The following is a 49,245-nucleotide window of genomic DNA, read 5'->3' as shown; positions in this document are numbered from 1 at the left end:
GCGCCGTGGACCGGTCCCCGGTCGTGTGCACGTCGACGAGCTCGGCGGGCCGCCCTGCGGCCCGGATCAGGTCCGCGACCTGGCCGGACTGCGCGACGGCGAGCTTGCTCGGCCGGGTGCCGACGCGAAGGGTGCGGGTGTGCACGGCGGTCACCGGTCGCCCTCGGCGTCCGCGGCACGCGCGGCCCCCGGACCGACCCGGCGCACCGGCGCCTCGAGCGCCGCCGCGACCTCGTGGCCGTTGAGCGGCTGCTCCACCGTGCCCGCGACGGCGGCGGGCTTCTGCGGGTCGAGCTCGAACAGCGTGCGCAGCGCGGCCGCGTAGCTGTCCCCGTCCGGGCCCTCGGCCAGCTTCTTGACCTGCACCGTCGGCGTGTGCAGCAGCTTGTCGACGACGCGACGGACGGTTCGGGTGAACTCGTCGCGCACCTCGTCGGACAGCTCCGGCAGCCGCGACGACAACCGCAGCAGCTCGGCGTCGACCACCTCGGAGGCGCGCCGGCGCAGCGCGGTGACGGTCGGGGTGACCTCGGCCGACCGCTGCGCGGCCAGGTAGCTCTGGGCCTCCTCGGCCACCAGGTCCCGGGCCGCCGACACGGCGTCGGCCGCCCCGCCGAGGTCCTGGCGGACGAGCCGGCGCTGCAGCGCGATCAGGTCGACGACGGTCACGCCCTCGATCTCCGCGACGGCCGGGTCGACGTCCCGGGGCAGGCCCAGGTCGCACACCACGAACGGGCGGGTGCGGCCGGCCGTCCCGGCCTCGACCGCCGCGCGCTCGACGACGGTCCCGATCGCGCCGGTGCACGCGACCATCAGGTCCGCGTCGGCGACGGCGGCGGACAGCTCGTCGAGCAGCCCGGCCCGGGCGGGCACGCCCTGCTCGACGCTCTTCTGGGCGAGCCGCTCGGCCCGCTCGGCGGAGCGGTTCAGCACGGTGATCTCGGCGGCGCCGGCGCGGCGGAGGTGGGCGGCGGCCAGCGCGCCCATGGCGCCCGCCCCGACGATCACCGCGCGGGCGCCGGGCAGCTCGCCGTCCGCGTGGCCGAGGACGGCGGACGCGTCCCGCAGCGCCTCTGACACCACCGAGGCGCCGGCGGCGTCGATGCCGGTGCTGGCGTGCACCCGCTTGCCGACGCGCAGCGCCTGCTGGGCGAGCTCGTGCAGGACGCGGCCGACGGTGCCGGCCTCGTCCGCCGTCGCGTACGCCTGGCGCAGCTGGCCGAGGATCTGCGACTCGCCGACGACCATCGAGTCCAGCCCGGCGGCGACCGTGAACAGGTGTTGCACGGCCGAGCCGGCGTAGTGCACGAAGAAGTGCTCGGTGAGGTCCTGCAGCGGCAGGCCGGAGTGCCGGGCCAGGACCTCGGAGACGTCCGCGAGCCCGCCGTGGAAGGCGTCGACCACCGCGTAGACCTCGACCCGGTTGCAGGTCGAGAGCAGGGTCACCTCGCTCACGTGCGGGCACCGCACCATCTCGTCGAGGAGCTTGGGCACGTCGTCCGCGGACACCGCGACCTTCTCCAGGACGTCGACGGGCGCACTCCGGTGCGAGAGGCCCACGACGAGAACACTCATGAGAGCGGCACCGCCGATCCGTTGCGTCCGGTCACGACCCGGCTCATGCCCGGGCCGTCTGGGTCGACACCCCCGGCGGCGTTGCCACGCCCGGCGACGTGGAAGGCCAGCACCTGCAGCTCGACGGCGAGGTCCACCTTGCGGACCTCGACCTCGTCCGGCACCTGCAGGACCGTGGGGGCGAAGTTGAGGATGGAGCGCACGCCCGCCGCGACCAGCTGGTCGCACACGCTCTGCGCGGCCTGTGCCGGCGTCGCGATCATGCCGATCGTGACGCCCGCGGCGGGGCACTCCCGGGGGATGTCGCGCACGTGGTGCACGACGATTCCGTTGATCTTGATCCCGACCAGGTCGGGGTCGACGTCGAACAGCGCGGTCACGGGGAAGCCGCGCCCGCCGAAGCCGCCGTAGCCCGCGAGGGCGTGCCCGAGGTTGCCGACGCCGACCAGCGCCACGGCCTGCGGGTGGTCGAGGCCGAGCACCCGCTCGAGCTCGTGCTGCAGGGACGCCACGTCGTACCCGACGCCGCGGATCCCGTAGCTGCCGATGTGGCTGAGGTCCTTGCGCAGCTTGGCCGAGTTGACCCCGGCGACCGCGGCGAGCTCCTCGCTGGAGACGGTCTCCGCGCCACCCTCGGCGAGCTGGCCGAGCACCCGCAGGTACACCGCGAGCCGGGTGACGGTCGCCTCCGGGATGGCCCTGACCGCGCGGCCCGGGGTGGGCCCGGCGGGGGTGTCGGGGGTCTCGCGGGTCTCGGCGGTCGAGGAGTCGGCCTGCGGCGGCAGCGTCACGCGGCGGCTCCTCGGGCGTCGTACTCGTCGTGATGGGGCCGCGGCCGGGACGGCGGCGGCCTGCGCGACCGGTACTGCCCGGCCGGGCTGGAGCCGGTCGGGTCGTTCGGCGGCGACGCCCGTCCACGGTAGTCGCTCGTGAAGGCGTGCACAAAGTTGCGATCTTGGTCCCGGACGTGCTCCGGGCCCGGCCCGGGTGCGGCCGGGGCACGTGGACCGGTGGTCGCCCGGGACCTGCCGCTCACCGCGTCCGCGTACCCCGCACGTGGCGTACGACACGTGCGGTGCGCGGGCGGGTCGGAGCGGGCCCCGGGGGCCGGGTCAGGCCTGCGGGACGAGGACGGTGTCGATCAGGAAGACGGTCGCGTTGCCGGTCGGGACGTTCCCGCAGACGACGTTCGCGGTGCCGCCCGAGGCGTCGGAGACGGTCATCGCGTCGCCCGTCCCGCCGATCCGCACCTGGCCGCCGGCGAGCTCGGTCGAGGTGCCCGCGGCCCGCAGCTCCTCGGCGCTCGCCCGGGTGCCGGACACGTGGTACTCCAGCACGGTCGCGAGCCGGGCCGGGTCGGCCTCCAGGGCGGCGCGCTGCTCGGCCGGGAGCTTGGCGAAGGCGTCGTTCGTCGGGGCGAAGACGGTGAGCTCGGGGGCGGCGTTGAGCGGCCCGGCGAGGTTCGCCCGGCCGATCAGGTCGTTCAGCGTGGTGAGCTCCGGGTTCGTCTCGACGGCGGCGGCCACCGGCTGCAGCCGCATGCTCGAGAGCGAGCCCGGGTCGTCGCCGGTCGGCAGCGAGGCGCAGCCCGGCCCGAACACCTCGGCGGCCGTGGTGCTACCCGGCACGGCCGGCGTCGTCGGGCCCGCCGCGGCGACGGTCGGGACCGGCGGCACGTCCGTCGCGGAGGACGGCTCCTGGCTGGGCGCGGAGCACGCCCCCAGCACGACGACGGCGGCCGCGGCCGCTCCGAGGGTGACCAGACGCTGGATGCTGCGCACGACATCTCTCCTTCCCGGGGCCTGCCCATGCCTAACGTGTCGGCCGCCGGGACGCCCGCCCGACGGGATCACGATCGGATCTCGCTCGGATCAGGCCGCGGAGAAGATCATGGCGGGCCACCCGGTGGCGCCGTCCGGCAGGACGTCGGCGCGCTCCTCGGTCTGCAGGTTCCCCGGGCCGTCCGTGGCACGGGCCCGCACGGTGTGGCTGCCCGGCCCGACCTCGACGGTGCCGCGCCACATCCGCCAGGTGTCGCCGCCGACCTCCGCGGCGAGCTCGGCCTCGGCCCACGGGCCGCCGTCGACGCTGATCTCGACCCGCGAGATGCCGCGCGGCTGGGACCACGCGATCCCCGCGACGGTGACCCGGCCGGCGGGTACCTGCGAGAACCCGCGGGGCAGGTCGATCCGGCACTCCGTCTTGATCGGCCCGCGCACGCCCCAGCCGCGGTCGGTCCAGTAGGAGCCGCGGGCGGCGAAGGAGGTCAGCTCGAGATCGGTGACCCACTTGGTGGCCGAGACGTAGCCGTACAGCCCGGGCACGACCATGCGCACCGGGAAGCCGTGCTCGGCGGGCAGGGCCTCGCCGTTCATCCCCAGCGCCAGCAGCGCCCCGCGGCCCGGCTCCAGGACGACGTCCGTCGGCGTGCCGGCCGTCCAGCCGTCCGTGCTGGTGGAGAGGATCTGGTCGGCGCCGGGCAGCGGGCCCGCCTCGCGGATCACGTCCGCCAGCTCGACGCCGACGAACCGCGCCGTGGAGATGAGGTCGCCGCCGACCTCGTTGGACACGCAGGTCATCGTGATCGTCCGCTCGACCAGCGGGCGGGCCAGGAGGTCGTCGACGGTGAGGGTGAGCTCCCGCGCCACCCGCCCGTGCACCCGCAGCCGCCACTCCTCGGCCCGCAGCTGCGGCACCCGCAGGGCCGTGTCGATCCGGTAGAACTCCGGGTTCGGTGTGACGAACCGGGTGGTGCCCAGCTCGGCGGCGAAGTCCGTGCCGGGCGGCAGCGGGGCCTCGCGGGTCACGGTCGCGGTGGCCAGCCGCTGGGTGAGGCGGGTGCGGGAGTCGACCGTCCCGCGCCCGACCGCCACGCCGAACCCACCGCCCGCCAAGGCCCCGATCCCGACCGCCGCAGACGCCCCGAGCAGCACCGTCCGGCGCGGCAGGCCGTGCACCCCCGGCGCGTCGGGCGCCGCCGCCGCGGCGAGGGCGAGCCCGTGCAGGGTGCGGACCACCCACAGCCCCGCGGCCGCCGCGACGACCGGTGCGATCAGGTCGGTCGGTGTGAAGGCCGGGCCGAGCACCACGGCGGCGATCCCGGCCACCCCGAGCACGCCGATCACGACCTGCGCCGGGAGGGACGATCGGCGCGACGCGACCCCGGCGGCCACCGCGACCACCAGCAGCACGACGGCCATCCCGGCGAGCAGCACCGGCTTGTCCGCGGTGCCGATGGCCGACTTCGCGAACTCGACGACCGGCGGCGGCGCCACGCGGACGACCGCGTCGCCGACGGCGAGATAGGGCGACGACGTGGGCGACAGCAGCCCGGCGACGAGCTGGCCCGCGCCGAGCGCCGCGCCGACGGCGAGCACCGCGACCGCGGCGGCGACCGGGCGGGACAGCACCGGGGCGGGAGGAGGGGCGAGGGTCCGGCTCACGTCCATGGTTCGCCCCCAGGGCCCCGGAGGTTCGCCCGCGCCACGTATCCCTCCTGCGGCCGGTGTCGGCTCAGCGGGCGAGGGCCTTGCGGAACCGCTCCTCCTCGACCCGGTAGTAGCCGTGCTGCTTCCCGTCGATGAGGATCACCGGGACCATGTCGCCGTACTCGGCGCGCAGCTCCGGGTCGGCGTCGACGTCCTCGGTGCGCCACTCGACGCCCAGCTCGCCGCAGATCCGGGCGACGTCGGCCTCGGCGACCTCGCACAGGTGGCAGTTCGCCCTGCTCAGCACCGTGACCGTCCGGCTCATGCCGTCCCCGTCCCCGCGAGCACCCGCCGGGCGATCTTTCCGGTGGGCGTGCGCGGCAGCTCGTCGACGAACGCGATCACGGTCGGCCGCTTGAAGCGGGCCAGCCGGGTCGCGCAGTACTCCCGCACGGCCTCCTCGTCCGGGCTGGTCCCGGGCGCGGGCACGATGACGGCCTTCACCGCGGCACCCGTCCGGTCGTCCGGCACGCCGACGACCGCGACCTCGGCCACCTCGTCCATCCCGGCGAGGACCTCCTCGACCTCGCGCGGGTAGACGTTGAACCCGTTGACGATCACGAGGTCGGTCGAGCGGTCCACGAGGTGCAGGTCGCCGTCGGCGTCGAGGTAGCCGACGTCCGCGGTGCGGAACCAGCCGTCGGCGTCCGGTCCGCCCGCCCCGTCCGGCCAGTAGCCGGAGAAGAGGTTGGGGCCGCGCAGCGCGACCAGACCCGTGTCCTCCTCGGGGTCGGAGAACACGTCCGCCGCGTCCCCCTCCTCGCCCTCCTCGGCCGCGCGCCCCGCGAGCGGCTCGCCCTCGGCGTCGACCAGCCGCAGCTCGACGCCGGGGATCGGCCGGCCGACCGAGCCCGGCTTGCTGCACCCGGGCAGGGTGCAGGTGACGACCGGGCCGGCCTCGGAGAGCCCGTACCCCTCGAGCACCTCCATCCCGGTGGCGTCGCGGAAGGCGGTCAGCCACGCCGGGGGCAGCGGGGCACCGCCGGAGGTGCAGATCCGCACGCCCTCGAGCGCAGCGCTCAGCTCCGCAGCCGGCAGGTCGAGCAGCGCCCGGTAGAGCGACGGGACGCCGGCCAGCGCGCTGACCCGGTGGTCGCGCAGGATGCCCGGCGTGGCCGCGGCGTCGAACCGCTCGGTGAGCACGGCGGTGGCCCCGGCCCAGCAGACCTGCAGCAGGCCCGCGGCCAGCCCGAAGCTGTGGAAGAGCGGCAGCGCCAGCAGGACCCGGTCGGCGGGGGTGACCGGGGCCGGGCGCAGCGCGGCGGTCTGCTCGCGGTTGGCCAGCAGGGCGCGGTGGGACAGCTGCACGCCGCGCGGCCGGCCCGTGGTGCCGGAGGTGTAGATGAGCAGCGCGATCGCCTCGCCGCCGGGCGGTTCCGCCACGGGGGCCGCGGGCGGCCCGGCCTGCACGGGCGGGGGGTCGAGGACCGGCACCCCGGCCTCCCGGGCGACGTCCGCCGCGACCCCGGCATCGGCGACGACGGCGGCGGGCCGGGCGTCGTCGAGGACCACCGCGACCTCGCGGGCCACCGACCGCTGGCCGACCGGGACGGCGATCGCCCCGGCCCGCAGCACGCCGAACAGGGCGACGCAGAAGCCGGCGCCGTTGGGCAGCACCAGGACCACGCGGTCGCCCGGGCCGACCCCGGCGGCGGCCAGCCGGGCGGCCTCCGCGTCGGCCGCGGTGTCGAGCTCGGCCCAGGTCACCGTGCGCCCGGCCGTGACGTCGACGACCGCGGGCTGACCGGGCTCGCGGCGCGCCGCCCGCCGGACCAGCTCACCCAGGTGCACGACCGCGTCGGACCCGGTGCTCCGGTTCGAAGGCTCCACGCGCCGAGTCTGACAGACCGCCGGGTCCGGCAGACCCCCGGCGGACGACCGGTCCGCACCCGCGCGTGTGGAACGAGGACCTCGCCCGGGCGCAACCCCCGTGCGCCCGGCGGCAGGGCGACACGCCGCCACCCGGCGCGTCGACCGAACACGCTGCGCCACGACCACGTTGACCGCCCGTGACCGTCCGCTCACCGGATAAGGCATTCGGCGAGCGGTGGCACCCGTCTGGGGGCCGGGGGGCTGCCCTAGAGTCCGCCCCCACAACCTGCCAACGCCGGACCCGCGGGTTCGGCACGAGTTCTCACCCAAGGGAGTGGCATGCAGCCTGTTGCCAGCGCACCGCGGGTCCACCCGCGCTGCCCTGTCCGACACCGGGTGCACCGGGCTTCATGACCTCCTCGATGCGTCCCGACGGGCTGCTCCCCACGGAGCGGTTCACGCCGTCGCACCCGACCGGTGCCGGCGCGACCCCGTCCCCCTGGTCGGACCTGCCCCGGCAGGCCCGGTCCGGCGGTTCGACCACCCACCGACCGGCCCCCGACGCCGCTCCCCCGTCCGCGCCCGACCCGACCGCCCCGGCCCCCGGCCGGACCCCGGACGGCCGGCCGACCCGACAGCAGGCGCCCGTGACAGCTCCCCCCGTCGCCCGTCCCCACGCCGTCCCGCCACCCGCGGGACCACCGCCGTCGGGTCCCCCCGCGGGCCCGCCGCCCCGCGCCCCCGAGCCCGGGCCCGAGGCGGTCGAGCCCCGCCCGGAGGCCGAGGCCGACGGCGGCGGCTCCTGGACCCTGGTCAAGGCCTGCCAGGCGGGCGACCAGGACGCCTTCAAGGAGCTGTACGCGCGCTACCACGAGGTCGTGTTCCGGTACGTGCTGTTCCGGCTCGGCGACCGCACGCTCGCCGAGGACCTCACCCAGGAGACCTTCCTGCGCGCCCTGCGCCGGATCGGCTCGGTGAGCTACCAGGGCCGCGACATCGGCGCCTGGTTCGTCACGATCGCGCGGAACCTGATCTTCGACCACGTCAAGTCCAGCCGGTACCGGCTGGAGTCGACGACCGCGGACATGGTCGAGCACTCGCCCACCACCCACGGGCCGGAGCAGCAGGTCATCGAGAACGCCACGAACTCCGAGCTGCTCAAGGCGATCGAGAAGCTCAACCCGGACCAGCAGGACTGCATCCGGATGCGGTTCCTGCAGGGCCTGTCGGTCGCCGAGACCGCACAGCGGATGAACCGGGCCGAGGGTGCGGTCAAGGCGCTGCAGCACCGCGCCGTCCGCCGCCTGGCGCAGCTGCTCCCCGAGGGGCTGCGGTGAACGGCGGCGCCTATATCGCGAACTACATGCTTGTCGTTACGGATGCGACGAGTGAACCACACCAAGCGGTGAACGGTCTCTGTGCCGTAACCGACGACCGCCCGCCTCGTTGTGTGGGTGAACGTCGGCAGAGCGCGAGGTCCCGATCGGGCCGGACGCTGACGAACAGTGCAGGGATGCAGTGAGGACGGCGAACATGCCCGCGGGACGATGGGGCTCGGACGACGAGTGGTGGGGCGAGGAACACCTCGACCCCCGTTTCGCGCCGGACGACGATCTGGAGCACGAGGTTGCCCTCGCGGCCGCGCTCGATCGCAGCCGTACCGACCTGAGCCCGGACGCCGAGACCGCCGAGCGTATGCGCTCGGACTTCTTCGCCGCCCTGGAGAAGGAGTGGGGCGCGCCGGAGGAGTCGGCCGCCGAGCGCACCACGCGGATCGAGCCGGTCCGGGCCGACGCGCTCGAGCAGACCACCGACCTCACCGCCGCGCTGCGGCCGGAGGGGCCCGAGGGCGCGACCCGCTCGGGGTCCTCCGGTGAGCGCACCGTGTCGGCGGCCACGGGTTCGGGCGGCACGAGCGGCTCGGCCGGCGCCACGTCCCGGCGGTCGAAGCGCGGACCCCGGCACGTGCTGCCCACCGACCACCCGGACAACCCCGGGCGTGCCGGCGGCTCGCGCGGGCCCGGCGGGCGGCGTCCGAGCCTGCGCAAGCGGGTCGCGCTGGTCGGCGGCGCCGCGGCCCTCGCGCTGGTCGCCCTCACCGGCGGCACGGCGATGATGAGCGGCGACGCGCTGCCCGGCGACACCCTCTACGCGGTCAAGCTGGCCACCGAGTCCACCGGCACCGCCTTCACCTTCGGCGACGGGGCCAAGGCGCAGCGCCATCTCGACCTGGCCGCGACCCGGCTGGACGAGGTGCGCCGGCTGCAGCAGGCCGGCCGCGCCCCGAGTGCGGACACCTACGAGACCGCGCTCACCGCGTTCGACGACGCGGCCAGCGAGGGCTCCCGGATGCTGCTGTCCGGGGCGCAGCCGCCGACCGACACCGGGCTCGGCGACCTCGACGCGTGGGCGCAGAAGCAGGGCCGGGCCATCGCGGAGCTGCGGGCGTCCGGCGGCGACGTGCCGGGGGCCGACCGCTCCGCGCGGCTGGTGGAGCGCATGTCGGAGCGGGCCGCGGCCCTGCAGGCCCGGATGGGCTGCAGCGAGGTCAGCGCCGGCGTCGACGACCTCGGCCCGATCCCGGCCACCAGCCCCTGCGTCCCGGTGGCCTCGAACGCCGGTCAGGGCGGCGGCCCGGTCGACCAGCGGGTACCGAACGGCAGCCCGCAGTCCGCGAGCACCAGCCCGGCCGCGCCGTCGGACAGCACCGGGCCGCAGCCCTCGGGCGACCCGGCCGCGGGCGAGAACGGCCTGGTCCCGGACCTCCTGCCCGGGAGCGACGAGGCCGGCGCGACCAGCACCACGACCAGCGGCTCGGCGACGTCCAGCAGCACCGAGCAGAGCTCGTCGAACCCGCCGAGCGGGGGCGGCAGCGGGGGCGGTCTCCTGCCCCCGATCCAGCTGCCGCCGCTGCTGCCCGGGCTCGGGCCGATCACCATCGGCTGAGCGGACCGGACCCGGACGACGACGGAACGGGGCCGCGCGGTGACCCACCGTGCGGCCCCGTTCCGCGTTCGGGACCGTTTCACGTCGGTACGGGCGGGTCCGTTCAGTAGGCTGGACGGGCGGTACCCGGCCGGTCACGGACCGGACGGGAGGCGGACGGATCGGCGAGGGTGGGCGGGACCGGCACGGACCGGACGGCCCCCAGGTGGTAGGACCCGAGGTGGTTGTGGAGCACGGTGAGCCGCAGGGCGCGGACGCGTGGGGCCGGGACGGCGCCGCGGACCCGCTTCGGAACGGCGCCGGTGAGACGGCGGGCGTCACCGAGACGACGGACGTGATCGAGGAGGCCACGGCGGTCGACCGGGCGCAGCGCGCGGGCCAGGCCGCGGCGGCCGCCGCCGTGGCCGCGGGCGAGCCGCCACCGTCCGAGGCGGCGGACGTGGACCTCACCGCGGCCGCGTTCTTCGACGTCGACAACACCATGATGGTCGGCGCCTCGATCTTCCACTTCGCCCGCGGGCTGGCCGCCCGCAAGTTCTTCACCACCTCCGACCTCGCCGGGTTCGCCTGGCAGCAGATCAAGTTCCGGATCGGCGGGCGCGAGGACAAGAACGGCATCGCCGGGCACCGGGACACCGCGCTGTCCTTCGTCGCGGGCCGGCCGGTCGACGAGGTCGTCGCGCTGGGCGAGGAGATCTACGACGAGCTCATGGCGGACCGGATCTGGGCCGGCACCCGCGCGCTCGCCCAGATGCACCTCGACGCCGGTCAACGGGTCTGGCTGGTCACCGCCACTCCGGTCGAGCTGGCCCTGATCATCGCCCGTCGGCTCGGCCTGACCGGGGCGCTCGGAACGGTCGCCGAGAGCGTCGACGGGCACTACACGGGTCGCCTGGTCGGCGAGATCCTGCACGGGCCGGCGAAGGCGCACGCGGTGCGTGCGCTGGCCGCCACCGAGGGCCTGGACCTGCGCCGCTGCACCGCCTACTCGGACTCGGTGAACGACGTGCCGATGCTCTCCGCGGTGGGGACCGCGGTCGCCGTCAACCCGGACGCGGAGCTGCGGGACGTGGCCAAGGAGCGCGGCTGGCAGATCCGGGACTTTCGCACCGGGCGCAGGGCCGCCCGCATCGGGGTGCCCTCGGTGCTCGGCGCCGGGGCACTGGCCGGGGCCGTCGCCGCCGGGGTGGCGTACCGGCGGCGCTGAGGCTCACCCGAGGAACACGTTCCGCCGCTGGCTGAGCAGCCGGTAAAGGGTGTGCTGGATGGTCTCGCGCACCTGGTCGGTCAGGTTGAACACGAGCATCGGGTCCTCGGCGTCCGCAGGGGTGTAGGCGTCGAGCGAGATCGGCTCGCCGAACTCGATGTACCACTTCGACGGCAGCGGGACCAGACCCAGCGGCCCGAGCAGCGGGAAGGTCGGCGTGATCGGGAAGTACGGCGCGCCGAGCAGCCGGGCGAGCGGCGCGATGTCGCCGATCTTCGGGTACGTCTCCTCGGCGCCCACGATGGAGCACGGGATGATCGGCACGCCGGTGCGGAGGGCGGCCGAGACGAACCCGCCGCGACCGAAGCGCTGCAGCTTGTACCGGTCCTTGAACGGCTTGCCGATGCCCTTGAAGCCCTCGGGGAACACCCCGACAAGCTCGCCGGAGGACATCAGCCGCTCCGCGTCGGCGTTGCAGGCCAGGGTGGCGCCGTTCTTGCGCGCCAGCTCGCCCACCACCGGCAGCTTGAACATCAGGTCCGCCCCGAGCAGCCGCAGCCGGCGCCCGGCCGGGTGCTCGTCGTGCAGCGCCTGGATGGTCATCAGCGCGTCGAGCGGGAGGGTGCCCGAGTGGTTGGCGACGACGAGTGCGCCGCCGACGTCCGGGACGTGCTGCAGGCCGATCGTCTCCACCCGGAACCAGCGCTCGTAGAGCGGGCGCAGCGCCGGCGCGAGCACGGAGTCTGCGAGGTCGCGGTCGAAGCCGAACTCGTCCACCGTGTAGTCGCCGGACAGGCGGCGGCGCAGGAAGCGCAGCACCTCCTCGAGCGCGGCCTCCCAGGCCGGCGGCTCCGGGTCCGGCACGGCGGCCACCGGCGGGACTGCGCTTCCGCCCCCGGCCTGCTCCTCGCCGGGGGTCGGGCGGGGGCGCGGCGTGGTCGTGGCCGGGCGGCTGCGGGTCCGCGGGGTGTCCCGCGTCGGCTCGGTGCCCGCGCGGGTGCGGCCGCCCGAGCGGTTCCCGCGGTCGCGGCCCTCGCCGAGCCGCCACCGGGTGCGCCCCCCGGTCTCGTCCGCCCGCAACGGGATGACGCGCGCTTCCGGCACCCGAACCCCCTCCGAAATCCCCTGCGACTGCTTCCCGTTCCCCGACCGTCGCACCATGCTTCCCTCCGGACGCGCGGCCCGCTAGTGCAGCATCCGGGCGGCCTGCAGGACCGTCCGCTCGGCCGCCTCGATCCGCTCGGCCCCCAGGACGGGCCGGAGCGCGCGACCACGCACGTAGTCGTCGAAGGCCTGGACCGTGGTCCAACGAGGGTGGAAGCCGAAGTGTTCCTTCAACCGGGTCGTGTCCACGACGCGGCCGAAGTTGAGGAACCGCATCTGCTCCGGCGAGTAGTCGACGACGCGGGCGCCGCGCAGGAACCGGCCGACCGGCCCGACCAGCGGCGCCGGGACCGAGACCTGCACCCGCCCGGCCCGGCGGACGGCCTGGGAGAGCATGAGCACGCCGTCGGCCGCGACGTTGAAGACCCCGGGGTGCTCCTCGACGGCGGCCCGCTCGAGCACGGCGAGCGCGTCCTCCTCGTGCAGGAACTGCAGCCGGGGGTCGAAGCCGAGGATCGTCGGGACGACCGGCAGCGCGAAGTAGCGCGTCAGCACCGTCTCGATCCGCGGGCCGACGTAGTTGCAGAAGCGCAGGACGGTGGTCGTGACGTCCGGCCTGCGGCGGGCGAAGCCGCGCAGATAGCCCTCGATCTCGGCGGCATCCTTGGCGTAGCCGCCCGAGGGGAGGTCCTTCGGCGTCATCGACTCGTCGAACAGCGCGGGATCGCGCGAGCCGGAGCCGTAGACGGCGGTGGTGGACTTGAGGACGACGCGCCGCACCCGCTCCGCCTTCTGGCAGGCGGCGAGGAGCTGCATCGTCCCGATGACGTTCATCTCCTTCATCGCCGTGCGCCCGCCGGACGATCCGGGGCCGGCGGAGAGGGCGGCGTGCACCACGGTGTCGACGCCGGCGCCGGAGATGACCTTGGCGATGAGCGGGTTGCGGATGTCCGCGCGGACGAACTCCGCGCGACCCATGCGGCGCAACATGTCCCGGGACGGCGGCACGGTGTCCACACCGAGCACGCGGTCGATCTCGGGGTTCGCGGCGAGCCGTGCGGCCAGGTTGCCGCCGAGGAATCGGCTGACACCTGTCACCAGCACGACGGAGGGAGCGCCGCCGCCGCTGCTGCGGTCGGCGTCGCGGGGAGATCCCGTGCCAGTCACGGACCCGACCTCGTTCGTCGTGCGACCAGGGACCCCGGGTGCGACCCGGGCCGGTGGACCCCGGCCCGTCCCTGCGCGGGACGGGCGGGGTCACACCTCACTTGCCGAGCTTGCGACGCTGCACGCGGGTCTTGCGGAGCAGCTTGCGGTGCTTCTTCTTGGACATGCGCTTGCGACGCTTCTTGATGACCGAGCCCATGCGCCGGTACCTCCTGTGCTCACTGCTTCGCTCGCGGCCGGGAGCCGGCCCGAGAGGGTGTGTCCCCGCCGCGCGGCGGTCGCGCGCACGCGGGTGCACACGGCGAGACGATGACCGGTCGCCGATCCTACCTGGCACCGGTCGCGGCGACCCGCCAGGGCGGGTCCACCGGCCGGGTCGTGAACCGCCGGGATGCGGTCGGGCGGTGCCCGCCCCGCTCAGCCCGCGTCGAAGTACGCGTGCCGCAGGTAGTCCTCCACGGCGCGCTTCGGGACGCGGAACGAACGACCCACCCGGGCCGCGGGGAGCTCCCCGCCGTGCACCAGCCGGTACACGGTCATCTTGGAGACCCGCATCATGGCGGCGACCTCCGCCACGGTCAGGAACTGCACCGCGGCGATGTTGTCGATGCGTTCGGGCTGCCCTGAATGCCCTGGCTGCTGCGTGGCCATCCGGACACCGCCTTCCCTGGAGAAGTCCCACGCTCCCGCCCGGTCCTCGTACCCCCGCGCGGCGTGTTCCCCGTGAGGATAGCGGTGCCGGTGTGACGCCTTCGACACACCATGCCACTCGGGCAGGGAATTCAGCCGCGCGTCAGGGTGAGACCCGATCCTTCGTTCGGGTCAACGGTTCTGCACCGAGCGTCCCAGCTCGACCGACCGGTCCCGCGCGGCCTCGATCGCATCGATGAGGGCCGCCCGGACGCCGTGCCGCTCCAGCTCGCGGATGGCCGCGATGGTCGTGCCGGCCGGGGAGGTGACGGCCTCGCGGAGCAGCACCGGGTGGTCGTCGGACTCGCGCAGCATGGTGGCCGCGCCGAAGGCGGACTGGACGATGAGGTCCGCGGCGACGGCCCGCGGCAGGCCGAGCAGTATCCCGGCGTCGATCATGGCCTCGACCAGGTAGAAGAAGTAGGCCGGACCGGAGCCGGAGAGCGCAGTGACGGCGTCCTGCTGGGGCTCCGGGACACGGACCACCCGGCCCACCGAGCCGAGCAGCTCCTCGGTGGCGGCGAGGTGCTCGGCGGTGGCGTGCCGGCCGCCGGAGACCGCGCTCATTGCCTCGCCGACGACCATCGGCGTGTTGGGCATGACCCGCACGACCGGCGTCCCCTCGGGCAGCCCGCCCTCGAACAACGACGTCGGCAGGCCGGCGCACAGCGAGACGACGAGCGTGCCCGGGGCCAGCGCCGCCTTCAGCTCGGTCAGCACCGGGGCGATGTCCTGCGGCTTGACCGCGACCACCACGACGTCCGCCTTGGCCGCGGCGCCCGCCACGTCGGCCGACTCCACCCCGAGACGCCCGGACAGCTCGGCGGCCCGCTCCGGGTGCCGCTCGGTGAACACCAGGTCCGCCGCGGGCCGACCCGCCGCGAGCAGCCCCGACAGCAGCGCCTCGCCGATCTTGCCGGCGCCCAGAACCGCGATTCGTGTCATGGATCGACGGTAACCGCCCGGATCGGGGCAGGTCGGGGAGGGTGCGGGGCTATCCGCGCGGGAGCGGGGAGAGCGCGAGCTGGCGAGCCTGGCAGACCACCCGGCCCGTCGCGTCGCGGACGGTGCAGTCCTCGTCGAACCACGTGCCGGCGATCATCTGCGAGCGTGACTCCAGGGCGAGCCAGCCCGGCGCGGGTCGGGCCCGCAGCAGGGCGGTGAGCTGCACGGTCGGCGCCCAGCCGCGCCCGCCGCCCCGGTTGAACACGGTCGGTGGCAGCGCGTCCCCGGCGAGCAGCGCGAACAGGGGGTCGGGGTCCTCGCCGCGCGGCCGCATCCAGCCGCGGACCACCGGGTCCGCGGTCTCCTTGCGCAGGAACGCCATGGTCGCCGGGTCGTACCGCGCCTCGGTCGCCGCCGCCAGGCCCTCGCCTGGGGTGCGGACGTCCGGGACGAAGTCGATCGCGTCCGCGGACGGTTCGAGGGGCATCGGGGACTCGGCGAGCCAGCTCGGGTCGGCGTCCGGCAGCGTCCCCGCCGTGACCGTCGCGGAGAGCAGCAGCCTGCCGTCCTGGGTCATCCGAGCCGCCGCGACCGACGCCTGGCGGCCCAGCTTCAGCACGTCCGTCTCGAGCTCCACCGTGCCCAGCTCCGGGGCCCGCAGGAACTCCGTGCCCACCACCACCGGGTCCAGCTCCGTGTCGCCGCCGTGCTCGGCACCGAGCCGCGCGAGCGCCGCCTTGGTCAGCAGCACCATGAGCAGGCCGCCGTGGGCCTTGCCGCCGATGGAGAAGAGCGTGCCGAGCTCCGCGGTGAAGCGGCCCCCGCCCTCGTCGGTCAACACGGTGGACGCCGCGAACGGCCGCTCGACGGTCACATCGGTGGGAGCCATGAAACGGTCGTATCACGCCGGCGCGGCCCCGAGGGTGTGACGCGCGCCGCTCAGGCGTGGGGTGCGGGCTCCGGGAGGGGCACCTGCGGCGTGATCGGCAGGACGGGCGGGACCGGCGCGGCGAGGTGCAGGCGGGCGTAGACCAGCGACTCGGCCAGCAGCGCCGACCGCTGATCCCGGGTCCGGCACCGGCGGGTGCTGACCTCGAGGACCACCACGCCCTCGCGCGCGAACCGGCCCGTGGCCAGCCGCTCGCAGACCTCGGCGCAGGGCTGCGTGCCGCGCCCGGGCACCAGGTGCTCGTCCCGCGGGGCGCCGGTGCCGTCCGTGAGGTGCAGGTGGACCAGACCGTCGCCCATACGGTCGAGCATGGCCAGCGCGTCGGATCCCGCGGCAGCCGTGTGCGAGAGGTCGAGCGTGTAGAAGCGGTGGCCGACCGCGGTCGGGTCGAAGCCCGGCGCGTAGGGCACCGTGCGGATCCGGCCGCGCGACACCGGGAACATGTTCTCGACGGCCAGCCGGACGCCGGCCCGCTCCCCCGCGCGGGCCACCTCGTCGGCGAACACCGCGGCGTAGCGGCGCTGCCAGCGGAAGGGCGGGTGCAGCACCACGGTCCGCGCGCCGAACCGCTCCGCGGCCACGACCGACCGGCGGATCCGGGTCACCGGGTCCGCCCCCCACACCCGCTGCGTGACGGCCAGGCAGGGCGCGTGCACGGCCAGCACGGGGACCCCGTACCGCTCGGCGAGCCGCTCGACGGCCCGCACGTCCTGCGACACCGGATCCGTCCACACCATCAGCTCGACGCCGTCGTACCCCAGGTCCGCGGCGAGCTCGAACGCCGCCGCGGCGGGCTCCGGGTAGACCGAGGCGGTGGAGAGTGCGACCGGCGGGGCGGGGATCACCGTTCCAGGAGTACCAGGATCGCGGGCGAGACGGTCAGGAGCAGGCCGACACCCACCGCGAAGGCGGTGGTGCGCAGGTCGTCGTTGCGCAGCAGGGCGCGGACGCCGAGCACGAGGCCGACCGTGATGATCACGGCGGCGGCCAGCGCGACCACGGGCAGGTTGAACCAGAGGTAGCGGAAGCCGACCCAGACCGCGGCGCCGACCAGGGCACCGGCGATCCACTGGCCGATGACGACGGCCCAGCCCTGCGCCGTGCCCTCGTCCTCCTCCGGTTCCTCCTCGGCCCGCTCCGGGGCACGGCGACCCAGGCCCGCAGGGGCCCGGTAGGTGTCGTCCCCGTAGCCGTCGTCGTCCCCGTACTCGCCGTCGTAGCGGTCGTCGAGGTCGTCGTCCTCGTCGTGCAACGGCGGCCCGCCGAGCTGGGTGGGCGGGCCCGCGTCGTCCTCGTCGTCGTCGAGGGGAGGGGCGCCGAACTGGGTGGGCGGGCCGGCGTCGTCCTCGTCCTCCCGGGTGGGCGGGGCGCCGAAGCGGGTCGGCGGACCGCCCGCGTACACCGAGCCGAACGGCGCGGTCATCGGGTCGTCCTGCGGGGCGCGGACGCGGCCGAGCTGCTCGGTCCCGGGCTCGCCCGGCCGGCCCGGCGCCTGTCCGCCCGGGGACCACGGCGCACCGGGACGCGGGGCCTCCTGGGGCAGACCCACGGTCCCGGCCGCGCCGCCGCCCCACGCGTCGGCGCCCCGTGCGGGTGCCTCGGGACGTCCGGGCTGGGCGGTCGGGCGGCCGAAGGGCGCGGGTCCGTCGTGGTTCAGGCCGTTCTGGCCGGGGCCGCTCTGCCTGAACCCGTTCCGGCCGGCGCCGTTCGGACCGAAGCCGTTCCGGCCGGCGTCGTCCGACCCGAAGCCGTTCCGGTTCGCGTCGGTGAGCCCGAACCCGTTCTGACCGGGACCGTTCGGGCCGGGGGGGTTCTGAGCGGGACCGTTCTGAGCGGGAGCGTTGAGGGCGGGGCCGCTCGGGGCGGGAGCGTTCTGGGCGGGGCCGCTCTGCCTGAAGCCGTTCTGCCCGGCGCCGGGGGGACCGAACCCGTTCCGGCCGGCATCGCCGCGTCCGAAGCCGTTCGGGCCGGCGGCACGACCGGGGGCGGGAGGGCCGAAGCCGAGGGCGGCACTGCTCGGCGCGCCGGCGCCGCGTTCGTCGCCCGGCTCCTCGTCGGCCTCGCGCTCGAGGCGCGGACCGGGGCCACGCTCCCAGGATGCGGTGGGCTGCTCGGCGCCGGCGTTGCGCCACGGTTCGGCGGGCGCCTCGGGCGTGGGCTGGGGCCGCCAGGCCTGGGTGCCGCCGTGCCGGCCGGGGGTGCCCGGGCCCTCCGCGGCGGGGGGAGCGCCGACCGGCTCACCGTCGTCGGCCTCGCGGCGCCGTCGACGCCGCCCGGACGCCGCCGCCGCGCCGTTCTCGGCGAGCAGCTCGGCGACCGTGCGCTGTCTCGGCTGGTCGGTCTCTGAACTCATCCGCTACACCGTGCCTCGTACGACGTCAAGCGTCCAAGTGATGTGGGCGCGTCGTGCGCCGAGCGGTCGTCCCTGGTCGACCCGTCGAGGGTGTCGAGCCGCCGCAGGATCACTCCCTCGCGCAACGCCCACGGACAGATGTCGAGTTCGGTCACCTTCAGGGCCCGCATCGCGGCCTCCGCGACGATCGCCCCGGCGACGAGCTGGTGCGCCCGGCTGGGGCTCACCCCCTCCAGCTCGGCGAGGTCGGCCGACGACATCCGGCTGATGAACGACCCCAGCTGCCGCAGCCCCGCGTGGGTCAGCACCCGACGCGCCCGGATGCCCGCGCCGGAGGGCGCGGCACCTGTCAGCCGGGCCAGGGAACGGAAGGTCTTCGAGGTGCCGACGGCGAGGTCCGGCTCCCCCAGCTTGCGCAGGTCGCGCGCGACCGGCGCGAGGTCGGCGTCCACCTTGTCCCGCAGCGCCTCGATCTCGCGGCGGGACGGCGGGTCGCCCGTGAACCACTCCCGGGTGAGCCGCCCGGCCCCGAGCGGCAACGACGCGGCCGCGGCCGGGTGCTCGTCCCGGCCCGCCGCGAGCTCCAGCGACCCCCCGCCGATGTCGAGGCACAGCAGCCGCCCGGCCGACCAGCCGTACCAGCGGCGCACGGCGAGGAAGGTGTAGCGCGCCTCGTCCTCGCCGGGGAGCACCTCGAGCGCCACCCCGGTGTCGGCGCGCACCTTCGCGAGGACGGCGGCGGAGTTCGTGGCGTCCCGCAGTGCGGAGGTGGCGAAGGCGAGCAGGTCGTCGCAACCCAGTTCGGCGGCGGAGTCCCGTGCGGTGTGCACGGCGGCGATCAGCGAGTCGACGCCGACCCGGCTCAGCGCGCCGTCCGGCTGCAGGTGCTCGGCCAGCCGCAGCTCCGCCTTCTGCGAGGTCGCGGGGGTGGGGTGGCCGCCCCGCCGGGCGTCCACCACCAGCAGGTGCACGGTGTTGGAGCCGACGTCGAGCACACCCAGTCGCACGCGATCAGGTTACCGGCCCGTGCCTCGCCCGTACCCGCACCGTGATCGGGGCCGCGGGGCGGACGGCGGGCGGGACGCCTGGTAGCCGCGGGTGGGCCGAGCCGGTGCGTGTCCTGCTGCGAGGTGGGAGCGGGACGGCTGGGGGCGGTGCGAGCGGAGTGCGGAGGGGGCGGGGTGCCTCGCCCCCTCCGCACGGAACTCACCCGTCGGACGCCGCGCGCACCTTGCCGCGACGGGACCCGCCCCGGCGCGCGGGCTTCCGGCGCTTCGGAGCAGCCGCGGACTCGGTCGCCTCCTCCGCCCCGGTTCCCTCCGTGGAGTCGGCGGAGTCGCCGTCCGCCGTATCGTCGGCGGTGTCGTCCTCGGCGGTGTCGTCCTCGGCGGTGTCGTCCTCGGCGGTGTCGTCGGACCCGGCGGACAACTCACCGTCCTCGTCGCCGTCCTCGTCGCCGGTCCGGTCGAGGCCGCCCGAAGCGCCCTCCTTCGCCGCGGCCGCGTTCAACGCCTCGACCATCGCATCGGCCGCCATCCGGACCTCCTCGTCAGACAGCGCGTCGGGATCGTCGTCGGAATCGCCCTCGTCGGCCTCCGCGTCGGCACCCGCCTCGGCGTCGTCCTCAGCGCCCTCGTCGGCCTCCGCATCGAGGTCCTCGTCGCCCTGCTCGTCGGCCTCCGCATCGAGGTCCTCGTCGGCCTCGGCGGCAACGTCCTCGGCGGCCTCCGCGTCAACGTCCTCGGCGGCTTCCGCGTCGACGTCCTCGTCCGCCTCCGCATCGACGTCCTCGTCGGCCTCCGCATCGACGTCCTCGTCGGCCTGCGCGTCAGCACCCTCCTCGGCCTCGGCGTCCTCGACATCGGCGGCGGACGTGTCGTCGATCGCGGCCTCGGCTCCGACGTCCTCTGCGTCCGCGCCTTCGTCTGCCTCGGCGCTCTCGACGTCCGTGCCCTCGGCGTCGGTGTCCTCGGCGTCGGTGTCCTCGGCGTCGGTGTCCTCGGCGTCGGTGTCCTCGGCGTCGGTGTCCTCCGAACGCTCCTCGGCCTCGGCACTCGCGTCGTCGTCGCTCCCGGCACTGTCGCTCTCGGCCCGGTCGCCCCCGTCGTCCTCGTCGCCGCCGTCACCGGCTTCGGCGTCGAGCAGCCAGTCCGTGTCGGGCGAGACCTCGGTTTCGACGTCCGGGCCCGAATCGCTCGCACGGTCGCGGCTCTCGGCGTCGCTCCCGGCCTCGTCGCTCTCCTCGTCGGCGCCGTCGCCCGCCTCCGCATCGAGCACCCAGTCCGCGTCGGGCGGCACCGGGGCCTCCGCGCTCGCACCCTCGCCGGCGTCCGCGGCCTCCTCGGCGCCCTCAGCCTCGGCGCCCTCATCGGCCTCGCCCTCGGCGCCCTCATCGGCCTCGCCCTCGGCGCCCTCATCGGCCTCGCCCACGGCGCCCTCGCCGGCCTCACCCTCAGCGCCCTCGGGCGTGTCCGCCGCGGTGTCGAGTGGGAAGATCACCTCCGGCTCCGCGTCGCCCGCCTCGTCCGTGCCGGCGCCCTGCACGCCCGCCTCGCCCTCCCCGGACTCGTGCGAGCCGGGCGTCCCGGACGTGGACGTCGCACCGATGACGGCTCGCACCAGCTCCTGCTGGGCCTTGAGCAACTTCTGCAGGGTCTCGAAGACCTCGTCGTTGAACGCGATCATCGCGTCCTGCAGCCGGTCGGACGAGCCGGAGGGCTCCGGTCCCGAACCGGCGGCCGGTTGTGCTGACGACATCGTCGCCTCCTCGTCGGTGGGTGCTGTCGGGCCGCCGGATCCCCCACCGCCCACCCACGCCAACCCCGCCTACGGCGCGTCGCGGAGAAATACTCCGGTCACCTCCTGAGGACGTGCCGATCAGGGGCACACCGGGAGGCTGATCGGGGCATCGGAGGGCGCGGCGGATGCCGCCGCGCCGCCCGTCACCGCCAGGGCCGGTCGACCTGGCCGCGCGTGTAGCGCCGGGTCCGCCGGTAGGAGAGCAGGTCGCCGTCGGGCTGGACGAGCACCTCGTAGATCGCGAGGATGTCGGCCGAGTCGGGGATGCGGTGCGTCTCGACGACCTCGACCCCGACGCACCAGTCGCCGTCCCGCGGCTCGATCGAGACCACGGTCTCCGGGTGCCGGCCGGTGAGCACCCGGACGTGCTCCGCCGCCCGGCGCGCCACCCGGACGATCGACCCGCCCGGCCGGTCGCCGCCGGTCCGCTCGGCGGGCTCCGCACCGTTCTCGTCGCCCGTCCCCCGACCCTCGGTCTCCTCTCCCGTTCCCTCTCCGGTCTCCTCGGCCGGGGCCTCCCCGCTCTCCGCGGCGGCGGGCTCCTCCCCGCTCTCCTCCGTCGCCCGGGCGGTCTTCTCCTCGGCGTCCGCGGACCTCGCCCGGGCGCTCCGCCGGCGGCGCGGGGTTCTCGAGCTCTCCTCGTCGGCCATCACACTCACCCCTCGTCCTCGGCGTACCGGTCCCCGGCGGGCAGGCGCCTCTCACGCGTCGTGCCGTACAGGTACAGCCTGTCGGTCGCCTCCGCGTACTGCAGGAACGTGTCGACGCTCGCCACCACGATCCGGATGTCGATCGTGAGGATCTCCAACCCGAGCAGGGACACCCGCACGAAGACGTCGATCACCAGGCCCCGGTCCAGGATGAGCTCGACGACGTCGGCGAGGTCCGAGTCGTGCCGGTGCCGGGTCACCGGCGGGCCGGCCGAGCGTGTGGTCGTCACGGACACGGGCTACCTCCCCTCCGGTGCGTGCGGGCACCGGGCCGCGCCGCTCGGTTCGTGGTCGCACTCGCCGCTGACCGGACCACGGCTCTCCCTTCCCCGGCGGAGGAGCCGGGCGCCCCTCCGGGACCCCGCCGTATACCCCGTCGGACACACGATGCCTCGACGGAGCCGGTCCGCTGGGCGAATTGCGACGATCGGCGCCCGAACGGTTCGGGCGTCGGTCGGCAGCCGATCCCCCAGGACGACGGCGTGCGGAACGACCCGCTCAGACGGGCGCGGTCTGCGGCCGGCCCCCGCGCAGCAGCGCGACGACCTCCTCCCGGTCCCGGCGCGACGGCAGCCCCCAGTCGGGCTCGTAGTCGTAGACCTCCCGCAGCTCCCGGGCCACGGTCTGCCCGTCGAGGATCTCGACGTCGTCGGTGCGGATCAATCCCGGGTGCTCGACGCCCGCCGCCTCGGCGACCTTCCCCAGGTCGCGACGCAGGGTCAGGACGTAGTTGGCGAGCCGCGCCGACTTCAAGGTCGGGTCGAGGCCGTGCGCGAGCCAGCGGTTCTGGGTGGCGACGCCGGTGGGACAGGTGTCCGTGTGGCACTTCTGGGCCTGGATGCAGCCGATGGCGAGCATGGCCTCGCGCGCCACGTTGACCATGTCGACCCCGAGCGCGAACGCGACGACGGCGTTGTCCGGCAGCCCGAGCTTCCCCGCCCCGACGAACACGACCTGCTCGTGCAGGCCGCGCACGGCGAACTCGCGGTACACCCGGCTGAACCCGAGCCGGAACGGCAGCGCGACGGAGTCGGTGAACACCAGCGGCGACGCGCCCGTCCCGCCCTCGCCGCCGTCGACGGTCACGAAGTCGACCCCGCGCCCGGTGCGGACCATCAGGTCGGTCAGTTCCGTCCAGAACTCCAGGTCGCCGACGGCGGACTTGATGCCCACCGGCAGCCCGGTCTCGTCCGCCAGCAGCTCCACCCAGTCCAGCAGCTCGTCGGCGTTGCGGAACACCGTGTGCCGTGACGGGCTCACGCAGTCCACCCCGACCGGGATCCCGCGGACCGCGGCGATCTCCTCCGTGACCTTCACCCCGGGCAGCAGCCCGCCCAGGCCCGGCTTCGCGCCCTGGCTCAGCTTGATCTCCAGCGCCCGCACCGGGGCGGACGCCACGCCGTCCTTGAGCCGCTGCAGGTCGAACCGGCCCTGCTCGTCCCGGCAGCCGAAGTAGGCCGTGCCGATCTGCCACACCAGCTCGCCGCCGCACCGGTGCTGTGCCGAGATCCCGCCCTCGCCCGTGTTGTGCAGGCACCCCGCGACCGCGGCGCCCCGGTTGATCGCCTCGATCGCCCGGCCCGAGAGCGACCCGTAGCTCATCCCGGAGATGTTCACGACCGAGTCGGGCCGGAACGCGGCGCGACGGCCGCGGGCCCCACCGAGGACCTTCGCGCAGGGCAGCCACACCGACTCGTCGCCCTGCGGGTGCGGGTGCGCGGGCGCGGTCCGGCCGAACGTGCGGTGCTTGATGATCACGTAGCCGGGGGTGTGCTCGACGTCGTTGTCGGTGCCGAACCCGAAGTAGTTGTTCTCGCGCTTGGCGGAGGCGTAGACCCAGCGGCGCTGGTCCCGGCTGAAGGGGCGCTCCTCGTCGTTGCCCGCCACCACGTACTGGCGCAGCTCGGGCCCGATCGCCTCGATCAGGAAGCGGCCGTGCCCGAGCACGGGGAAGTTCCGCAGCAACGCGTGACGGCGCTGGATCAGGTCGTGCGCCGCGACGCCCAGCCCTGCCGCCCAGGGAACCCACCGGCCCCATCCCACGTCACGCAGTGTGCTCCGTCGGCGGGCGGCCCGCACCTCCTGCGGGCCCGCGACGTTCAGCTCTCGAACTTGTAGCCCAGCCCACGCACGGTGACGAGGTGCCGCGGGGCGCTCGGGTCCTTCTCGACCTTGGCGCGCAGGCGCTTGACGTGGACGTCGAGGGTCTTGGTGTCGCCGACGTAGTCCGCGCCCCACACCCGGTCGATGAGCTGGCCGCGGGTGAGCACCCGGCCGGCGTTGCGCAGCAGGTACTCGAGGAGGTCGAACTCCTTGAGCGGCAGGGCGACGTCCGTGCCGTCGACCGACACCACGTGCCGCTCGACGTCCATCCGTACCGGGCCCGCCTCCAGCACCCCGGCGCCGTCGCCCTCGGCCGAGCCGCCCTCGCCGCCGCGGCGCAGGACGGCGCGCACCCGGGCGATCAGCTCGCGGGCGGAGTAGGGCTTGGTCACGTAGTCGTCGGCGCCCAGCTCCAGGCCGACGACCTTGTCGATCTCGCTGTCCCGCGCGGTCACCATGATCACCGGGACGGTCGAGCGGGAGCGCAGGGCCTTGCAGACGTCCGTGCCGCTCATGCCGGGGAGCATGAGGTCGAGCAGCACGATGTCGGCGCCGTTGCGGTCGAACTCCTCCAGCGCCTCCTGGCCGGTCGTGGCGACGGCGGCCGTGAAACCCTCCTTGCGCAGCAGGAACGCGAGCGGGTCGGCGAAGGACTCCTCGTCCTCGACGATCAGCACCCTGGTCATCTCATCCTCCAGCTCGGCCGGTCGCTCCGGCCGGGTCTCGGTCGGGGGCCGGGTCCGCCGCGTCGTCCTCGTGCGAGGACAGGGGCGCGCCGGAGCCGGTGGCGGGGAGCCGCATGGTGAAGGTCGATCCGGTGCCGAGGCGGCTCCACAGCCGCACCTCGCCACCGTGGTTCGCGAGGACGTGCTTGACGATCGCCAGGCCGAGCCCGGTGCCGCCGGTCGCGCGGGAGCGGGCCGGGTCGACCCGGAAGAACCGCTCGAACACCCGGACCTGGTGCTCGGGCGCGATGCCGATGCCCCGGTCGGTCACGGCGATCTCCACCCAGCCGTCCTCGAGCCGGCGGGACACCGAGACCGACGCGTCGGGCGGCGAGTAGGCGATCGCGTTCTCCAGCAGGTTGGACAGGGCCGTGACCAGCAGCGTCCGGTCCCCGGCCACCTCCAGGCCGGAGGGCTCGTCGACCGTGATGTCGATGCCGGCGGCCTCGGCGGAGAGGCGGGAACGGCCGAGGGCCTCGTCGACGACCTCGTCGACGTCGACCGCCTCCAGGTCCGGCAGCGCCTCGGCGCCGGTCAGCCGGGACAGCGCGATCAGCTCGGTGACGAGCGCGCCGAGCCTGGTCGACTCGCGCAGGATCTTGCCGGCGAAGCGGTGCACGGACTCGGGGTCGTCGGCGGCGTCGAGCACCGCCTCGGCGAGCAGCCCGACCGCGCCGACCGGGGTCTTCAGCTCGTGGCTCACGTTGGCCACGAAGTCCCGCCGGGTCGCCTCCAGGCGCACGGCGTCGGACATGTCCGCGGCCTCGACGAGGGTGAACCCGTCCCCGAGCGGCCGCACCACGGCGACGACGGCGGCGGGCTGGCGGCCGCGCGCCTCCAGCGGCGCGAGGTCCACCTCGACGTCCGTGGAGCCCTCGAGCACCTTCTGGCAGGCCGCCCAGGCGCGCGGGTCGGGCCGGCCGGCCCGGACCACGCCGAGCTCGGCGGCGCGCCGGTTGTGCAGGACGACGTCCCCGCTGCCGGAGAGCACCGCCAGCCCGGACCCCGTGGACCGGAAGACGCGCTGGAGGAGCTCGGCCAGCGTCGGGACCCGCCGGCCGTCCGGCCGGGGCCGGGCGGGCCGGGCGCGGCGGCGGCCGATCAGGACGCCGGCCCACAGCCCGAGGCCGAGGGCGACGGCGGCCAGCGCCACGGACGCCACTGCGTTCACGAAGGCATCGTAGGCAGCCCGACCAGGGCCGACGCCAGCGCCGAGGGGCCCGAGTGAGCCTCCTGACTACCCGGACGAGGACATTTCCGCGCCCGTTCACGGGCCGTTCACCCCACGGGTGGACCGGCGGTTCAGCGCCCCTGGTTCGCGACGCCCTGAATGGCCTCCTCGGCCGCCGCCGGGTCGAGGTACTCACCGCCGGGCACGGTCGGCTTCAGGTCGTCGTCGAGCTCGTAGCGCAGCGGGATGCCGGTGGGGATGTTGAGCCCGGCGATGTCGGTGTCGGAGATCCCGTCGAGCTCCTTCACCAGTGCGCGCAGCGAGTTGCCGTGCGCGGCGACGAGCACGACCTTGCCGGCGCGCAGGTCGGGGACGATCGCCTCGTCCCAGTAGGGCAGCATCCGCTGGACGACGTCGGCGAGGCACTCGGTCAGCGGCGCCTGGATGCCGGCGTAGCGGGCGTCCCCGTCCTGGGACCACTCGGAGCCCTTCTCGATCGGCGGCGGGGGCACGTCGTAGCTGCGCCGCCACACCATGAACTGCTCGTCGCCGAACTCCTCGCGGATCTGCTTCTTGTCCTTGCCCTGCAGCGCGCCGTAGTGCCGCTCGTTGAGCCGCCAGTCGCGGCGGACCGGGATCCAGTGCCGGCCGGCGACGTCGAGCGCGAGGTTCGCGGTGTTGATCGCCCGGCGCAGCACGGACGTGTGGACGACGTCCGGGAGCAGGCCCGTCTCCTTCATCAGCTCGCCCCCGCGGCGGGCCTCGGTCTCGCCGACCTCCGAGAGCGGGACGTCGACCCAGCCCGTGAAGAGGTTCTTCAGGTTCCAGTCGCTCTGACCGTGACGCAGCAGCACGAGTGTGGGCATGCGCGACAGCTTGCCAAACGGGCGCGGGTCGGCGCTGTGCGTCAGCGATGTCGCTCCGGGCACACTCCGGGCAGCGGCACGGCCTCCGGGTCGCGGGTGAGCCGGCCGAGCATCGCGCGGGCGATCTCCTCCAGCTGGGTGACCTGCTCGGGGGTCAGCGCGTCGAAGAGGTTCTCGCGGACCGTCCGGACGTGCCCGGGCGCGGCCGCCCGCAGTGCCGCGAACCCCTCCTCGGTCAGGGTGCAGAAGGTGCTGCGCCGGTCGTCCGGGCACGGACGCCGGCACACCCAGCCCTTCCGCTCCAGCCGGGTGACGGCGTGGCTGAGCCGGCTCTGGCTGCTCTGCGTGGCGGAGGCCAGCTCGCTCATCCGCAGCGTGTGCTCCGGGGCGTCGGAGAGCATCGCGAGGATCAGGTAGTACGCGTGGGGCATGCCGGACTCGCGTTGCAGCTGCCGGTCGAGCGCCCCGTCGAGCAGCGTCGTGGCCGCGACGAACGCCAGCCACGCCCGCAGTTCGGCGGGGGAGAGCCAGCGGGTGTCGTCCATGCGGCCCAGCGTACGCCGAATCTGTTGAACATTCATCTGTCGTGCGTCTAGGCTGTGATTGAAGTTTCACAGAAAGGCAGGCCCATGCCCGTCCAGCGCCTGAACCACGCGGTGCTCTACGTCCGCGACATCGACCGCAGCGTCGCCTTCTACACCGAGGCCCTCGGTTTCCGGGTCGTCGCCTCCGTGCCGGGCCGGGCGGCGTTCCTGCAGGCCGAGGGCTCGTCCAACGACCACGACCTCGGCCTGTTCGGGGTCGGCGCCACCGCCGGGGACACGACGGCCGGGCGCGGCAGCGTCGGCCTCTACCACCTGGCGTGGGAGGTCGACACCCTGGCCGAGCTCGACCGGATCCGCGGGGTGCTGAGCGCGCACGGCGCGCTCGTCGGTGCCTCGGACCACGGCAGCACCAAGGCCCTCTACGCGAAGGACCCGGACGGGCTGGAGTTCGAGGTCAGCTGGCTGGTCCCGGCCGAGCTGCTCGGCCCGGACACGGGGATGCGCACCGCGCCGCTGGACCTCGAGGCCGAGATCGCGCGCTACGGCGCGGCGACCCGGGGTGGGATCGGCGTCTCCGTCCGGTGACGACTCCGGCGACGCCGTGACGGCGGCGCTCAGCTCGCGGGGGCCGCGCCGACGAGGTAGCCGTCCCGGGCGCTGAACTGCGCGGTCAGGGTGAAGCGGTCGCCGCGCACGAGCGTGTGCCGCCACTCCACGGCACGCCCGCCCGCGCTGCCCAGGCGTTCGATGGCCAGCGCGGCCACGCCCGCGTCGACCCCCAGCAGGCGCCGCTCCTCGGCGGTCGGCACCACCGCGCGGATGTTCTCCCGGCCGCCCGCGACCCGGAGCCCGCAGAGCCGCTCCAGCTCGGGGTAGACGCCGGTGTGCGTGAAGTCGACGTCGAGCAGCGGGGCCGCGACCTCCTCGGGGAGCCACACCCGGTCGACGGCCAGCGGCTCGCCCTCCGCGAGCCGGAGCCGCTCGAGGTGCACCAGCGGCGTGGACTCCTCCAGCCCGAGCCGGGCCGCGACGACCCCGTCCGCGCGGACGTCGAGCGTGCGGACCACGCTGCGCTGCTCCCGGCCGGTGGACTCGACGGCGGAGAAGAGGCTGTAGAGCGAGCCGAGCTGCTGCTCGATCTCCATCGGCGCCGCCAGCCGCGGCGCCCGGCCCCGCCCGGCGACGACCACGCCCTCCTCGCGCAGCCGCCGCAGGGCCTCGCGCACGGTGTGCCGGCTGACCCCGTACTCGCCGACGAGGGCGAGCTCGCCGGGGAAGGAGCTGTCGAACTCGTGCGCGTCCAGCCGCGTGCGCAGGTCCGCCAGCAGCTGCGCCCACAGGGGCTCGGCACCCTTGCGCACCAGGGGGCGCGCGGCCATCGCGACCTCCTGAGGATCGACCGTCGGCGTTCGACCGAGGGTAACCCCCGGGTGACACGTCGCGGCCGGGGTGGCGGCCGCCCTCACACCGGCCCGCCGGTGTCCGCGGGCGGCTGCGGCGTCCGGCGGCGGGCCCGGTACACCCGGCGTCCGAGCAGGAGGAGCCCCGCCAGCACCGCGACGACCGGCAGCATCGGGACCACGAACCCGAGCGCGACGAGCAGGGCCCGGCCGATGGCGCGCAGGCCCTCCCAGCCGACGGCGAGGCCGCCGAGGAAGCCCGACGGGCCGGGGTCGGCGACGACGGGGACCGGCAGCAGCGCGACCTCGACGGTCGCCAGCGCGACGGAGTCCTGCAGCACCGCGAGCCGGCGCTGCAGCGACTCCAGGTCGGCCTCGCGGGCGGCGAGCTCGGACTCGATCGACACGATCTCGCCGATCGTCGTCGCGCGGTCGAGCAGCGCCCGGACCCGCGCGACGCTCGCCCGCTGGGCTGCGACCCGCCCGTCGAGGTCCGCGACGGGGGCGCTGACGTCCTCGGCGCGGCTCGTGCGGGAGGTCACCGTGCCGAGCCCGGCGAGCCGCTCGGTGAGGGCGTCGAGCCGCTCGGCCGGCACACGCAGGGTGAACCCGGCCGAGCCGGTCCCGGCCCGTTCGTCGGCGACGAACCCGCCCGCGGCCGCGACGGCGGTGCGGACCTGCGCCGCAGCGGCCGTCGGGTCGCCGACCTGCACGGTCAGCTCGGCGGTGCGGACGACGTCCCGCCCCGGCGCGACGTCGGTGAGCGGGGAGGCCGGCCCTTCCGCGGACCCGGTCGGCGGGGCCGACCACGCGGAGCCGGCCGAGTCGGCGGAACCGGTCGAGGGAACGGATCGGGGCGCGCCGGCCTCGGGTGCCGCGACCGCGCCGTCGGGCGCCACCGCGATCTCCGGCCGCGCCACGCCGCCCGGGTCCGCGGGCGAGACCGCCGCACCCGCCCCGCTACCGGTCTCCCGCAGCGCCACCCCCGTCACGACCGATGCCGACGCGAGCACCACGACGCCCGCCGCCACCCAGACCGCCCACCTGCGCATCTCCCGCCCTCCTCCGTCGTCGGGAGGAGGACGGAGGAACAGGACGATCCGGTTGCATCGGGGACGCGCTCTGGCTCCACACTGCGCTCAGGAACGCCCGGCCGCGCCGGCGGCGCTCACTCGAAGAGGTGCTCGAAGGCCTTGAGGTTGGCCAGCGACTCCCCCCGCTCCGTCCGCCAGGCGTACTCCCGGCGGATCGAGGTGGCGAAGCCCAGCTCGAGGAAGGTGTTGAAGTCGCCGTCGGCGGCCTCGAGGACCTGGCCGAGGACCCGGTCGAGCTCGTCCGCGCTGACCGCGACGAAGGGGATCCGGCCGACGAGGTGGATGTCGCCGACCCGGTCGAGCGCGTAGTGCACGCCGTAGAGCCGGGCGTTGCGCTGCAGCATGAACCGGTAGACGCCCTCGTGGTTCTCGTCGGGCTGACGACAGACGAAGGCCTGCACGAACACCGTCTGCTCGCGGACGACGAGCCAGGTCGGCGTGTTGAGCCGGTTCGTGCCCTCCAGGGTGACGAGGTACTGGCCCGCCTCCCGCCGGTGGTACCCGACCTCCAGCTCGTCGAGCGCCGTCCCGACCGCCGCGTCGATCCGTTCTGGGTCGAGTGCGGCGGTGTCGATCTTCTCCTGCGTCACGCCTCGATGATGCCCGCGACCAGCCGGTCCCGCAGCCGGGCCCGGTGCTCGCGCGTGGCGTCGGCGTAGGTGGCGAGCAGGGCGTCCGTGGTGCGCTCCCAGGAGAACTCCCGGGCGTGGGTCACGGCACCGGCGGCCAGCCGCTCGCGGCGGGCGGGGTCGAGCGCGACGGCCGCCAGTGCGGAGGCCCACTGCCCGGCCCCGTGCCCGGGGACGAGGAGACCCGACCGGCCGTCGGCGACGGCGACGGGCAGTCCCCCGACGTCGGCCGCGACGACGGGCGTACCGCAGGCCTGCGCCTCCAGCGCCACCAGCCCGAACGACTCGTTGTGGCTCGGCACCGCGATCACGTCCGCGGCCCGGTAGACCCGCGCGAGCGCGGCCCCGCCCTGCGGCGGCAGGAACCGCACGACGTCCGTGATGCCCAGGTGCGCGGCCAGCTCCTGCAGCGAGGTCGGCTCGGTCAGCCCGCTGCCCGAGGGTCCGCCGGCGACCAGCACGACCAGCCGGGCCCGGAGCGCGGGATCGCGGCGGAGCATGTCGGCGGCCGCGCGGAGCAGCACATCCGGGGCCTTGAGCGGCTGGATCCGCCCCACGAACCCGAGCACGACGGCGTCGTGCCGCAGCCCGAGCGCCGCCCGCGCCTCGCACCGGGAGGCGGGGCGGAAGCGGTCGAGGTCGACGCCCGGCGGGATGGCGACCGTGCGCAGCGGGTCGGCCTCGCACAGCTCGACGAGCTGGCGCACCTCGGTGTCGGTGTTCGCGACGAGCCGGTCCGCCTCCGCCGCCACCTGGTCCTCGCCGATCACGCGGACCATCGGCTCGGGCTGGTCGCCCTCCGCGAGCGCGGCGTTCTTGACCCGGGCCAGGGTGTGCGCGGAGTGCACCAGCGGCACGCCCCAGCGGTCCCGGGCGAGCCAGCCGACCTGGCCGGAGAGCCAGTAGTGCGAGTGCACCACGCCGTACCAGCCGGGCTCGTGGTGCGCCTCGGTCCGCAGCACGCCGGCGGTGAAGGCGCACAGCTGGCCGGGCAGGTCGTGCTTGCCGAGCCCCTCGAAGGGACCGGCGGCGATGTGCCGGACGAGCACCCCGGGGGCGAGCTCCGCGACCGGTGGCTGCTCCGACGAGGTGGCGCGGGTGAAGATCTCGACCGGGATGCCCCGGCGCGCCATGCGGGTGGCGGTCTCGGAGATGTAGACGTTCATCCCGCCGGCGTCGCCCGTGCCGGGCTGCTCCAACGGGGAGGTGTGGACCGAGAGGATGGCGACGCGGCCACGGACCGGTGGGGGCGTGTCCGTGTCGGCTCGGTTTCTCACATGCTTCTTCCTAGCACGTGACCCACGTGGTCACCCGTCCTCGCCGGTCCGTCCGGACAGGGTCAGCAGGGCCCGCACGGGGTCCGCGGCGTGCACCCGTCCGGCCGCATCGATCCAGGTGGGAACGCTGCGGCGGCCCTTCTCCGGCCGGGTGAGGTCGACCTCGAGGGTGTCGTGCACCCACAGCTCCCCCGCGGGGACCGGCAGGCCCGCTGTGCGGCAGGCCACGACCACCTCGGGCAGGGCCGCCCACCGCACCGGCCGGCCGGCGCCGACGACCTCGCCCGCCACGACGTCGGACGCGAGCGGCAGGTCGAGGATCTCGGCGAGCGCGTGCGGCTCCCCGCCGACGACGAGGTCGGCTGCCGGCAGGACCGCCACGGTCCACGGGGCGTCGAGCACGACCGCGTCGTCGACGCTCACGACCGTGCCCGCGAGCGAGCGCACGTGGTCGGGGAGGTCGAGGTCGTCGACCTCCACGAGCCCCTCGGCGACGGCGGCGGTCAGCGCGGCGTGCGCGTCGGCCGCGAGGGCCGCGTCGACCGTGCGGGTGGGGTCGGCGAGCCGGTCGAGCAGGTCCGCGGCCCCGGCGGTGGAGTCGACGGTCAGCTCCGCCCGGACGCCGACGGCGGCGAGCAGGCGCTCGTCGAGCCCGACCGGGACCGGGTCGTAGAGACCCGCGAGCCGCTCGGCCCCGGGCAGCCGCCAGTGCCCGGGCCCGTGCCCGCCGAGCAGCGCGTGACGGGCGAGCCACCAGCCCGCGTACCCGCCCGGCACCAGCACCACGGCCCGGGTGTCCGGGCGACCGGCGAGCAGGGCGAGGGCGGCGGGCCAGGCGTCGTCCGCGACGAGGTCGAGGTCCCGGATCCCGACGACCCGGCTGGGCTCGGCGCCCTCGTCCCACCACAGGTCCTCGTCGTGCAGGTCGTGCTCCGGCCCGCTCGGCTCCTCGTCGACGACGACGGCGAACCCGTCGAGCACCCCGGCCGCGACCAGCGCCTCCCGCGGGATCCGCGCCGCCCACGCGGGGTCGAGGACGCCGATCGGCGCCTCCGGGTCGAACAGCGGCCGCACCGCGGCGTCCGGGAGCATCAGCTCGTCGGCACGCGAGGGCAGGCCGTCGGCGTCGGGCAGCGCGAGCGGACCGAACCCGGGCGCGGCCGTGACGGCGAGCAGGCCCAGGACGGCCTCGGCGAGGGGCGCGGTGTCCAGGCCGGCGTCCGAGTCGTCGAGGGAGCGGTCGACGGCCTCGCGCAGCGCGGGATGGTCGAGCAGCGCGCCCGGATCGGTGGCGGTCGCGCCGAGGCGCTCCAGCAGCGGGTGGACGGCGCCCGGGTCGGCGACGTGCAGGCCGGGGAGGGCGAGCTCGGCGACGGCCCGGGTGCCGGGATCGAGGTCGGCCCCCGGCAGCAGGACGCTCGGCGGCCCGGCGACCAGCCGGCCGTCGAGCAGCGGGACGGGGAGGGCACGCAGCTCCTCGGTCAGCCCCGGCACGCTTTCGACGGCGGGTTCCAGCGCCGCGTACAGCCCCCGCCACCAGCCGGGTTCGCGTTCGACGCCGTGCAGCCGCTCGGCCAGCCCGGCCGCGCCGATCCGGTGCACGCCGAGCTCCCCGAGCGCCGCGGCGTGCCGGGGCTCGACGTCGGCGAGCCGGGCGAAGACGGGATCGGCGGCGGCGAGCAGCACGGGCAGCCCGGGTGCCCCGGGCACGTCGAGCCATTCGGCACGACGCGGGACGAGCTCCTCCACGTCGGGTGTCGCGGCCGGGAGCCAGGTCCCCTCGGCCAGGGCGTCGACGACGGCGGCGCGCAGCCGGCCGTCGAGCTCGGAGAGCGGGAAACCGGGCGCGGGCACGAGGTCGAGCCGGCACTCGGGCGCGACCGCCCGGACCAGGTCGAGATAGGCCGCGGCCGCGGCCGCGAGCACGGCGTCGGCCGTCGGGCCGGTCCGGACCCGCCGGCGGTCCGGGTCGAGGGGCAGGTCGGCGATCAGCCGGGCGGGCAGCCCGAGCCGCTCGACGGCGGCCGTCGGCGCGTGCAGCACCTCCCCGGAGTCGGGGCCGAACGGGGCGGGCTCGCCCCGGACGTCGACCGGCAGTGCCCAGCACACGCCGCGCTCCCGCCGGTGCCGCTCCTCGACGGCCGCGCCGGGTTCGGTGGCGACGCTCGTCCGGACCACGCGGTAGTGCCGGTCGCCCACGGTGGTGATCCCGTCGGCCTCGGTGCGCCGCAGCACGGCGTGCTCCCCGTCCGGCGGCGCGACGACGACCTCGGCCAGGTCCGGCAGGGCGAGCAGCAGGTCGGGGGCCGCGGCGCGGGCGCGTTCGAGCAGGTCGGCGGGGTCGAGGCCGGGGCGAACCGGCAGCCGGACCTCCGTCGCGTACCCCTCCGGTGGGCCCGGCTCGTCCGGCTCGACGGGCCAGACCAGGCGCAGCACGGGCACGTGGCCCCCGCGCCGGGTCAGCTCGGCGGCGGGGCCGGGCAGCTCGCGCACGGCCGCGGCGGTGTCGGCCGCGGAGAACCGCACGCCGGTGCGGTGCCGGGTGACCAGGCGCGGGGCGTCGGAGACCGGGAGCACCGCGGCGAAGCCGACGCCGAAGCGGCCGGCCGAGCCGGGGTCTTCCCGCTTGGGGGAGGCGCGCAGCGAGGCGAGCGCGGCCACGCCCGCCGCGTCGAGCGGGGCGCCGGTGTTGGCGACGCGCAACTCGCCGCCGGCCGCGGTCAGGCACAGGCGGCCGGGGACGCCGGCCGCACGGGCGGCGTCGGCGGCGTTCTGGGCGAGCTCGACGAACCAGGTCTCGGCGTAGCCGCCGAGGACCAGGTCCTCCTCGGCGTTGGCGTCCTCGCGGAAGCGGGTGGGTGAGTCGGCCCAGGCCGCGAGCAACGCGGCGCGGAGCGCGGCCGTGCGGAAGGGGTCCGTGTCCAGGAGGTGGGGCGGGGCCTCGGTCAGGAGGTCACGCCCTCGTCGCCGCGGGGTTCCGCGGCCTCCGCTCCGTCGGCGCCGGACTCCGCAGGGCCCGGTTCGGCGGTCACCTCGGTCGTGAGCCCGGTGGTGTCCGCCCCGTCGGCGGGTGCCTCGACCGGCTCGTCCGGCGCGGCGACCTCCTCCACGGCGTCGTCCGTGTCGGTGACCGCGGCGGGGGCGGTGGGTGCGTCGGCGATGTCGGCGACCGCGGCGGGTGCGTCCTCGGCGGCCGGCGAGGCGCCGGTCTCCTGCGCCCCCTCGGCCGGCTCGGCGACGTTGGCCGCCGGCACCTCGACGACCACCCCGGTGTCCGCGGCCTCGGCGCTCGCGGCCTCCGTGGCAGGCGCCTCGGTCGACGGCGCCTCGGCGAGCTCCCCGGCCTCCTCGTCCGCGACCGCACCGGCCGCGTGATCGACGGTGGCGGGCCGGTCCTCCGCGGTACCGCCCGGCCGGCCGGTGGCGATCCGCTCCAGGTCCACCCCGTCGTCGTAGACCAGCGCGGCGACGTGCACCGGCGAGCCCTGCTCGACGCGCAGCTCCGAGTGCGCCCCGCACCCGAACTCCACGGAGACGACCGAGCCGTCGGCCGGCGAGTACTCGTTGGCGCACACGCCGAACCCGGCGCGCAGCGACCCGGCGAGCGGGGTGAGGAACCCGCAGGTCCCGCACACGTCGGTGACCGCGCGGGCCAGGTCCGAGCCCGGGCCGCGGGCCTCCCGCCAGCGCTCGGCGGCCTCGAGCCGGCCCTCGCGGCTGAGGACGCGGGTGCGGCCGAGCCCGATCTCGACGGCGACCTCCTCGACCGCCGGGTCGTCCGACTCGAGGTAGGCGGGGACGAGCCGGGAGTCGTCCGCCTCGGTGGGCAGCAGGTCTCCGGGACCGAGGTCACCGGGCCGGATCCGCTCCTGCCACGGCACCCAGGCCGGGGCGACCAGCGCCTCCCCGCCCGGCAGCAGCACGACCTCGCTGACCGTGACCGGCCCGTCCCCGACGGCCGCGAGCGTGACCGACCAGTGCCAGCCGCGGTACCCGGCGAGGTCCGCGGCGAAATGGTGGCTCACCGAGACCTCGTCCTCGACCACGAATCCGAGGTGCTCGCCGACGGCGGCCGCGCCGGCGCGCTCGCCGATGTCCGCCGAGGCCTCCGCGACGGCGGCGGTGCGGGCGTGCTCGACCGCCCCGGCCAGGGGGCCGGGCACGGCGGGGGCGTCCGCCGGGCTGGTCTCGGGGTCGATCCCGGTGATCGCGCTCATCGGGTCGATTGTGCCACCCGGGCGCGGCGCGTCGGTGCGCCGTCCCGGGCGCCTGCGGGAGGATCCGGCGATGCGTCGGGTGCTGCTGGGGCTGGTCGCGGCGATGGCCGCCGTTACGACGTCTGCCGGCGCCTGCGCCGCGGCGGCCCCGCCCGCCGCACCCGGTCCGGCGGACGCCCCTCGCCCCGTGGTGGTGGGCGAGGAGCCGCACGACCCGGCGGCTTTCACCCAGGGCCTGGAGCTCTCCCCCGACGACCCCGGCACCCTCTACGAGGGCACCGGCCTCGCGGGCCGGTCCCAGCTGCGGGAGCTGGAGGCGGCGACCGGCGCCGTCCGTCGCGCGGTCCCGCTGCCGGGCGACCTGTTCGGGGAGGGGATCACCGTCGTCGGGCCGTCGATCTGGCAGCTGACCTGGCAGGACGGTGTGGCCCTGGAGTGGGACCGGGCCACCTTCACCCTCCGCCGGCAGGTCCCGCTCGCGGGCGAGGGCTGGGGGCTGTGCGCCGAGCCGGGCCGCCTCGTCCGGTCCGACGGGACCGACCGGCTGCGTTTCCACGACCCCGCCACGTTCGCCGAGACCGGCTCGGTCGCGGTCACCCTCGACGGCGCGCCCGTCCCGCAGCTCAACGAGCTGGAGTGCGTCGACGGCGCGGTCTGGGCGAACGTGTGGCGCACGGACCGGCTCGTCCGGATCGACCCGGCGACGGGCGCGGTGACCGCCGTCGTCGACGCGTCCGGGCTGCTCGACCCGGCCCGCCGGGCGGACACGGACGTGCTCAACGGCATCGCCCACCTCAGCGGTGACGAGTACCTCCTCACCGGCAAGCTCTGGCCCGCCGCGTTCCGGGTCCGGCTGCCCGTCCCGCCGCCCGGGTGACGTGACGCGCGCGGCCGCGCCGGGAGGCCGCGCGGCCCCGGTCCGCCGGGCAGAATGAGGGCATGGCGCGCGATCACCGGACCGGTCGGTGGGGCGGTCGCGCGCGCCGTTGGGCCACCGCCGACGGCGCGCCCTACCGGCGGCCCGAGCCGGAGCCGGCGCCCGGGAACCCGGAGCAGGAACCCCCGCCGTACGTCCCGACCGTCCGCCGTCGCTACCCCTGGCACGACGACCCCGACTACGACCCCTCGCAGTATCACCGCGAGCCCGGCCCGGAGGCGCCGAACCGCTTCGCCGAGTGGATCGAGCAGGACCGGTCGCCCGGACCGGACCCCCGTACGCCTCCCGCCGGCGGACCGGCACAGGGCCCGCGCGCGGAGGGCCCTCCGGAGGGCCCCCGGGCCGAGGAGCCCTCGGACACCGGCGGCCAGGCCCCGCCGCGGATGCCCAAGAAGCTCACGGTCACCCGGGTGGCCGCGCTGCGCAGCCGCCAGCTCACCGGCGCGGCGGTGAACACCTTCCGGCGCGCGGCCACGGCCGACGGCGCGGACCGCTCCGGCCTGACCTCGCTGACCTACGCCTCGATGATGGACTATGCGGTCGACGCCGCCGTGGCCGTCGCGCTGGCCAACACCCTCTTCTTCGCCGCGGCATCGGCGGAGAGCAAGACCAACGTCGCGCTGTACCTGTTGATCACCGTGGCCCCGTTCGCGGTGGTCGCGCCGGTGATCGGGCCGCTGCTGGACCGGCTGCAGCGGGGCCGGCGTGCGGCGCTCGGCACGGCCATGCTCGGTCGGGCGGTGCTCGCCGTGGTCATGGCGCTGAACTACGACAACTGGATCCTCTATCCCGCCGCGCTCGGCGCGATGGTGCTCAGCAAGTCGTTCACCGTGCTCAAGGCGGCGGTGACCCCACGCGTGCTGCCCGAGGGCATCACGCTGGCCACCACCAACTCCCGGCTCACCACGTTCGGCCTGATCGCCGGGGCGGTGTTCGGCGGCATCGCCAGCGGCGTCGCCTACCTGTTCGGCTCGCCGGGCGCGCTCTACTACACCGCGGCGCTGGGCGTGGTGGGCGCGCTGCTGTGCACGCGCATCCCGCGCTGGGTGGAGGTCACCGCGGGCGAGGTGCCCGCCCGGCTGCGCAGCACCCGCCGACCACGTCGCCGCCCGGTGGGCCGCTCGGTCGTCGTCGCGCTGTGGGGCAACGGCGCGGCCCGCGTCGTGACCGGGTTCCTCACGTTGTTCGTGGCGTTCGTCGTCAAGGAGCAGGCGCAGGGCGACGCGGCGCAGCAGCTCTACCTGATCGGCATCGTCGGCGCGGCGGCCGGCGCCGGGTCGTTCCTGGGCAACGGCGTGGGCTCGCGCATCCACTTCGGGCGGGCCGAGGCGATGGTGCTCGGCTGCGTGACGGCCGCCTGCGCCGCCGCCGCGGTGGCCGCCGTGCTCCCCGGCATCCTCACCGCGGCGATCGTCGGCCTCGTCGCTGCCACGGGCAGCGCACTGGCCAAGGTCTGCCTCGACGCCGTGATCCAGCGCGACCTGCCCGAGGAGTCCCGGGCGTCGGCCTTCGGCCGGTCCGAGACCGTGCTGCAGCTGGCCTGGGTGTCCGGCGGCGCGCTGGGTGTGCTGCTCCCGCACACCGGGTTCCGGCTGGGCTTCGCCGTGGTGGCCGCGGTGGTCGCCGTCGTCGCCGTCCAGGGGGCGCTCGTGTGGCGCGGCCGCACGCTGGTGCCGGGTCTCGGGCTGCGCGAACCGGTGCCGGGGCACAAGCCCGCCGGCGGGCCGGGGTCGACGGCGGCGTCGGCGTCGGGGCCGCAGGCGGGGTCGGGCGCCGCGTCCGGGGCTCCGTAGGCTGGACGGCGTGTCCCGGACCCGCCGGAGCCTGCGCGCCACCCTTCCCCTCGCCGCCGCCCTGAGCGCGGCCCTCGTGCTGGCCGGGTGCGGGAGCGACGCGAAACCGCAGGTCACCTGGTCCGCCGGGGAGGCGACCCAGACGATCGGGCCCGCGCAGTACTGCGACCTCAAGATGAAGGACTGCAGCAACGACGAGGCTGCCCAGGCCCGGCTCGCCGTCCCGGCCGGCACCCCCGTCGAGGTGACCGTGCCGGACGAGGTCTCCGAGGCGCCCTGGTCGGTGGTCTTCTCCTACACCGGCGCGGACGGGCAGCGCACGGACGGGCGCAGCCCCGTCTTCGCCCCGAACGCGCAGACGAGCTACACGCTCACCCTGCCGGAGCCGGGCGACGTGCTGGGCACGGCCCAGGTGCAGTTGCTCGGGGCCGCGCCCGTCGCCAACCCCGACACGGGCGAGCTGGACTACCCGGCCCGCGCGACCTGGGTGCTCGTCGCCCAGCAGTGAGCCCGGGCCGACGGCCCCCGGCGCTCTCGCGCCGGAGTCGTCACGAGGCGTCGGCGACCTGCGCCGCGCGCGGCCGGCGGGCGACGAGCACGGCCGCGGGCGGCAGGTTGCGCCACACCGTCGGCATCGTCGTGACCTCGAGGAACCGCTCCTCGAACGCGCTGCGCAGCTCGCGCGCGCGGCTGGGCAGGGCGGTCCGGGTCACGATGGCCGTCGCGATCCCGTCGGGGGTGAGCGCGGCGGCGACGGCGTCCAGAAGGGCGTCGCGCCGGCGCCGGGGCAGCAGCGTCCACGGCAACGAGGTGACGACGGCGTCAGCGCGTGCGATGCCCGCCTCGGCGAGCAGCGCCGGGAGCCGCTCGGCATCGCCCTGCCGCACGTCGACGTCGGGCAGCTGGGCGGCGAGGTGCACGGCGAGCACCTCGTCCAGCTCGATCGCCAGCAGCCGCGATCCGGTCGGCAGCCGTCGGTGGATCCGTGAGGTGAGGGCGCCGGTGCCGGCGCCCAGCTCGACGACCGTGGGTGCCCCCGAGTCCGGCAGCAGGTTCGCCACCTGTGTCCCGAGGGGGGCGCCCGAGGGCGCCGGTGATCCGAAGAGGTGCGGGCGGCGGACCGCTCGGCAGAGGAACGCCCGGCCGTCCGCACGGTCGCGGGAACGGGCCGGCCTGGTCCCGGAGGTCATGGTCGGGGACGATCCCGCACCCGCGGCGATCGCGCAGCGTGGAGCGGATTTCTCGCGCGAACCGACAGGCCTGACCCGCTCGTGCGCCGGACGCGCGGCCGTGCTCGCCCGTCCGGCCCTCCGCCCCGACTCCACTCAGTCCTCCACTAGACCGAATGGTGTAGGAGTAGAAGTCCGACCGGCCCCACTCCTGATCGAAGTCGTAACAGAGCGCGCTTAGCGCCCGATGGGGATGCAGAGGGCTGAACCGGTTGAAACTGCACATACCGGACAGTCGAGTCGAGCGACCCGGGGGGATTCGTGGCCGCGAGTACGCGTGCAGTGGTGGTGGGCGGAGCCGGTTTCATCGGCTCGTCGATCGTGGAGCGCCTTGCGCTGGGGGGCGCCGAGGTCCTCGTCGTCGACGACCTCAGCCGGGGTCGCCTGGAGAACCTGAAGGGCCCGGGCGCCGCGGCCGAGCTGGCCGAGATCGACATCCGGGACGCCGACGCGCTGCACCGGAGCCTCGCCGCCTTCCGGCCCGAGGTCGTGTTCCACCTCGCCGCGCAGATCGACGTGCGGGCCTCGATGGCCGACCCGGCCGAGGACGCCTGGCGCAACGTCGTCGGCTCGGTCAACGTCTTCTCCGCCGCGCAGGCGGCCGGCGCCCGGCGGGTGGTCAACACCTCGACCGGCGGCGCGATCTACGGCCCCGACGCCCCGGTGCCGACGCCCGAGACCGCCCCGACCGAGCCGCTGTCGGCCTACGGGCTCAGCAAGCGCACCGTCGAGACCTACGCCGACTGGTTCCGCCGGGCCAAGGGTCTGGACGTCGTGACGCTCCGGTACGGCAACGTCTACGGGGAGCGCCAGGACCCGAAGGGCGACGCCGGCGTGATCGCGATCTTCTGCGACGCGGTGCTCGAGGGCCGCCGCCCGACGATCTTCGGCGACGGCTCGCAGACCCGCGACTTCGTCTACGTCGGCGACGTCGCGGGGGCCAACCTGGCCGCGGCGGGGGCCGAGGGCCCGCTGCAGCCGGTCTACAACGTCGGCACCGGGCGCGAGGTGAATATCCGCGAGCTGATCGCCACCGTGGCCCGCGCGGCCGGGGCGGACCCCGCGCTCGCCGAGCCGGTCCTCGCGCCGGCCCGGGCCGGCGAGGTCCAGCGCAGCTGCCTCGACGTCCGGGAGGCCCGCCGGGACCTGGGGCTGCCGGAGCCGACCGCCCTCGAGGAGGGCCTGCGCCGCACCCTCGAGTGGATGCGGAGCCTGTAGTCCGGTGTCCCTCGCAGTGACGCGGCGGCCGCTCGGCCTCGCCGCCTCCGTCGTGCTGCTCGTGGCCGCCCTGCTGGTCACGGGTCTCACCCCGGCCTCGGCCCAGCCCGCCTCCGGCGGTGCCCGGATCGACCTGCAGGTGCTCGTCGTCACCGACGGGTCGCGGGAGGTCGAGGCGTTCCACGACGCGCTCGACACCACCGGGGTGCCGGTGCAGGTCGTCGACCTCGCCGACCCCGCCCGCCCGCGGATCGATGCGGCCTTCCTCGCCGACCGGGTCGACGGCCGCCCGCGCGCCCGGTTCCAGGGCGTCGTGCTGCCCGGCCCGGGCCCGAAGGAGCTCGCGGCGGCGGAGCTCGCCGCGCTGCACGCCTACGAGCGCCGCTTCGACGTCCGGCAGATCTCCGCGCTGGCCGCCGGCGGGGCCGCGGCGGGTACCGCCGAGCCCGAGTTCCGCGGCGCGCTCGACGGGCTGACCGGCCGGATCGGCGCCGACGCCCTGCGCGCCGAGTTCGGCTACGCCCGCGGGCCCGTCCCGTTCGAGGACCCGAGCACGCACCCGGACAGCTGGGCGGAGGCGGCCCGGCCGCTGCCGGGCGTCCGGCCGCTGGTCACGGTCGACGCGCCCGGTGCGCCGCGCGGGCTCACCGTGGCGGGCGTCCGCAGCGACCGCGGGCGCGAGGAGCTGGTGCTGACGGTCGGCTACGGCTCGGACTCGTCGCAGTTCCAGGTGCTCGCCCCCGGCATGATCCGGTGGCTGACGCGCGGGATCCACCTGGGCCTCGAGCGCGCGTGGTTCGCGGTCCACATCGACGACGTGCTGCTGCCCAACGCCCGCTGGGTGCCCGAGGCGAACTGCACGGCGGGCTCGGACTGCCCGCCGGAGGTCGGCCCACGGCCGCTCATCCGGATGACGGCCGACGACGTCGCGTTCGCCGTGGACTGGCAGCGCCGGCACGACTTCCGCATGGACCTGGCCTACAACGGCAGCGGCAGCGTCGCGGCCGCGCCGGGCGCCGCCGACCCGCTCACCGAGGCCCTGGTCGCCGGCAAGGGCGAGTTCGGCTGGATCAACCACACCTGGTCGCACCTGTACCTCGGCTGCGTGCGGGACTTCTCCGTCACGCCCTGGCAGTGCGACGAGGTGCCGTTGTTCGGCTGGACCCGGCACGTCAACGAGCGCACGATCGCCGACGAGATCCGGCTCAACATCGACTTCGCCCGGCGCCACGGGCTGCCGATCGACGAGGCCGAGCTGGTCACCGGCGAGCACGGTGGGCTCGCGAAGCCCCCGCGCATGCCGGAGGACAACCCCAACCTGGCCGACGCGCTCGACGAGACCGGCATCCTCACCCTCGCCTCCGACGCCTCGTCCGAGCCCGAGCAGCGGATGGTCGGCGGGGCGAACACGGTGCCGCGGCACCCGATCAACCTCGACTTCAACACCGCCACCGAGGTCGAGACCGTCGACCAGTACAACTTCATCTCCACCTCGCTCGCCGACGGCGGCGACGGGACCTGCGAGGCCGACGGCAGCTGCATCAGGCCGGCCGACCCGGTCACCGGGTTCCGGGACGTCGTGGTGCCGGCCGAGGCCGACCTCGCGCTGCGGCACGTCCTGGCGAACGACCCGCGCCCGCACTACGTCCACCAGCCGCAGCTGACCGAGGACCGCACGATCTACCCGATCCTCGAGCGCGTCCTCGGCGCCTACCGCGCGCTGTTCACCGAGGACCGGCCGCTGCTGGTCCCGACCATGACCGCGACCCGGGACGTGCTGAACGGACGGGCGGCGTTCGCCCGGGCCGTCGGCGAGGGCCGCGTCGACGCCTACGTGGTCGACGGCGTGGTCACCGTGTCGACGGACGGCCACGTGGACGTGCCGCTGACCGCCCCGCCCGGCACCCGCCTCGAGGGTGCGCCCGGCGACTTCGGCGACGACTACGGCACGGTCCGGTCCGGCTGGTTCCCGGTGGACGGCGGCCGGACCCTCACCCTCCCGACCACCGGCCCCACGGCGGACCCCACGACGAGCGAGGAGCAGCGATGAGGGTCTCCCTCGTCACCGAAGGCACCTACCCGATCCAGTCCGGCGGCGTGAGCGGCTGGTGCGAGCAGCTGATCCGCGGGCTTCCCGAGGTCTCGTTCGAGGTCGTGGCGCTGTCCGGCTCCGGGCGCGAGCCCGCCGTGTTCACCGTGCCGGAGAACGTGCGGGCGGTGCGCCGCATCGGTCTGTGGGCGCCCCCGCCCCGCGCCCGGCGGGTGCCGCGCGCGATCGGGTCCCGCTTCGCCATCGCCTACGAGGAGCTGCTCGAGGCGATGCTGGGCGACGACGGCCTCCACTCCGCGGTCGCCTTCGAGTCCGCCGTCCGTGCCCTCCACGCCCTCTCCGCCGACACGCCGCTGGTCCCGCTGCTGCGCGGGCAGCGGGCCGTCGACCTGTTCGTCGACGTCTGGGATCGGCACCGGGGCGGGGACGACGCCGAGCCGCTGTCGGTCGGCGACGCCCTGGCCGTCACCGAGCTGATGGAGCACTTCCTGCGCCCGCTGGGCATGCCGGTCCTCGAGACCGACCTCGTGCACGCGACGGCCAACGGGCCGGGCGCACTGATGGGGCTGCTGGCGAAGTGGACCCACGGCACGCCCGTGCTGCTCTCCGAGCACGGCGTCTACCTGCGGGAACGGATGCTGGCGATCCGGCGCAGCGGCGACTCCCGGGCCGCCCGGGCCGCGCAGATCCGGTTCTTCCTGCGGCTCACCGAGCTCTGCTACCGGCACGCCGACCTCGTCGCGCCCGTCAGCGGCTTCAACGGCCGCTGGGCCCGGCGGGGCGGCGCGGCGCCCGAGCGGGTCCGCACGATGCACAACGGCGTGGACCCCGAGGCGCTGCCGCTGCTCACCGAGGAGCCGGCCGAGCCGACGATCGCGTTCGTCGGCCGGATCGACCCGCTCAAGGACATCGAGCTGCTGGTGACGGCGTTCGCGCAGGTCCGGCGGGCGATCCCGACCGCGCGGCTGCGGCTGTTCGGCGGCGTCCCGGCCGGCAACGAGGACTACGCGCGGCGGTGCGAGGCCCGGGTCGACGAGCTCGGTCTCGGCGACGCGGTGACCTTCGAAGGCCCCGTCTCGCCGGTGTCCGAGGCGTTCCGGCGCGGGCACCTCGTGGTGCTGTCCAGCAAGTCCGAGGGGCTGCCGCTCACGATCATCGAGGCGGCGATGTCCGGGCGCGCCACGGTGGCGACGGACGTCGGCGGGATGGCCGAGGCGGTCGGCGACGGCGGGCTGGTCGTCCCGGCCGGCGACGCGCCGGCCTTCGCCGCCGCCTGCATCCGCCTGCTGCGCGACCACGGGCTCCGCCGCGAGCTGGCGGCGCGCGGCCGCCGCCGGGCGCTCGAGCTGTTCACCCTCGAGCGGTTCGCGGACCACTTCCGGTCCGTCTACGTCTCGCTCGTGCAGCGCCGGCCGCTCCCGGTCGCCGCCGGGACGAGCGGGGAGCTGCCCGTGCCGGTGGGGTCCGTCGAGCCGGCCGTGTCGGTGCCGTCTGTCGAGCCGGCCGTGTCGGTGCGGTCCGTCGAGCCGGCCGTGTCGGTGCGGTCCGTCGAGCCGGCCGTGTCGGTGCGCCCGGCCGCGCAGCTGTCCCCGGCCGCTCTCCGCGCCGAGCCGGTCGAGGCCCCGCTCCGGGCCGAACCCGTCGAGGTCCCGACCTCGCGGCTCGAGGCGGTCCCCGCGGCCGGTGAGCCCGTCGAGATCCCGACGTCCCGGATCGCCGCGGTCCCGGCTGCGGACACCGGGGACGAACCCGTGGAGGTCCCGACCTCCCGGCTCGAGGCCGTCGTGCCGCAGGAGCCCGTCGACCCGCCGACCTCGCGCCTCGCGCGGGTCCCGGGGCCGCTCGACCCGCCGACCGCGCGGATCGCCCCGGTCGCGCCGCGGTCGCGGATCCCCACTCAGGCACCGCGCCCCGCGGGCAGGCCGCGCGGGTCGGTGCGGCCCCCGGCACCCCGCACGTCCGAGGAGCGGGTGCGGGTCGGTGAGGCCGGATGAGCCGCAGCCCCTTCGTCCCCGGCCCGCGGCGCGCCGCCGTCCCGCCCGAGGTGAACCACGCCGCGACCTCCTCGACGCACCCGGCCGAGGTCGCCGTGACCCTGGAGAGCATCGGGATCAACGACCGGGTCGCCCGGGAGCGCTTCGGCGCCCGGGACGTCTTCGCCCTCGCCGGGTACGCCGGCATCGCCACCGCCGGCCGGGCGCGGACCGCGCCGGAGGCGGACCCGCCGCCCGTCCCGGCGGTCCCGCACGGCCCCGGCGCGAGCCGCTGGTTCCACGTCCGCGGGCTGCTCTACGCGATCCCCGCGCTCGTCGCGCTGGCCCTGCTCCCGGCGGGCGACCACGTCGAGTCCGGCCTGCTCATCGGTGGCCTCGCGCTGAGCTGGGCGCTCGGCTACGGCGTCAGCTACGTCGCCTGGTCCTACCTGGGCGCGCTGGACGTCCCGGCGGCCCACCGCTTCCTGCGGCGGGCGATCGCCGCGGGGGCGGCGGCCGCGGCCGTGGTCGCCGTCGTCGCCGTGTTCGGGTCGCTGGTCTGGACGATGACCATGCAGGTCACCCTCGGCACGGTGGCGCTGCTCGTCGGGCAGACGGTCTACCTGCTGTCCGCGGCGACCCTGCTGATGACCGGCAACGAGGCGCGGCTGCTGATCGCCCTCGCACCCGCGGGTGTCGGGGCGGTGATCGGGACGGTCGACGGCGAGATCGCGGCTCCTCTCGCCGGCCCGGCCGAGCCCGGGCGCGGCTGGGAGCTGGGCTGGTTGGCGGCGACCGTGCTGCTGGCGCTGGTGTTCGCCGTGCTCGCCACCCGCACCGCCGCGCGCCCGAAGCAGCCGCTGCCGCGCTCGACCTACGTCAACGCGGTGCTGCAGGTGGCGTACGGGCTGATGGTCGCGATGCTGGTGCTGTACCCGGCGCTGTTCGAGCTCGTGGTCAGCAACTACGACTCGCTGCCGCTGTCGGTCACGCTCGCCGCGCTGCCGCTGGTGCTGGGCATGGGCGTCGCGGAGACCCTGCTGCACGACCACCGCGCGGGCGCGGCCCGGATGCTCGCCGAGTCCCGGACGACGGCGGAGTTCGCCCGCCGGATGCGCCGGGCCATGCTGCGCGCCCACCTGCAGTTCACCGCGGCGCTGGCCGCGATCACCGTGGCGCTGGGCGGGCTCAGCGCGGCCCTGTTCGACCTCGACGACATCCGGTACGTCGTCCTCGGCGTCGACTACCTGATCCTGGGCACGGCGGTCTTCTCCGGGATGGTCCTCAACCTGCTCGGCCGGATCGAGACTGTGCTCAAGACCACGGGTGGGGCGGTCGCGGCGCTGCTCGCCTTCCAGCTCGTGTCGGACCACGACGTCGCGGACGTCACGGCGATCCTGTGGCAGGCGGCCGTCGCGACGGTCCTGCTGGTGGTGCACGGGGTCCTGGTCCGGCGGCACGCGGGCACGCCGGTGCACCACCGATGACCCGCCCGGTCACCGCCGGCGTCCCCGCCTACTTCCACCCCGACCGGGAGGCGGCGGACTGGGCGGCGCTGACGGAGGCGGCGCGGGCCGGAACGGTCGGCATCGTGGTGGTCAACCCGGCGTCGGGCGTCGGCACCGGCACGGACCCGGCCTACCGGCGGGCCGTGGCCGCGCTGGCCGAGGTCCCCGGCGTGGTCGTGGCCGGGTACGTCGACACGGCGTACGGCGCCCGGCCCGCGGGCGAGGTCCTCGCCGAGGCCCGCGCGTACGCCACGCGGTACGGCGTCCGCGGCGTGTTCGCCGACCAGGTCCCCTCCGGGCGCGAGCACCTGCCCGCCCACGCCGCCCTCGCGACCGACCTGCACGCCGCCGGTCTCGGGCCGCTGCTGCTCAACCCCGGCGTCCGCCCCGACCCCGGCTACCTGGAGATCGCGGACGTCGTCGTCACCTTCGAGGGGTCGTGGGAGGCCTACTGCGCCCGGCGGCCCGTGGAGACGGGCGCCGGCCGGGCCCGGACGTGGCACCTCGTGCACGGGACACCCGCGGGGATGATCGAGGCCACCCGTTCGTGGGTCCGCGCCGCCGGGGCCCACCACGGGTACGTCACCGACCGTAGGCTCCCCAACCCGTGGGACGGGTTGCCGTGCACCGCCGAGCCGGCGGTCGTCGCGTGAACGCACCCGGACCCGGCCGGGAAGGGGCGGCGCTCGTGCGGGGGTTGCGCAGGCTCGCGGGCGTCGCGGTGTCGATCGCGGTGTCCGCGGCGTGCTCGATCGGCTCGGAGCCCCCGGAGGCGACCCCCGAGTCGGGGGCGGGCGGCGACACGCGCTGGCAGTACCAGCTCCAGGGCCGTGTGGACACCTCCGTGCCGGCGAAGACGTTCGTCGTCGACCTCTTCGACACCCCCGAGTCGGTGGTCGAGGAGCTGAAGGCGAGCGGGCGCACGGTGATCTGCTACGTCAACGTCGGTGCCTCGGAGGACTGGCGCGCCGACTCCGCCGCGCTGCCCGCGGAGGTCCGCGGCAACGAGCTCGCGGACTGGCCCGGCGAGTTCTGGTACGACGTCCGCCGCACCGACCTGCTCGAACCGTTCCTCGCGAACCGCTTCGACCTGTGCCGGGAGAAGGGGTTCGACGGCGTCGAGGCCGACAACGTCGACGGCTGGACCAACGACTCGGGCTTCGACCTCACGCCCGGGGACCAGCTGACCTACAACCGGCTCGTCGCCCGTCTGGCGCACGAGCGGTCGCTCACGATCGGGCTGAAGAACGACCTCGACCAGGTCGCCGAGCTGGAGCCGGACTTCGACTTCGCGGTCAACGAGCAGTGTGCCCAGTACGACGAGTGCGCCAAGCTCGAGCCGTTCGTCCGCGCCGGCAAGCCGGTCCTGCACGTGGAGTACGGGCTGGGCACCTCGGCCTTCTGCGCGGAGACCACGGCGCTGGGCTTCGAGTCCATCCGCAAGCCCCGCAACCTCACCGCACCCCGCGAACCCTGCCCCTGACGGCCCGGGAACCCCTGCCCCTCGGGCTGAACATCTGTTAGGCAGGGGGCATGTACACCCTCTACGCGTTCTGGTCGGCGCCGCAGCCCCAGGACGAGGCGGCCTTCGAGGAGTACTACGCGGCCACGCACGTGCCGCGCGCCTCCGCCGTCCCCCACCTGTCCTCGATCGTCACGACGCGCACGTCCGACGGGCTGGAGGGCGGTGAGCCCGCCACCTACCGGATCGCGATCATGTCCTTCCCGGACAAGGACGCGTACGAGGAGAGCACCAAGTCGCCGGAGTGGGCCGCGATGCGGCAGTGCGCGGGCGACATCATCGAGCGGTTCGGGGTGTCCCTGACCGTCGCGCTCGGCGAGCCGGTGGAGGGCACGCCGGGGTGAGAGCTCCGCTGTGCGTGGTGAGTGGTGCCGGAGCAGCACTCACCACGCACAGCAGCCGCCGGCTCGACCGGGACCGCGAGCCACACCGGATCGCGGGCTCGACCGGCTCAGCCGTCCAGGTCGCGGGCCACGGCCCGCACCACCTCGGCCGCGAGTTTGCAGGTCTTGCGGTCGGGGTAGCGGCCGCGGCGCAGGTCCGGCTGCACCCGCGCGTCGAGCAGCTTGATCATGTCCTCGATGAGGCCGTGCAGCTCCTCGGCCGGGCGGCGCTTGGCCTCGACCACCGAGTGCTGCGACTCGACCACGCGTACGGACAGCGCCTGCGGTCCGCGCCGGCCCTCGGCCATGCCGAACTCGACCCGCTGCCCGGCCTTGAGCGCGTCGACGCCCGCAGGCAACGAGGCCTTCCGGACGTAGACGTCCTCGCCCCCGTCCTGGGAGAGGAAACCGAAGCCCTTCTCGGCGTCGTACCACTTGACCCTGCCGGTCGGCACCCTGCTCACCCGTTCCTCGTTCGGTACCGCACATCCCCGCCGTACGCCCCGCGCACGACGAACGCGCCCCGGGTTCCCTGGTCCGCCGCACACGGGTGGTGGGCTCGCCGAGCGACACCGGGACGCGCTGGTTCACAGCCTAGTCGCGTCGCCCCGCCTACGCACCGTCCTTCGTCGCCCGCGTCCGGCGCACCCATGCCCTGTGAGTGCGGATGGTCGTCGGAGCGACGATCCGCGGTCACGAGGGTCAGGCGTTGCGGACGGCGGCGGCGTCGTGGAGGTCGAGGAGGTCCACCGACTTCTCCCGCATCTCCACCTTGCGGACCTTGCCGGTCACCGTCATCGGGAACTCGTCGACCACCAGCACGTAGCGCGGGATCTTGTAGTGGGCCAGCTTCCCGGTGG

The 49,245-nt window shown here is 75.6% G+C and carries 44 protein-coding genes and 2 pseudogenes; 14 read left to right on the top strand and 32 right to left on the bottom strand.

Going from position 1 to position 49,245, the window contains the following annotated elements; all coding sequences use genetic code 11:
• The 7 genes and pseudogenes from ABD990_RS32800 to ABD990_RS32770 all read right to left on the bottom strand — a co-directional run.
• Positions 1–145: pseudogene (locus ABD990_RS32800) on the bottom strand (hydroxymethylbilane synthase); the annotation flags it as partial.
• Positions 146–150: 5 nt separating this feature from the next.
• Positions 151–1,575, bottom strand: coding sequence for a glutamyl-tRNA reductase (locus tag ABD990_RS32795; RefSeq protein ID WP_345384693.1), 1,425 nt, complete (start codon positions 1,573–1,575; stop codon positions 151–153).
• Positions 1,572–2,366 (bottom strand): redox-sensing transcriptional repressor Rex, encoded by a 795-nt coding sequence (locus tag ABD990_RS32790; RefSeq protein WP_345384692.1) that lies wholly within the window; start codon positions 2,364–2,366, stop codon positions 1,572–1,574. The genes ABD990_RS32795 and ABD990_RS32790 overlap by 4 nt, the downstream gene beginning before the upstream one ends.
• Positions 2,367–2,687: 321 nt before the next feature.
• Positions 2,688–3,356, bottom strand: coding sequence for a fasciclin domain-containing protein (locus ABD990_RS32785; RefSeq protein ID WP_345384691.1), 669 nt, complete (start codon positions 3,354–3,356; stop codon positions 2,688–2,690).
• Between the two features lie 90 nt (positions 3,357–3,446).
• Positions 3,447–5,024, bottom strand: coding sequence for a molybdopterin-dependent oxidoreductase (locus tag ABD990_RS32780; protein WP_345384690.1), 1,578 nt, complete (start codon positions 5,022–5,024; stop codon positions 3,447–3,449).
• 64 nt (positions 5,025–5,088) lie between these two features.
• A complete protein-coding gene (locus tag ABD990_RS32775) occupies positions 5,089–5,328 on the bottom strand; it encodes a glutaredoxin family protein (RefSeq protein ID WP_345384689.1) in 240 nt (79 codons plus the stop codon).
• Positions 5,325–6,893, bottom strand: a complete 1,569-nt coding sequence (locus ABD990_RS32770) for an AMP-binding protein (protein WP_345384688.1) — start codon at positions 6,891–6,893, stop codon at positions 5,325–5,327. The genes ABD990_RS32775 and ABD990_RS32770 overlap by 4 nt, the downstream gene beginning before the upstream one ends.
• Positions 6,894–7,522: 629 nt before the next feature.
• Between ABD990_RS32770 and ABD990_RS32765 the strand changes: the two genes are divergently transcribed.
• The 3 genes from ABD990_RS32765 to ABD990_RS32755 all read left to right on the top strand — a co-directional run bounded on the left by ABD990_RS32765 (position 7,523) and on the right by ABD990_RS32755 (position 11,028).
• Positions 7,523–8,212: a sigma-70 family RNA polymerase sigma factor gene (locus ABD990_RS32765; protein WP_345384687.1), complete on the top strand. Its 690-nt coding sequence runs from the start codon at positions 7,523–7,525 to the stop codon at positions 8,210–8,212.
• A 196-nt stretch (positions 8,213–8,408) separates the two neighbouring features.
• Positions 8,409–9,821 (top strand): DUF5667 domain-containing protein, encoded by a 1,413-nt coding sequence (locus tag ABD990_RS32760; RefSeq protein WP_345384686.1) that lies wholly within the window; start codon positions 8,409–8,411, stop codon positions 9,819–9,821.
• Between the two features lie 334 nt (positions 9,822–10,155).
• Positions 10,156–11,028, top strand: a complete 873-nt coding sequence (locus ABD990_RS32755) for an HAD family hydrolase (protein WP_345384699.1) — start codon at positions 10,156–10,158, stop codon at positions 11,026–11,028.
• Positions 11,029–11,031: 3 nt separating this feature from the next.
• On the opposite strand, the gene ABD990_RS32750 is transcribed toward ABD990_RS32755, so the two are convergent.
• The 17 genes and pseudogenes from ABD990_RS32750 to ABD990_RS32670 form a co-directional block, all read right to left on the bottom strand.
• Complete coding sequence (locus ABD990_RS32750; RefSeq protein ID WP_425569712.1) at positions 11,032–12,132, bottom strand: lysophospholipid acyltransferase family protein; 1,101 nt, start codon at positions 12,130–12,132, stop codon at positions 11,032–11,034.
• An 81-nt stretch (positions 12,133–12,213) separates the two neighbouring features.
• The gene (locus ABD990_RS32745; protein ID WP_345384685.1) at positions 12,214–13,230 is read right to left on the bottom strand and encodes an NAD-dependent epimerase/dehydratase family protein; all 1,017 of its coding nucleotides are present in this window, start codon (positions 13,228–13,230) and stop codon (positions 12,214–12,216) included.
• A gap of 166 nt (positions 13,231–13,396) precedes the next feature.
• Positions 13,397–13,498: a 30S ribosomal protein bS22 gene (locus tag ABD990_RS32740; RefSeq protein WP_010241351.1), complete on the bottom strand. Its 102-nt coding sequence runs from the start codon at positions 13,496–13,498 to the stop codon at positions 13,397–13,399.
• A 218-nt stretch (positions 13,499–13,716) separates the two neighbouring features.
• The gene (locus ABD990_RS32735; RefSeq protein WP_037052988.1) at positions 13,717–13,950 is read right to left on the bottom strand and encodes a helix-turn-helix domain-containing protein; all 234 of its coding nucleotides are present in this window, start codon (positions 13,948–13,950) and stop codon (positions 13,717–13,719) included.
• Between the two features lie 171 nt (positions 13,951–14,121).
• Entirely contained in the window at positions 14,122–14,934 is an 813-nt protein-coding gene (gene proC, locus ABD990_RS32730; RefSeq protein ID WP_345384684.1) for a pyrroline-5-carboxylate reductase, read from the bottom strand.
• A 49-nt stretch (positions 14,935–14,983) separates the two neighbouring features.
• Entirely contained in the window at positions 14,984–15,823 is an 840-nt protein-coding gene (locus tag ABD990_RS32725) for a thioesterase family protein (protein WP_345384683.1), read from the bottom strand.
• A 50-nt stretch (positions 15,824–15,873) separates the two neighbouring features.
• The gene (locus ABD990_RS32720; RefSeq protein WP_345384682.1) at positions 15,874–16,728 is read right to left on the bottom strand and encodes a sugar phosphate isomerase/epimerase family protein; all 855 of its coding nucleotides are present in this window, start codon (positions 16,726–16,728) and stop codon (positions 15,874–15,876) included.
• On the bottom strand, positions 16,725–18,236 hold the full coding sequence (locus ABD990_RS32715; RefSeq protein ID WP_345384681.1) for a hypothetical protein: 1,512 nt from the start codon (positions 18,234–18,236) through the stop codon (positions 16,725–16,727). The genes ABD990_RS32720 and ABD990_RS32715 overlap by 4 nt, the downstream gene beginning before the upstream one ends.
• Complete coding sequence (locus tag ABD990_RS32710; protein WP_345384680.1) at positions 18,233–19,243, bottom strand: Ppx/GppA phosphatase family protein; 1,011 nt, start codon at positions 19,241–19,243, stop codon at positions 18,233–18,235. The genes ABD990_RS32715 and ABD990_RS32710 overlap by 4 nt, the downstream gene beginning before the upstream one ends.
• Before the next feature lie 199 nt (positions 19,244–19,442).
• Positions 19,443–20,993 (bottom strand): hypothetical protein, encoded by a 1,551-nt coding sequence (locus tag ABD990_RS32705; protein ID WP_345384679.1) that lies wholly within the window; start codon positions 20,991–20,993, stop codon positions 19,443–19,445.
• A gap of 185 nt (positions 20,994–21,178) precedes the next feature.
• Positions 21,179–21,685 (bottom strand): gas vesicle protein GvpO, encoded by a 507-nt coding sequence (gvpO, locus tag ABD990_RS32700; RefSeq protein WP_345384697.1) that lies wholly within the window; start codon positions 21,683–21,685, stop codon positions 21,179–21,181.
• Between the two features lie 68 nt (positions 21,686–21,753).
• Positions 21,754–21,975, bottom strand: a pseudogene (gvpJ, locus tag ABD990_RS32695) (gas vesicle protein GvpJ); the annotation flags it as partial.
• A 268-nt stretch (positions 21,976–22,243) separates the two neighbouring features.
• Entirely contained in the window at positions 22,244–23,788 is a 1,545-nt protein-coding gene (locus ABD990_RS32690; RefSeq protein WP_345384678.1) for an FMN-binding glutamate synthase family protein, read from the bottom strand.
• Between the two features lie 56 nt (positions 23,789–23,844).
• The gene (locus ABD990_RS32685; RefSeq protein ID WP_345384677.1) at positions 23,845–24,534 is read right to left on the bottom strand and encodes a response regulator; all 690 of its coding nucleotides are present in this window, start codon (positions 24,532–24,534) and stop codon (positions 23,845–23,847) included.
• 1 nt (position 24,535) lies between these two features.
• Entirely contained in the window at positions 24,536–25,744 is a 1,209-nt protein-coding gene (locus ABD990_RS32680) for a sensor histidine kinase (protein WP_345384676.1), read from the bottom strand.
• A 131-nt stretch (positions 25,745–25,875) separates the two neighbouring features.
• The gene (locus tag ABD990_RS32675) at positions 25,876–26,610 is read right to left on the bottom strand and encodes a phosphoglyceromutase (protein ID WP_425569711.1); all 735 of its coding nucleotides are present in this window, start codon (positions 26,608–26,610) and stop codon (positions 25,876–25,878) included.
• A 41-nt stretch (positions 26,611–26,651) separates the two neighbouring features.
• Positions 26,652–27,155: a MarR family winged helix-turn-helix transcriptional regulator gene (locus ABD990_RS32670; RefSeq protein ID WP_345384675.1), complete on the bottom strand. Its 504-nt coding sequence runs from the start codon at positions 27,153–27,155 to the stop codon at positions 26,652–26,654.
• 84 nt (positions 27,156–27,239) lie between these two features.
• Between ABD990_RS32670 and ABD990_RS32665 the strand changes: the two genes are divergently transcribed.
• Complete coding sequence (locus ABD990_RS32665; RefSeq protein ID WP_345384674.1) at positions 27,240–27,740, top strand: VOC family protein; 501 nt, start codon at positions 27,240–27,242, stop codon at positions 27,738–27,740.
• 29 nt (positions 27,741–27,769) lie between these two features.
• Here the strand turns inward: ABD990_RS32665 and ABD990_RS32660 are convergent, their stop codons facing one another.
• The 6 genes from ABD990_RS32660 to ABD990_RS32635 all read right to left on the bottom strand — a co-directional run bounded on the left by ABD990_RS32660 (position 27,770) and on the right by ABD990_RS32635 (position 35,772).
• Positions 27,770–28,534 carry a GntR family transcriptional regulator gene (locus ABD990_RS32660; protein ID WP_345384673.1) on the bottom strand — a complete coding sequence of 255 codons (765 nt, stop codon included), beginning with the start codon at positions 28,532–28,534 and terminating at the stop codon, positions 27,770–27,772.
• A gap of 83 nt (positions 28,535–28,617) precedes the next feature.
• Complete coding sequence (locus tag ABD990_RS32655; RefSeq protein WP_345384672.1) at positions 28,618–29,607, bottom strand: DUF4349 domain-containing protein; 990 nt, start codon at positions 29,605–29,607, stop codon at positions 28,618–28,620.
• Between the two features lie 116 nt (positions 29,608–29,723).
• Positions 29,724–30,194, bottom strand: coding sequence for a type III secretion system chaperone family protein (locus ABD990_RS32650; RefSeq protein ID WP_425569713.1), 471 nt, complete (start codon positions 30,192–30,194; stop codon positions 29,724–29,726).
• 41 nt (positions 30,195–30,235) lie between these two features.
• A complete protein-coding gene (mshA, locus tag ABD990_RS32645; protein WP_345384670.1) occupies positions 30,236–31,555 on the bottom strand; it encodes a D-inositol-3-phosphate glycosyltransferase in 1,320 nt (439 codons plus the stop codon).
• 30 nt (positions 31,556–31,585) lie between these two features.
• Positions 31,586–34,438, bottom strand: coding sequence for a sacsin N-terminal ATP-binding-like domain-containing protein (locus ABD990_RS32640; protein WP_345384669.1), 2,853 nt, complete (start codon positions 34,436–34,438; stop codon positions 31,586–31,588).
• 62 nt (positions 34,439–34,500) lie between these two features.
• Positions 34,501–35,772 (bottom strand): DUF3027 domain-containing protein, encoded by a 1,272-nt coding sequence (locus ABD990_RS32635; protein ID WP_345384668.1) that lies wholly within the window; start codon positions 35,770–35,772, stop codon positions 34,501–34,503.
• Between the two features lie 70 nt (positions 35,773–35,842).
• Between ABD990_RS32635 and ABD990_RS32630 the strand changes: the two genes are divergently transcribed.
• The 3 genes from ABD990_RS32630 to ABD990_RS32620 all read left to right on the top strand — a co-directional run bounded on the left by ABD990_RS32630 (position 35,843) and on the right by ABD990_RS32620 (position 39,010).
• Positions 35,843–36,649, top strand: coding sequence for a glutaminyl-peptide cyclotransferase (locus ABD990_RS32630; protein ID WP_345384667.1), 807 nt, complete (start codon positions 35,843–35,845; stop codon positions 36,647–36,649).
• 62 nt (positions 36,650–36,711) lie between these two features.
• A complete protein-coding gene (locus ABD990_RS32625; protein WP_345384666.1) occupies positions 36,712–38,502 on the top strand; it encodes an MFS transporter in 1,791 nt (596 codons plus the stop codon).
• A 10-nt stretch (positions 38,503–38,512) separates the two neighbouring features.
• Complete coding sequence (locus tag ABD990_RS32620; RefSeq protein ID WP_345384665.1) at positions 38,513–39,010, top strand: DUF2771 family protein; 498 nt, start codon at positions 38,513–38,515, stop codon at positions 39,008–39,010.
• Positions 39,011–39,050: 40 nt separating this feature from the next.
• Here the strand turns inward: ABD990_RS32620 and ABD990_RS32615 are convergent, their stop codons facing one another.
• On the bottom strand, positions 39,051–39,563 hold the full coding sequence (locus ABD990_RS32615) for a class I SAM-dependent methyltransferase (RefSeq protein ID WP_345384664.1): 513 nt from the start codon (positions 39,561–39,563) through the stop codon (positions 39,051–39,053).
• A 456-nt stretch (positions 39,564–40,019) separates the two neighbouring features.
• On the opposite strand from ABD990_RS32615, the gene ABD990_RS32610 reads away from it, so the two are divergent.
• The 7 genes from ABD990_RS32610 to ABD990_RS32580 are packed head-to-tail and all read left to right on the top strand — an operon-like array spanning position 40,020 to position 48,346.
• Entirely contained in the window at positions 40,020–40,949 is a 930-nt protein-coding gene (locus tag ABD990_RS32610; RefSeq protein ID WP_345384663.1) for an NAD-dependent epimerase/dehydratase family protein, read from the top strand.
• Between the two features lie 4 nt (positions 40,950–40,953).
• Positions 40,954–42,999 (top strand): hypothetical protein, encoded by a 2,046-nt coding sequence (locus ABD990_RS32605; RefSeq protein WP_345384662.1) that lies wholly within the window; start codon positions 40,954–40,956, stop codon positions 42,997–42,999.
• Positions 42,996–44,993 carry a GT4 family glycosyltransferase PelF gene (gene pelF, locus ABD990_RS32600; protein WP_345384661.1) on the top strand — a complete coding sequence of 666 codons (1,998 nt, stop codon included), beginning with the start codon at positions 42,996–42,998 and terminating at the stop codon, positions 44,991–44,993. Before ABD990_RS32605 ends, pelF begins: the two co-directional genes overlap by 4 nt.
• Positions 44,990–46,459: a hypothetical protein gene (locus ABD990_RS32595; RefSeq protein WP_345384660.1), complete on the top strand. Its 1,470-nt coding sequence runs from the start codon at positions 44,990–44,992 to the stop codon at positions 46,457–46,459. Before pelF ends, ABD990_RS32595 begins: the two co-directional genes overlap by 4 nt.
• A complete protein-coding gene (locus tag ABD990_RS32590) occupies positions 46,456–47,133 on the top strand; it encodes a spherulation-specific family 4 protein (RefSeq protein WP_345384659.1) in 678 nt (225 codons plus the stop codon). Before ABD990_RS32595 ends, ABD990_RS32590 begins: the two co-directional genes overlap by 4 nt.
• Complete coding sequence (locus ABD990_RS32585; protein ID WP_345384658.1) at positions 47,130–47,963, top strand: endo alpha-1,4 polygalactosaminidase; 834 nt, start codon at positions 47,130–47,132, stop codon at positions 47,961–47,963. The genes ABD990_RS32590 and ABD990_RS32585 overlap by 4 nt, the downstream gene beginning before the upstream one ends.
• 50 nt (positions 47,964–48,013) lie before the next feature.
• On the top strand, positions 48,014–48,346 hold the full coding sequence (locus ABD990_RS32580) for an EthD family reductase (protein ID WP_345384657.1): 333 nt from the start codon (positions 48,014–48,016) through the stop codon (positions 48,344–48,346).
• A 107-nt stretch (positions 48,347–48,453) separates the two neighbouring features.
• On the opposite strand, the gene ABD990_RS32575 is transcribed toward ABD990_RS32580, so the two are convergent.
• Positions 48,454–48,840: a cold-shock protein gene (locus ABD990_RS32575; RefSeq protein ID WP_345384694.1), complete on the bottom strand. Its 387-nt coding sequence runs from the start codon at positions 48,838–48,840 to the stop codon at positions 48,454–48,456.
• Between the last annotated feature and the right edge of the window lie 405 nt (positions 48,841–49,245).

It is taken from the genome of Pseudonocardia yuanmonensis, assembly GCF_039542425.1.
GTDB classification, from domain to species: Bacteria; Actinomycetota; Actinomycetes; order Mycobacteriales; family Pseudonocardiaceae; genus Pseudonocardia; species Pseudonocardia yuanmonensis.
The sequence above is the reverse complement of the archived record's forward strand: the minus strand, read 5'-3'. Positions and strand labels throughout refer to the sequence as shown.

Excerpts from the sequence above, each read along its gene's own strand:
- ABD990_RS32715 (WP_345384681.1), bottom strand. The coding sequence starts at position 18,236 with ATGAGTTCAGAGACCGACCAGCCGAGACAGCGCACGGTCGCCGAGCTG.
- ABD990_RS32580 (WP_345384657.1), top strand. The coding sequence starts at position 48,014 with ATGTACACCCTCTACGCGTTCTGGTCGGCGCCGCAGCCCCAGGACGAG.
- proC (WP_345384684.1), bottom strand. The coding sequence starts at position 14,934 with ATGACACGAATCGCGGTTCTGGGCGCCGGCAAGATCGGCGAGGCGCTG.
- ABD990_RS32630 (WP_345384667.1), top strand. The coding sequence starts at position 35,843 with ATGCGTCGGGTGCTGCTGGGGCTGGTCGCGGCGATGGCCGCCGTTACG.
- ABD990_RS32795 (WP_345384693.1), bottom strand. The coding sequence starts at position 1,575 with ATGAGTGTTCTCGTCGTGGGCCTCTCGCACCGGAGTGCGCCCGTCGAC.
- ABD990_RS32780 (WP_345384690.1), bottom strand. The coding sequence starts at position 5,024 with ATGGACGTGAGCCGGACCCTCGCCCCTCCTCCCGCCCCGGTGCTGTCC.
- gvpO (WP_345384697.1), bottom strand. The coding sequence starts at position 21,685 with ATGGCCGACGAGGAGAGCTCGAGAACCCCGCGCCGCCGGCGGAGCGCC.
- ABD990_RS32705 (WP_345384679.1), bottom strand. The coding sequence starts at position 20,993 with ATGTCGTCAGCACAACCGGCCGCCGGTTCGGGACCGGAGCCCTCCGGC.
- ABD990_RS32760 (WP_345384686.1), top strand. The coding sequence starts at position 8,409 with ATGCCCGCGGGACGATGGGGCTCGGACGACGAGTGGTGGGGCGAGGAA.
- ABD990_RS32675 (WP_425569711.1), bottom strand. The coding sequence starts at position 26,610 with ATGCCCACACTCGTGCTGCTGCGTCACGGTCAGAGCGACTGGAACCTG.
- ABD990_RS32735 (WP_037052988.1), bottom strand. The coding sequence starts at position 13,950 with ATGGCCACGCAGCAGCCAGGGCATTCAGGGCAGCCCGAACGCATCGAC.
- ABD990_RS32595 (WP_345384660.1), top strand. The coding sequence starts at position 44,990 with ATGAGCCGCAGCCCCTTCGTCCCCGGCCCGCGGCGCGCCGCCGTCCCG.
- ABD990_RS32670 (WP_345384675.1), bottom strand. The coding sequence starts at position 27,155 with ATGGACGACACCCGCTGGCTCTCCCCCGCCGAACTGCGGGCGTGGCTG.
- ABD990_RS32725 (WP_345384683.1), bottom strand. The coding sequence starts at position 15,823 with ATGGCTCCCACCGATGTGACCGTCGAGCGGCCGTTCGCGGCGTCCACC.
- ABD990_RS32625 (WP_345384666.1), top strand. The coding sequence starts at position 36,712 with ATGGCGCGCGATCACCGGACCGGTCGGTGGGGCGGTCGCGCGCGCCGT.
- ABD990_RS32775 (WP_345384689.1), bottom strand. The coding sequence starts at position 5,328 with ATGAGCCGGACGGTCACGGTGCTGAGCAGGGCGAACTGCCACCTGTGC.
- ABD990_RS32590 (WP_345384659.1), top strand. The coding sequence starts at position 46,456 with ATGACCCGCCCGGTCACCGCCGGCGTCCCCGCCTACTTCCACCCCGAC.
- ABD990_RS32655 (WP_345384672.1), bottom strand. The coding sequence starts at position 29,607 with ATGCGCAGGTGGGCGGTCTGGGTGGCGGCGGGCGTCGTGGTGCTCGCG.
- ABD990_RS32665 (WP_345384674.1), top strand. The coding sequence starts at position 27,240 with ATGCCCGTCCAGCGCCTGAACCACGCGGTGCTCTACGTCCGCGACATC.
- ABD990_RS32740 (WP_010241351.1), bottom strand. The coding sequence starts at position 13,498 with ATGGGCTCGGTCATCAAGAAGCGTCGCAAGCGCATGTCCAAGAAGAAG.
- ABD990_RS32685 (WP_345384677.1), bottom strand. The coding sequence starts at position 24,534 with ATGACCAGGGTGCTGATCGTCGAGGACGAGGAGTCCTTCGCCGACCCG.
- ABD990_RS32660 (WP_345384673.1), bottom strand. The coding sequence starts at position 28,534 with ATGGCCGCGCGCCCCCTGGTGCGCAAGGGTGCCGAGCCCCTGTGGGCG.
- ABD990_RS32635 (WP_345384668.1), bottom strand. The coding sequence starts at position 35,772 with ATGAGCGCGATCACCGGGATCGACCCCGAGACCAGCCCGGCGGACGCC.
- pelF (WP_345384661.1), top strand. The coding sequence starts at position 42,996 with ATGAGGGTCTCCCTCGTCACCGAAGGCACCTACCCGATCCAGTCCGGC.